The organism is Pedobacter panaciterrae, from assembly GCF_013204795.1.
Lineage (GTDB): Bacteria > Bacteroidota > Bacteroidia > Sphingobacteriales > Sphingobacteriaceae > Pedobacter > Pedobacter panaciterrae.
The window spans coordinates 288356-346026 of record NZ_JABMKW010000017.1; the positions used below are offsets into that span (position 1 = coordinate 288356).

Sequence of the window (57671 nt, forward strand, 5' to 3'; positions counted from 1 at the left end):
TAATGGTTTGCACTTCATTGGGAATTTCTCTGTGAAAAATTATAGTCTTGGACTTCATTACCGCAAAATCCAGTTCATTACGGGAGACATCAATCCCAATAAACCAGCTGTATTTTTTTGAACTCTTTTTATCCATATCAATTTATCTATTTTATTGTATTAAGCAGAACTGAGATACGTTCTTTATCGAAACCCATCCTTAGTTGGGGATACGTTTTGAATGCAGGTTAATATGATCTATATTATGAAGAGGATTAACATATAACTAGGATCCTGCCTATAGTAGTCACGACCTTCTCTCTCCATAGCACTTTAATCTATTTTAACTATAACACCTCTTAAACCTTCAACATTATCTAATCTTGGCATGCCCTGCTCATTTTGTTACTATATGATTAGAAACAATCTAGAGATCACTGTACAATTCACGCAATCCCTTGGCTGTTTATATAATTATAAAACCAGTGAAAGATTCCAATGCCCACTAAGTCTTTCTTTCTTCAGGATTTAATTCGCTTCATCTGGTCTTATAATTAACATACTTTACAAACCAATAGCAGTGTAATTGATCCCTTTCCAGATCCTCACTCTATCTAGGGATATTTCCGTTTACTTGATTTACTTTCTTATTTATGGCATCAATAAAAAGGGATTTACATCCCGATTTGGTCTCACCTAAATCCTCTTTTAATTCGCCCTTTCTATTGTTCCATTTTTAATTACACTCATCAAGTTCCCACTTCTTTGATAAAACTGTGGCGCCTATCCGGGCCGCCACAGTTTCTTAACCTAAATTCAAATCTCATCTTAGGTGATGAGTTCACAAAACCATAAAGGATTAACCAATCCTTTATCCTGATATACTAGTGCTCAATTCAAACACTAATTTCTTTTCATAGCACCTGCTTTGGTTTAAATCATCAGTGCTCCCCGTGTTGTCTTATTTCTCAATCAACTGAGGCGGGTCCTTCAAATACTTGTCCTGCACCCTAAGCTTCCTGGTCGTCGATATTTCAACCTTCAGTGCCCGCTAAATTCCGGATCTCCATTGGGCTTAGCCGCGTTCTGCGTTTGATAAACCTGGCAAAGTAAGCCTGGTCCCGGAAACCCAGTTCAAAAGTGATTTCTTTCACAGAATCCTTACCGTCCCGGAGCAATTTCAGTGCTTCCTGAAACAACCTGTCCTGGATCATTTGATACACCGTCATCCCCAAATGGGCCTTACCCATCTTGTCCAGTTGATATAATGAGGTTCCCATCAATGCGGCGTAATACTCCCTGTATTTACATTTCCTAAAATCTGTTTCGATCAGGCGTTGTAAACGAAACAGCAGCTTAATCTCGTCCAGAACGTAACCCCGCTGAGCCCAGTCAGCTACAGGAGTTTCCTTTACCAATTCCTGTGTCATTTCGATTACTTGTGTTCATCAATGGCAGCCTGGAACATTTTCTTCTCATTGTCCGGCACATTCGTGCCGAATTTCTCCAGGTAAGTGGTCGCTGCAGGAACATAGTTCTTCCAGTCCTGTTTGTTGTAAAACCCAACTGTCTTCGCACGAAGGAATATTTCCTCACCTGGAGCACCGTATGGTTTTACCGCATCCTCAACGGCTGTCCAATCGACCGGATCAGCACTCATCAAGGGTTCCATTTCCCCTTTTAAGATCATGTTCATCATGGCCACTGTATATTTACGTTCACCCATTACCTTTTTGAATGTCTCCGCATCCTTGTTCATCAAAGTAAAACCAGCATCTTTAGTGCTTTTGGTAAACTGAACCACGGAGTTGATGTCTTCTTCTTTTAAGGGCATCTTTAACCCGGCTATGTAGTCCTTACCTGCTAATTCTGCTCCCAATTTATCGCCCACCTGTGTGGCTGTCATGGACAGTTGTTTTAAAAAAACCGGATCTCTTTTTCCATCGATGTACTGCTGCAGCATGGCACTGTATTTCAGTCCGGGCTCGGTTAGATCAGCATCCTGAGCGGTCACCATTGGTACATTTTTTTCTGCATCGGGATTGAGCGGACTGTGAATCGTTCTCAGCTCCGCAAAGGGAATTTTGACCACTTCCCGGTCATAAGTCATCAGTCCGTTCTGCTCTCCTTCCACATCAAATGGCTGGGTATAAATTGAGCCTGAAAGCCCCTGTTTTTCCATCAGCTTCAAGTGCTGGTTCATGATGGTATATTTTGCACGCAACCCTGAAGGCTTCTCGGTAATGTAGCCCCAGGCGGAACTGGTGTTCCACTGGTGATCCGGGATAAATACGCCTATGCCGCCGAACTCCCCGCAAACCTGTGCTTTGCCTGGTTGTTTGACGCTCATCATCGGGTCAGGATAACTGTGCACATCGGTCATATCCGCAGATACATAGGCATTCGGAGAAGGAGAACGCAAAACTTCATTCACGTACAAAATTTCCCCGGAGTGCCCGTTCAAGATTCGGGAAGGATCAGTTTTTTTGATCCATTCACTCAGTCTTTGCTGGTCATATTGGCCCCATTTCTCGTTGAACAGCATCCAGCAAACTATAGAGGGATAATTGTGCAATTGGGTAAGTGTTTCTGAACATTGTGCTTCAAAAGCGGCTTTGCTTCCTTCCGGCAATCCCTGGTTCGGGTTTACCATGTCCTGCCATACCAACATCCCCAGCTTATCCGCATGGTAATACCAGCGGGCGGGTTCTACTTTAATGTGTTTACGGATAGTGTTAAAACCCATGGCCTTAATGGCTTTGATGTCAAAGGAAAGGGCTTCGTCCGTTGGGGCCGTATACAGCCCCTCCGGCCAGAAGCCCTGGTCAAGCGTTCCCAAATTAAAATAAGGTTTGTTGTTTAAAAAGATGAGGTCCACACCCGCAGCATCTTTGGCAATGCCGATCTTGCGCATTCCGAAATAGGAAGTTACTTTATCTACCACCTTACCGTCTTTCAGTAATTTCACTTCCAGGTCATACAGGAAAGGGGAAGCAGGTGACCATAGTCTTGCATTTTTAACCGGAAGCTGTAGTTCAGTATCCGAATTCCCGAATACGGCGTTTACCTTGGCTTTTCCGTCAAATACTGTGGCTTCGATTTTACAGCCTGCAGGTGCTTTTATGGTAAGGTTTAATATCTCTTTATCTATATCAGGTGTCATTTTCAGCTCACTGATATAGGCTGCAGGAACAACTTCCATCCATACGGTTTGCCAGATTCCCGAAGTTGGTGTATAATAGATATTAGCTGGATTCAGGACTTGTTTGCCGTGAGGTCCGTTTCCTTTGTCTGTGGGATCGTAGACTTTCACCATCAGCTCATTAGTTCTTGAAGTCAATGTCTCAGTGATATCGATATCAAACGCGGTATATCCTCCGGTGTGTGAACCGACTTCTTTGCCGTTGATATACACCCAGCACTGGTAATCCACCGCTCCAAAATGCAACAACACACGTTCACCAGCTTTCTGCGCAGGTCTAACAATACTTCTTTTATAGATCAGGTGCTGGTCAGGCAACAATGCCTTCTTCACCCCTGACAGAGCAGATTCAATAGGATAAGGCACCAAGATCGTTCCCTCGCTTAGCAACTTCATGTTATTGGTCTTTGCTGTTATGGCATAATCCCATAGCCCGTTCAGGTTTGTCCAGTTTGCACGAACCATTTGTGGTCTGGGGTATTCCTTCAAGGCATTTTCCGGGGAAACCAGTTTAGCCCATCGGCTTTGAATAGGTACTTCCTCCATTTGGTATTTTTGTTGTGCCTGTACTGCGATATTCATAAAATTGAACAAGGCGGTGGCCAGGAACAAGCATTTTTTTGCTTGGTTTAGCATGTTTTATGTGTTTTTATGGTTGTTTGTCTTTTCTAAAAGTTCAGTTTGTATTTGTATAGGTAGTGATCATATAGGGCGTAAAGTGACTGTCCGTATACCTTAAAATCAGTTAACTTTTTCTTATTAAAATCCGGTAAGTAAAAACTAAAATGATATTTGCCATCTTTAATGGTATAAACATCAATGATTGAAACTTCTTTCAGCGATTCCACAACTTCGTTATCTGCTATTAGACCCGATTGGATAAATAAATATCCCTCATTTACAGCAATTCTTTTATTTACTTCAATCGGCGGTGCAGCCAAAGTCGTTTGATTTTGAGACTTGATATCCACGATTTTAACCTTAGCAGTTGAATTTGTGTCAATCGTCTTTCCTTGATACAACAAATTAAGATTAGTATCAGCACAAATAAACTGATTCCGGTAGTAGTAGACATAAAAAATCCTTGCAGATTTCGGTTCAACTATCAGGTTACCATCAGTACTAAAAATGCCATCCACCTGCTTATGAAGCAGGTTGGGCGAAACACGAAATCCCGCTGAGTCCAATTGATATTTTACCAGTTTGTTTTCAGCATTTTGGACTATCCTCAAAACCAAGGAATTTCTTGCAATATATGCGGCTTGAGTAAAATATGGAGGTTTTACAAGCGGTTTAAGAAATGGATATTGAATAGAGCTATATAATATAAGTGGCTGATCACCGTCTAGAGTATAAATTGAGCCATCACTGACCAAACTGAAATAACCTTTTGTTAATTTACTTCCTTCGGGAAATTCTAAATTATATGCGGAAGAATCATTTACTGCAACATTAACTTTTAATAATTTCTCAGGAGTGTATAGATTTGCCAAATAGATTGAATCATAATTGAGTCCAGCAATGTACCACCTGCCCTCGCTTAAAGCCATAACATTATCGGGAACAATTTTATGGGACGGCAGTAATCGAATAAAATTGTTTTTATTTTCCCTCGCATTAGTGGATAAGAAATACAGAGCTCCAACTGATACTACGCTAAAAATCAAACAAATTAATATTACAAAGAATCTTTTATAAATCATGATTAGTTTAATTAAGCCTGGGTTACTAAACCCAGGCTATCTTTTTAGTTAAAACGCCTTAATGGAAGACTGCAAGTCGGAGGAGGAAACCCTGTTTCATCATAATAAAAGATGGGTTGAGTGTTATATGTGCATTGAGCCCCTGTAAAAAAACTCTCGCAATATTCTTGATCTGTCTCATCGTTATTAGCATAGCAAGTACCACCAGAAGTGAATGAAAACCACATCAAGGCTTTGCCTTGAGATTTAAAAGCAAATGTTGATGTTACAGCCAAGACGAATGCTGCAGTCATTAAAAGATTTCTAAATTTCATTTTTAAAAATTTAAGTTAATCATCAGCAATTTCAAGAGTGCTGATTTCCCTTCTTATCGCGAATAAGTTCTTTATTATCTACTTGAGGATATATTAAAATAGCAAAGGTACCAAGAATCATAAAACATACATTAAAGAGAAGATGTTGTTTCCATGACATGTTCTGTAATATTCCACCGCATGAACAAGGTATATAGGGGCTGAAATTTAAAATTGCTACTATGTATGCTGAAAACACGGCCATTAAACAAAAGGAAACATATAAAGCAAAATATTGGAAGTTTTTCCAAGCTAGCAAAACGGACAATATCAGTTCGACAAAGGGTATTCCATAGACAATATATCTTGTAAATGCATTTAGTAATGGAGATTTCCCCAATTCAACTCTAAATTTCTCAATATCCTGAATCTTACTAAAAGCTGCATATACAAAAAGTAAGATAAAAAGTGCGCTTATAATCTCTGTTACTATGACTTTTTTTTTATAACTCATTTGGAATTCTTATTTTGGTTCATAAAATCCTTCTCTTTTAATAAAAGCTAACATCGGATCCAGCCATTCAACAACCGAAAGTCGCGATGTAAATCCATGGTTACCCTTAGGAAACAAATGCAACTCGGCATCTACCCCCTTCCTTTGCAAAGCCTGATAAAACACAATGCTGTTATCGACATCAACAATACTGTCATCACCAGCATGTGTTAAATAGGTTGGAGGAGTTGTTTTGGTTACTTGAAGCTCATTAGAGAACAGCTCTATTCTTTCCTTGGACGGTTCCATTCCTAGTAAAGAAATCCTGGAGCCCATATGCGTCAAGCTATCCCCCATACTGATCAACGGATAGACCAGGATCATAAAATCAGGACGCAAATTGATATTTTCTGGATTTGGGCTATAGCTTTTACTAAAATGCGTTCCTAAAGTCGAAGCCAGATGTCCACCTGCACTATAGCCAATCACCCCGATCCTTTTTTGACCAATACCCCAAGAAGCGGCTTTTGATCTGACTACCTTTATGGCTTGCTGTGCATCCATTAATGAACCAAAGCTCTTATCCCGCATTGTTTCTCGTCTAGGTAATCGATATTTGACAACAAAAGCTGCAATTCCCTTTTTAACAAACTCCTTAGCGATGCTTATTCCTTCTTCTTCGTAAGCTAAAAACGAGTAGGCACCGCCAGGGAAAATAATCACAGCTGTTCCTGTCGCCGCTCTTCTTTCAGGAAGGTAAAGCGTTAAAGTTGGTTGTTCAGCATCCGATAACTTAAGTAAATTATTGGGAACACTATCCGGATAAAGGGGCAAGACCTTCTGAGCCGAGGCAATTCTAACAATAAAGAAGAGAAGAATTAATAATTTCACTTTCATATTATCTATCTATTTGTCAATCCAAGTTTTTTCACCTTTTTCCATCTTTGCAAGATGATCTAATTGCTCTGGTTCGTATATGGTACCCTTTGAAAGTTCAAGTGCCTTTTTTTGCCACCAGATAGCCTGGGTACTTCTACCACATTTATACAACAAATTGGCATATGTATCATATGCAGCTGCATCATTTTGATACCATTCCTCCATCGCATACTTCATAACTACGTCACAAGCAAACTTCAATACATTTAGATCATTTACGTTTTTAAATAACTTCCATGAAACATTGTTTACATTCCATTCTGAGCGCTTTAAGGCACTTTGATAGTACAAAACATAATATTTCTTGAAATTTTTCCAGTCATTGGATTCTAAATGATAAATCATTTGTTTTCCATAGACCATTTCTCTTCCTAATACGCCGAATTTGGAACTTATTTCTTGTTCTAGAGCTTCCCAATTAGGACTCCTTACTTTCCAAGTGCTCCTTCCAGGAATAAATTCATCTGCAATAACCGACCTAATGGAATATTCCGCCTGATTGCTACCTAATATTAAATTGATCTGCTCTCGATTTTTTACAAAAAATTGGAACCCCTTACCGACTGTTGACCCCAAATGATCTTTGATAAAGGATAAATTATCTTTAGTTTTCAACAATTTATCGTCTAACTTGAATAGATAATTATCAATATAATCGTTTGCCACAAGGTTTGCTGTTGCACTATCTCCAGCATAGCTTGATGATTGAACTAGATAAGGGAATTGATTGTAACCTAAAGTTTTGCCTTTGTACTCAGCTAACAAGGTAAAATACTGCCTTTTTGTATCTAGGGCATTTTGAGCCAATTTAAGAAAGGTTGAATCCGGAATCACTCCGCTGAATTTATGAACGGCCTTCCCTTTTGAATCGAAAAACAAAAATGTTGGGTATCCATTCACATTGTAATCATGCCTTATTTGATCACTCAACTTCTCCGGATTCTGAATGAAATTGCTATCATTGTTAACAGAATCCATTTGTAGTTTTACTGAAATGAATCTATCATTGAGAAAAGCGCCCACCAATTCTGATGAAAAGACATAGTTGTCCATCCATTTGCATGGAGCACACCAGGATGCAAATACATCCATGAAAATGAATTTTTGTTCCTTCTCCGCTTTTATCTTTATTTGTTCCCAACTCAAATCATGCTCAAAATCAATAGACTTCTTTTGAGCATTTGTTAATTGCGTCAGAATTATAAAAAATAAACTTAAAATAATTGTTTTCATGTATTTCTATTTAAGGGTAAATTGTTCTGGATTCATTGAGAGGGACATTCAAACTACTTTGTTCTTTTTTAGAAATAAGTCCTGTCCCTGGTTTTCTGCCAAGGGTATCAAGCTGAAAGTCGGCTGTGAACCTTCTTGACGCGGCTTTCACCCCATCGATCATCCAAACAGGAGCCGCTTTATTCTTTAAGTAATGATCAAAAAACTGCATCATTCTAGCACTAAAATCTTCAGCGTTCCTGCCACTAAGTTCATGACTGCCATTAGGATATGCCAACATCCAAGAGGTTTTACCCAGCCGACGAAGACCAAGAAAAAACTCAACTATGTTTGGATACGGACATAGCGGATCCTCTTTCCCATGTTCCATTAAAAGTGGTGTAACCACTTTGTCCGCGAATAAAATCGGAGAATTATTTATATATTTTTCTAAATTACCCCAGATGGGAGCCCCCATTCTTAGTTGGCCACCCATTTCATAAGTTCCAAATGCTACGCCATCATATCCGTCTCTCGGGTTACCATATAGTGTTCCATAACCACTTATCCAGTCGCTTAGTCCTGATGCAGAACATGCAGCTGCGAATAAATTGGTACGAGTAACAAGATAGTTAACTTGTACACCTCCAAAACTATGTCCTTGAATTCCCAGTTTGTCAGCATTTACATATGGTAATTTTGAAATATATTGAGCAGCAGATACCACTGCATCATATGTTCCCTGCATCGGATCACCGACTGAATGCCAAATATCAGGAGTAAACACAAGGTAGCCATTGCTAACATATGTGGGTATGTTTATTCTTCCGGTTGAAATTTTAGGATCCAAAAAAGCATTTAACCGATCGGAAAGAAGTTCATACAGATTGAATATGATGGGATACTTTTGGTTTGGATCAAAATTCTCCGGCTTATATAGAACCCCCTGTAGTTTTCTGCCATCCAATGATTCCCATGAATGTAATTCAGCAGAGTACCAATTGTAACCCTTACTTGGATTAATGTCTGTTAAACTTTTAAAGCATCTGAAGTCGGTGGTCGTAAACAAATTAGGCGCCTCATTGGCACTTTGCCGTCTGACCAAATACATTTCTCTATTTCTGGCTTTAACTGGAGAAAAGTTTGCTCCTTTAGGAACGTAAATGCTTTTTGTATCATATAAATAAGGACCAATGGTTAACAGACTAGGATTTCCAGATTGATTAAGGTCTTTGCAAAAAAAACCGTTATGCTTGTTACCTGTATCAAAGGCTGATAATAAAAGCTGCGTATTCGGGACGACCTTATTTTGGTAATGCAATCCAAGGCTGAAAATAATATTGTGTTTTAATCCATATCCTCCAGTAATATTAAATGCTCTTTTCGTTCCTGTAGGATCTATTTTCCAGATATCATTGCTGTCATAAATCAAAACAAACTTATCACCGGGTGACCATGCTGCTATCCCCCTTATTGTCCTATAACTAACATTTGCGGAGAACCAAGAAGTATTAATATTTTTGGTTACCCCCCTTGTAGTTCCTGAAGTTACATCATAAACAAAATACCCACTTTCTTTCGTATCATAATAAAGTACGTACTTACCTTCTGGCGACAGTTCGATTCCTATAAAACTATTGTTGTCTAAAAAATTAAGTGATTCTCTTTTTCCAGTTATCCCGCTGACAATATCATATGTATTTCTGGAGCTAAGATTCCATTGAGATTCACGATAATCTCCAACACCTATTTGGTGAGAAGAAAGTACAATATCTTCATATTGCCTGTTAAAGAACATCTCATTCTCATACTTTTGTAAGTGAATAACTTGAGGATTATTTAACGGAATAACAGCCAGGTAAGGATCTGTATCCAGAGTCAATTCCCTCTCTTGAACAGTCTGTAATTTGGGATCAGTATAACTCCAGATCTCAGGAGCATTCTTATCGATGATTTTCTTTTTATTATCCTCATTAACAATGGATACATATAGACGTTCTCCATCTTTACTAAATTTTTCCAGGCTCCCTAACCTAAATCTCTCATTTGTTTTTCTACTGTCTGGATCATATATACAAACCGGTTCAACCATTCCTAATTTGTAATAGAATACGCTATCATTGGACCTAAAAGCCAGTTGTTTGGCCTTGTAGTCGAAAATCAGATTTTCTAGGTTAAGACCCTTCCATACGTCTGTCATTACGCCATTGTCCAGGTTGAGCCAGGTTAAATGCTGATTCTTTTTCTCATCTTTCAGGGAAAGGGCATGCATTAAGAGTATTTTTCCATCTTCAGAAAACCAGTTCTCTAGCATTCCTGAAAAGATCCTTTGTTTTCTTGTTTTAAGGTTGCGCAAAACAACAGTTTCTGGCTTATCTTTTTTTTGAATAACGATCCACTCGCCTGCGCCAATGTCATCAATTTTGAAATTAGAAATATTTGGTATGTAACTAATTGTTTTACTCTTAAGATCTACTATACCTAAACTATCTGCCGTATTAAACAGACAATACTTACTATCTGATGTAAACTTTACATTCCTTATCTTGTTATTAATCTCAAGTTGCCAATTAGTACCTGAAGATGTAACAACTAGCTTTTCCTGCTTAGTATTAAACGGTAAAACACCTTTACAAATGCTGTAGCAAACATAATTGCCATCATTGCTAATTATAGGTTGTTCAATATGCTGCCAGACCCTGTACGAGCTGGAATCCAGCAAAGGTTTTTGGGCAAAGATATCCTGTATACTCCCAAAAATCAGAAGTATTAAAAAAAATGCTCTCATATCAGTACTTGATGTATTTATCCGCTGTTCTTAGTTTTAATAGCCCTCATTTTGTGAAAGTTTAGGGTTAGAATTCAGTTCCTCACTACTAATAGGAAACCATTGCTGGTAATTTACCCAAACTCCTCCCCCTATTTTTTTAGGCACTTCGAGTGTCATTATAGAATTGATTCTGTTAGTCCGCTTTAGATTTAGCCATCGATCTCCCCATTCTGTAAATAGCTCGACTTGCCTTTCATGTTCAATTAGTAGCAGCGCGCTATCTTTAGAAACGTTTTCACTAAGCGGAGCTAATTGCTGATTTATAGGTGCACTTTTATTCGTTGCCCTTTCACGTAACTTGTTCAGGTCAACGATTCCATCGGCAATTCTTCCTTGTTGAATTCTTGCTTCGGCTCTAATCAGGTACTGTTCAGCCAAACGAAGAACTGTTGAACATTCAACAACTGGATCTGTTGGAATGAAGGTAGAAATAAGCTTATATTTGTAAGGAAAAAAATATGTGACACCATCAAAAACCACACTATTTACCCAATCACTTTTTCTCTGATCCCCCTCTTCAAAACTATCAATCAATCGGGTATTGAGGGCTGGCTTGTATGTAAGCTCAATAGGATCTGTTAATATGAAAGTATTCCCTTCCTGGGAATTAGTTCCTTTGATCACCGGCTGAAGTTGCCAAATAGCTTCCCTGCTATTTTTTAAAAATACACTGTTTAAATTAACCAGCTCATAATCTGAGTTATCAATTACTTTTGTTGCTTCTACCTCGGATTCCTTCCAATTTTTCGTATATAAATAAGTTCTCGCCAGTAACGCAGTTGCGGCTGATTTGTTCGGCCGCACTCTTTCATTTGTCCCCTTTAACAGGCTTCCACCCAGATATTTTATATCTAACAAACTCTGAGCATCTTTCAGATCCAGAATAATTTGATTCCAAACTTCTGATTGCGCAGCTCTCTTAATTAAGGAATTAGCCTTATAGTCCGTGCTCATGACCAACGGTACATCACCATACAAATTCACCAAATAAAAGAAACAAAGGGCCCGCATGAATTTGGCTTCTCCCAATAGCTGCTGTTTTACTGCCGGCGTGAGAGAATTTGAGTTGGAAACCCCTTCAAGGGCGGAATTAACGATATATAGAACTGGGTAGATATTTTGCCAGAATTCGAATCCAATAGCTCTACTATTTAGCGTATTTGTATAATAAGCATTCAAGTTTTGGTTGTTTGCACCATCATAGAATGTAAGCTCATCTGATGATAATCCTGTAAGACATGAGATGCTCGTTAGCTTTCCTTCCTGAATACCAGCTAAACTTAGATTTGTATAAATCCCAGTTAGAACTGAGGCCGCGGTAACATCACTCTCGTAGACATTGTCCGAATTAAGACTTGTAGTCGGGCCGTCAACTTCTACAAGTTTTTTACAACTGAAAATAGTGAATATTAATAACATAAAATTCACAGAGATAAATAGTTTAATTTTCATGTTCTCCTTGTTATTTTTATAATATATAAACTATATGCCTACCTGTAAGCCAAGAGTAATTACTCTTAATGGAGGTAAAGACAGTGAACTTTTAGTTTCTGGGTCTAATCCAATGTAATTTGTAAAGGTCAATAGATTTTGACCTTGGACATATAATCTGCAACTTTGCAAATAGATCTTCCTCATCCAATTCAAGGGTAATTGATAGGACAGTGATAGGTTCTTTAAGCGAATATAAGATGCATCGGACCAGCTCGCATCGCTTGCCAATATGCTAACCTGAGAGTTAAATAGTAATGAACCGTTACTGCTATATTTTTGAGAACTGGCATCATCACCCGTAGCTTGCCATCTATTTAACAAGGTCCGTGGCATATTACCAACTCCATTTGAAAAAACACCGGCATAAGGGGAAATTTGGCGACCAAAGAAATAATTTTCCCCAATTTGCTTTACAAATTGGAATAAAAAATCTAGTTGAAATCCCTTATATGTAAAAGAATTTTGAAATCCTCCGTAAAACTTTGGATCTGTGTTTAATCTTGCAGTATTATCAATACCATCAACAGGCGAGATGGTAGGATTTCCACTAATATCTGCAAACTGATATAATCCATTAGTTGGATCTACTCCTAGAAAATGATATACTGCTTTTCTATTTATCGGTTGACCAATTGCATAGATATTCGTGTAAGGAGAATTCTCAAAGTCCTTAAAGCTTACCAGTTTGTTTTTTGGTAAGGTTAGATTTATACTGCTTGACCATTTAAAACTAGCAGAACTTATATTTGTCGAAGAAAGAGTAAACTCCCAGCCTAAATTCTGTATTGTTGCTGGCAGATTTGCAGAGATTCCGCGGAAACCAGTGGTAATTGGGAGTTGGTATCCAAGCAGCTGATTTGAAGACCTGTTTTTAAAGTAATTTACGTTAATCAAAACATTATTTCTAAAGAAGCCCAAATCAAGACCTACCTGAAACTTCTTTGTTTCTTCCCACTGCAGATGTGGGTTGGTCAATCCATTTGGTTGATAACCATTTACTCCCTGATATGGAGCATTTACTGAAATTGCATCATATAGATTTAAATATTGATAATTAGAAATCTGATCACTTCCGGTGGTACCAATGCTGGCCCTTAGTTTTCCGAAACTTAAAAATTTCAGGTGATCCTTAATTGCATCTTCTTCAGAAAATATCCATGCCGCCCCAACAGCGCCAAAATTATGAAATTTGTTCTCTGAACCAAATCTTGAGCTTCCATCTCTTCTAGCGGTTAGGTTTAAAATATATTTATCTCGCCAATTGTAATTGATCCGGCCAAAAAGAGCATTGTATTTATAAGTTGAATTTATAGAGGAAAGAGCTGTCAGGGTTGTAGCAGATTTGATATCTTCCATTACTTGATCAGTACTAAAGCCTGATCCGCTGATGGAAGAATAGCTTTTGTCCTCATTCTGAATCGTAGATCCGATTAGAACCTCCAATTTGCCATTTCCTATGCCCAAACTATAATTTACCTGAGGTTCTAAAGAATAAAAAGTCATGCTATTGGCACCAAAAATTGTATTTCTAAATCCCGCTAATACCGATTCTGGATAAGTTGGCGGACTGGTGTTAATTATATTTGCTTGTAAGTTGTTATACCCGAAACTACTTTTAACCTCCAAGCCATCTATAACTTCAAAACTAAGCAAGGCATTTCCAATTAAATTGCTCGTTCTATTCTTAGATTTCGAATATAGATAACCCATTGGATTTCTGGTAAAAGTTGTGCCTACGGAATTAGGCTGCCAATTAATACTCCCCGTTGAAGTATAAAGAGAGGGAGCCACAGGCGATAAAGTCATCGCGGAACTTGTTAAATCTCTTTGTGGTAATAAATTATCATCAACCAAATAAAATCCAGAAAATTGTGCTTTGAACTTCTGATTCGTTGATGCACTGTTAACGTTGAAGTGAACGGATGTTTTAGTATCATCGAAATCACCAGGGAATACATTGCCTTCTTTGTGTAAGCCTGCTCCAACCAAAAATTGTGTGTTGACACTACCACCAGAAACTGATGCTTGTAAATCTGAATAATTTGCAGTTCCACCAATTAATTCCTTTTGCCAGTCAACATTCCTGGTGTCATCCCAAGCACCGTTTAAGTCATAATCATTAGCTTTTAAAGTTGTAATCCCATCATTTTTTAAAGCTTCCCTTCTCATTTCTAGATACTCCTGGGTATTCATTAAATCCAATCTTCTGTTAACGTTCCCCCGTCCACTTTGTACGTTCGCGTTGACTTTAACTTTCCCAGCTTTTCCTTTTTTTGTCGTTATTAAAATTGCTCCGTTTGCTGCCCGTGAACCATAAATTGCTGTCGCATCAGCATCCTTAAGTATGTCAATACTTTCAATATCTGATGGATTAATAAAACTTAAAGGGTTACCAGGCTGAAAAAATAGTTCTCCGTTTATATTCGCATATTCACCGCCTAGTATTCCATTCGCTCCTGGCAATAACTGCGAGGACATTGGAATACCATCTATCACATACAATGGGTCATTACCATTTGCCATACTATTAGTCCCCTGTATCCTAACCTTCACTCCTGTCCCAGCAAAACCAGTCGCCTGTTCAATAAACAATCCCGGCACCCTGCCCTGCAAAGCAAGCAATGGATTATTCACCGGCTGCTTCTCAATCACATCAGCTTTAATCGTCGTTACATTACCAGTAGATAACCTTTGCGTAGTCGTACCATAAGCAATAACCTGAACCTCATCCAACTTAGAAGTACTCAGTTCCAACACCACATCTCCCAATTCCTTCGCAGCCTTAATTTCTTTGGTTACGTACCCGATAAAAGAAACTATCAGTGTGGCATCCTCATCTACGCTTTTTAAATAAAAACTGCCGTTAGCACCAGTACTTACCGCCTTGCCCCCTTTACCTTTGACCGATACAGAGGCACCAGGCAAACCACGGCCATCAGCATCCACCACCCGTCCGCTGACATCAATGGCCTGAAATCGGGCAATGAGATTGTCTAAAAGTGATGGTTGCTTTATTTTCCGTATGGATACAATCTTTCCGTCAATTTTATAACTTAAGCGGAGCCCCGTTAACACGCTTTTCAAAGCTTCATCGAATTCCACATTTGAAAGTGCCACCGTAACTTTTTGGTCATCACCAATGGCCTTGCCATCATAGAAAAAACCATATCCGCTTTGTTTTGTCAGCTCACGAAGCACCGTCTTCAACGGTATGTTCTTCTGAGTCATGGTAATGCGCTGGCCAAATGTCACTGCACTGACCTGCATAAGGGATGCTATTAAAATGACGGTGGTTAGTCGCATAACTAGCAATATTTTGTGGTATAACCGGATCGGTATACCCGTTCTTTTGGTATAGATTGAATACATTTTGTCGTTAGTTTTAGACGCTTCCTTAGCGGTCGACAAGAGACCGTTCATAATTGCTTTTGCAAGCAATTTTCTCTAAGTTTACGTCAGTTTGGTTCTTGCAGTTTGTCTCTCGCCTGAGAAACTAGTGACATCCTGCGGTTTAATTGATTTAAAAATTGATTGCCAGACACAAACCAGCGGTGCTTCACTTCTGGTTTGTTTTTTTCCCCCCTAGCTTTCCTGTCGCCTACTTCCTTTCATCTCTTTACCTGCGTTAACGGTTATTAAATCTGTTGATTCACGATTTAACGTAAGGGAATGAATATTTTTTATAGGTTGGCTATTTAGAAACATACAGCCTCCTTCCTTCAATTTTAAAATGGGCAAGACCACTGGACTCAATCGATTTCAGCACATCCGAAAGATTGCTGCTCCTTGGAATCCAGCCACCCGCCTCCAGATGCTCCGGCACTGATCCACTGTAGATCACTTCCACATCATACCATCTGGCAATCTTCCGCATCGCTACCCGGAAATCCATCTTGTCCAAATAGAACTCATTATTTTTCCAGTCCACAGCAGTTTCCAAATCCGCTTTCGCAACCCTGATCGCTGTTCCATTATTCAGCGCCTGTTGGCCCGGCTTTAGCATTTGCTGCTTCGATTCACCAGATACTTTAACCGATCCTTCGAGCAAGGTTGTTGCCACCACCGGCTCATCCGCATAACTATTGATGTTGAAATGCGTACCCAACACCTCGACTTCCTGCCCGGTCGTCTGTACCACAAAAGGATGGGCTTTATCCTTAGCCACTTCGAAGTAACCTTCCCCACTCAGCCTGACCACCCGTTTCCCGCGCTCATTTAAGGACGCAGTATAGGTCAGGCTTGAAGCAGAGTTTAGCCATACCTGAGAACCATCCGGCAAACGCAGCTGATAAGTTTCTCCATTGGCTGTAGATAAGGTGTTGATTTTATTTGATTCGGTGGTATTGCCTTTGATTTCATAAACGAGTTGTCCATTTGCCGACTTAGTGATCGTTACACCAGCTTCCTGGGCCAGCTCACCATTCGCGGCTGCACTCAATCTGATTTTCTTACCGTTGGCAAGCGTCAGCGTTGCGCCTTGTTTACCGGGAGCAACATCATTGACATTACCCGCGGTTTGAACAGCATCTGTTTTGGACCTGTTTGCATAAAAGAAAATACCCGCGCCAACAGCAAGTATAATAGAAGCAGCCGCAGCGATACGTGGCCACATGCTTCTGATTTTTCTCCTGTTCTGCGGCTGGGTAACTACATAATTAAAAATCGTTTCCTGCTCACCATCCGTCAGGACTGGGGCTTTGAAATCCTCCAGGTCCCAATCTTTATCCACCAATGACAATAAAGACGCGTCATTAGAAAGGTCAGCGATAGCCGACTCCCATTCCTGAGATTCTGCCTGGGTTAGCTGACCCAGTTGATACTGCTGATATAAATAGTGTAATCGTTCTGTATTCATTTTCTATCGAATCCTTAATCTTTGCTTTACCTGGGATTAACACCCATTTAATACTAGGTCGAACGGCAGAAAATTTACGGGTAGGTGAAAAATGAATTATTTCACAACTAACTGATTTTCAGGGAAATAATTTTTACAGTAATTTAAAAATGATCATCAGTACCGCTACATCGGTATGATCCAGCATGTACTGGCGTAGAAACTTGAGGGCATGTTTCATGTGTGTGTGCACCGTGCCCGGTGCAATGTCCAGACGTTCTGCTGCCTGGTCATACTTCAAGCCTTCCTGCTGGCAAAGCTGGTACACCATCCTTTGCTGTTGTGGCAATAACCGGATACCTTCTTCCAGGATCTGACGTGTCTCATTCAACAGGATACCTTCTTCGGTTTCTTCATGTGCTTCTTTCCAGCTAGGCTGCAATTTCTTTTCCGCCCTTCTTTCCAGCTGCATCCTGCGCAGTACATCGATCGCCCGTCTTTTGGCCAAGGATTTCAAATAACCTTCCAGGTTGTAGATTTCAGTGGCCTGCTCACCAGATTGCCATAACTTCAGCATCACTTCCTGTACCACTTCTTCTGCCAGTTCCTTGGAATGAAGCACATAATAGGCAAAACCATATGTTCTGGAGAAATACGCATCATAGACTTTCTTAAAAGCCAGCTGGTTCCCTTCCGCTATTTCAGCAAGCAATTCACGCTCATCCGGAAGAGATTTGTATACCATGATGTTTCCAGTTTTTTCTGATACAATTTACGACTTATTTCACTTCATATCCGTATCTATTTTGTTATGAAGCACTTAATTATTTTCAACAGTGATCGACAAGTACCCCCATGCCTTTCATTTCCAAAAAATTCACATATTCATGAACGAGCTGGATATTGAATCCCGGCCATCGTTCCACTTCCTGAGTGCGGTATCGGAGTAATTGCTGCATGGTTTTGATCCCGTTGGCGTTTGCTGCTCTTTTTAATTCAGCACTCAGTTCAAGTTGCTGTATTTGACAGTTCAGCACATTGATTTCTCCCTGACTATTCATATGAAAATCATTAGTCTTGGTCTGCTGATCCCGAAACAGCCCGGTGATTAAACAAAATAGCGCGGGACACAACCAGAGTTCCGTCTTGGAGGTTCGGCAGAACCTTGAGAACAGAAAACAGCTGCGCCCGCGCTATTGCGCAGGCGAGCAGCATGATTTTCCCTTGTTCTCTTTTAAATTTTGCCGATTTCCAAGACAAGTTCAAATAGCTGACGCTAAATATTTTTAATACACAAAGCTAGCAACTTTTTTGACGCAACATACAAAAGTTATTTATTGAGTTAATGAATTAAATGTCTCTTACAGGATACGCAAATAGTATAGTTGTTGTTTTTGCTTCGGGTAACTCACTGGTTTACAACCTTATTTTATTGGTATTGGTGTATATACGCTGGCAGAATCCGGTTAGCTTCCTGATACACTCGCTCGTTTGCTCATTACCCCCTACTGCCTCGGGGGTTGTTTTTGCTCATGTGGGATCCCTGGAGTGTTAGACTGGATTGTTTGCTTTTCATTTAGCTGTGCCCCATTCCATGGGTCCACTGTTCGTAAAACTGAATGCCTTCGCGAATTGAATTCAACATTGGCATATCCAGTTCACATCCCTGACTCTCACAATGGGTATGGTCTTTTTCGTCCAGTTGAATGGTTCCGATGGTTTCTCCCTCGACAAATATTCCGTATCGTGCATTTCCCAGGGGTTGAATGTCAAAAAACTTTCCCTGATTTCCATTTGCTACTTCTATTCTGAATTGTCCCATATTATTTTTCTTCTTTTAATAGATAACAAATCAGTAGTCGTTTATGTTCGCAGGGAACGCTGGTGTCAGCAAACTAAGCGATATTTCTGCGGCTTGGTACCGATCCTTTCGATCAGCCCCCTTGCCTCCAGATCTAACTTGACGGTCTCACCATACCATTGTACTCTGCCTTCAAAAGTGTCTTTAAGGCGCTGATATAAGGTGTCCATAAGCTGGGTGTGTGTCAGCTTCTCCCCGGATAGAATATCCAGTAATTCTGATTTAACACACTCATATTTGACCATGGCAATTTTCTTATTCGTCTTCCCGGGATCCAGATGAAGTGTCTGGATGGTTTCTGTTTTCATGCTATGTTTATGTCGAACAAAATGAGGGTATAGGTCCGGTCTGGTTTAGTAAATTTTCTGAGCTATGTGTTAACGATTAATTGATGAGGCGCGAAAAGGCTAGCCTCCATTTGGCAATATTTTCTTTTCTAAAACCGCTCTGTTTTCTTCTCCCCATCTTGCAGTGGATTTTATAACCGGGATGAGTGATTTTCCCAATTCGGTCAATTCGTACTCAACCTTTAAGGGACGCTGATCATATACCTTTTTTAAAAGCAATCCGTGATCAACCAACTGATTGAGCTGGGTATCCAGCACTCTTCTGGAAGCGTCGGATAGCTTTCTGTGTATCTCTCCCGGACGTGCGATTCCGTTATAAATACTCCAAATCAGACTTATTTTCCATTTTCCGTTCATCACTTGCATGAAGAGATGTAGTCCACACTCCAAAGTAAGCGGGATTTTTTTTTGATACATAGGCGCAAGAACTATAAATTTTGATACGGATAAATTTAGCCCTACTTGTACACGAAAATCGGTTCGGGTAACTTTACCGTATAAAATTAAACAAAAAAAGATGAGATATAATTTGTTCGGCACGCACACGGGTTTATATGCAAGTGAAATGATATTGGGGGCTGCCAGTTTTGGTACGCGAAATGGTTATGGCGCAGCTACTGAAGACGCGCTGCAGATATTAAAGGCTTATGCCGATGCGGGCGGGAACTTTATCGACACTTCTGATAAATATCAACTGGGAGAATCTGAAGAAATTATTGGAGCATTCGTTAAAGGGCAAAGGACTGATTTTATTATTTGTTCCAAATACACACAAAGCAGCAGTGCCGCTCCCAAAACCAGCAATTTTGGAAACCACCGGAAATCCATGAGACAAGCGGTAGAGGCTAGCCTGAAAAGATTGCAAACGGACTATATTGATATTTATATGCCGCATTATGATGATGGAGTAACACCCTGGGAAGAAATAGCAAGAGGATTGGAGGATTTAGTCAGCAGTGGTAAGATATTATATTCCGGTTTGACCAACTTTCCCGCTTGGAAAGCGTCTGCTATCGGCGCTGCAATCACATTGACTGCTATTCAAATCGAATATAACCTTTTACAGCGTACAGGAGATCGCGAGTTCTTACCTATGGCATCACAGTTTGGTTTAGGTGTAATGATGTATTCTCCACTGGCTGGCGGCTTACTGACGGGAAAATATAGAAAGGGAGAAACCGGGCGCCTGGTAAAAGATGCAAATTCTGCTCCATCGGAAGATATTCGCACCAAAAACATCCTCGATTATCTAACCATTTTGGCAGAAGAACATCAGGCCACATCAGGACAGCTTGCATTTGCCTGGGTTTTATCGAAGGGTGCATTTCCGCTAGTTGGTGCCCGCAAGTTATCGCATTTGGAAGATAGCCTGATGGCTTCGCAAATTCAATTGACACCGGAACAGATCTTAAAACTAGATGACTTGAGTAAGGTGTCCTTGGGTTATCCACATGAACTATTGGTCAAAGTCAGAGGATAAGTCCAGACTGAAATTTCTGCTATATTAACTGTCCTCTTTTCAGTCAACTCCACCCAGTCAGGTCGCCAAGGGCAGTTTTTTTTTAGAAAAAAAGAACATTAATGAATGTGCGGTGTTAACGCATGTAGTGCCGGGCATTGAATACTCCTGGACATGAATAGGCCATTTTATGTAATTAACTTAAAACGCCCATGAAAAGAGAAGATCCATTATCCATTTATAGAAAGTGGTTCGCTGAACTGGAATTCAATCTGGCAGATGAGATTGCCCATACGGTGTTCAATGCGGTAGTGACCTGCCGATCCCTGAATCTGCTATTCATTAAAAAACAAACCAGCGAAAGTCCCGGACTGGCCTCGATGAGTTTGATAAGCATCATTGATCACCAGATTACCTTACAGCAAAAACAATCCAACCGGAAATTTTCGATGTTCTTGCTTGACATTACTAGTATCATTTTACAAGTCGATGAGCCACAGATACCCTCCCTGCTGGAAGAATATAAAGAGCAGTACATCAGAAGTCTTGTGAACGGAAACCAGGTCGAGGCAAACCATTTCGAGGTGTTAATCGCTCAACTCAGCCTGGAGCTTGAACGTGAGCATGCATGGAATAAGCTGGAAGCGTCTGGTTTCACATTCAGTGCCATATACAACGATATTGACCATTAAATGAATGCCGTCTCTTACAGGATACTACAATAGTATAGCTGTTGTTTTTATTGCTTGTAAGTAACTGGTTTACAGATTGGATTTACTGGGAATGGTGTATATACGGCACATACACTCTTTTTGAATTCATCAGCTCATTTACTTTGCATCGATGACAATTATTGATTTATCCGGGTTGCTGAAAGAGGCGATTACTGCTGGTGCGAATAAAGCACTTGCAGAATCCGGTCAACTGCCCGATACACTCACCAAAGCACAGGCTTACCGTTTATATGGTAGGGTTAATGTGGACAGGTGGTGCATGGAAAATCTGATCCATCCGGTGGTTAAGGCTGGATCAGGGAAAAAGAAATTCATCGACCGGTTAAAGCTGGAGGCAGTTGCCAGGGCAAGTAACCGGACTACCTACCTGCAGGTTGCAGAGCGGTAAATTGATTTGAGCTGTTGCTCAGCGTACATTGTCCTATTGGGGTGAAGCATTTTCCGGGGAACCGGAGAATTACAGAGCAAGGCTTTTCTCGTCTTAACGGTTACGTGTAGCCAATAAGGTGAGAAAATCCTGAACCATAGGCAGTCAGTTTTGGCAGGTAGGTAAATACCGACGTGAGTAACCCCGGTTTAAGGGAGGCAATTTTTGTCTCCCTTTTTTTATTACTTCAAACTAGGCTTCGCCATGTCATACAACATTACTGATTTCTCTTTAGTTTTTATTTTACGTAGTGCAGCTGAACTAGGTGCTAAAAAAGCGCTTTGTGCGACTGGCCTGATCAAGCCTTATTTATCTAAAGCAGAGGCTTTCCGTTTGTTTGGTCGGGCCAATGTTGAGAGCTGGATCGGGTCGGGTCTGTTGACACCGCGTAAGGATGGGGATCATTCCTCGTGCTGGAGGATAGGTCGGCTGGAAGCGGAGTCGATTAAGTGTGCTATGGAAATCATCCGGATACTTTAATTTATGGATCAGCATACTTTAAGCCGGATAGACCGGGCTGTTGCAGATAACATTAAAGATATACAGCGCTCATTTGGTACACAGGCAGGGCTGGTACAAGATTTTATTGTGTTTATTTCCCATCGTTTGAAGACTGATCTGTTTGGTTATACCCGTTTTACTTTGCAGGACTTTTGTAAACAAACTGGCCGTAACCGTCAGGATTTGGCTTTGCTTTGTGCGGATTTTGTTTCCGGCAAGTTTGCTGCGCCAGTTATTGAGGGCTTTGCTTTTCAGACAGTATTTGATTATGGGTTATATAGTATGATGGAAAGGAACATCATCTTTTCCTCTCGCTATGAAGTACGAGAAAAGGATTCGGTATTGGTGATGCACAGCTTTTCTATCTTGAAAGATTTGCGCTTGAACTTTGTTCGTGGCATTAAGGAACAGAAAGTGTATGAAGTGCGCTTGTCAGATGAACTTTTACAGGGCTTTTTATCGCGCTATTATACGGTGAATACCGAGAGTTATAAGCTGGTGGGTAAAGGGCGTGGTGGGGATAGTCGGAAAAAGCTACTGTTGTATCTATCCAAATTGAGTCATGTCGTGCAAACTTCGGGGCATCTGGAAACAGTAGTGCCGTTGGATAGGCTTTGTGAGTTTGCGGACATTACGGATGTGCGTCCAGCGCATAAGAAGCAAAACCTGGTTCGGGTATTGAACCATTTGATAGTTGTGGGGAAGTTTGGGTTCAAATATGTATTTACCTCCAGGAATGGCTACATGGTAACACTGGCATTTGAACCCACCCTTTCCAGGCGTCTATTGCAAAACGAACATAATTTTTATCACAGGCTTTTATCAGGGCTTCGCTCCGTATTTGATACTCAGAAGGTTCAGTCTTCTGGTTCCTTTGATAAGGATCCGTTTCAGGCATGGCTTGTCGATTCTTTTGCTGATGTTGAAGTTAAGGCGCAGATCCTGGCGAAAGCTTATTATGCTGGCTTGGGTATTGAGATTAGTTTTGCTCATGCCATTAGCCTGATCCGTTCAGGGACGCTATTTAAATGAAACGCTATGGTTGAAATTGCATTTTTAAAATGACTAGTTTTATGGAAATGATCTGGATCAGGCATCTTTGTTTTAACAAACTGTAGATATCGTATCGGTCATACACTTTAAAACCATGATAAAATCCAAGCACTTCTTCTGTCTGATTATGTTTCTTCTTCCCGGCGGTTTATTTGCCTGCTCATGTGCCAATGAGGGTGTGATCAATAATTTTCAGCGGTCCGAATTCGTAGCAAAAGCTAAAATCATCAAAATAACACCGGATTCAGCAAATTCGGAATACCATGATGCGGTAATAGAAATCATCAACTTATATAAAGGTGAGCAGCTGAGTAAGATCAAGATCATGAGTTCATTGAATACTTCCTGCGGCTTTTTACCGGATGAAAATTCAACCTGGATCATATTTGCTAGTACGTGGCAGGGTGTGTTGAGTTTTGGATTTTGCTCCGGCAGCATGCAGGTTGACAGGCATTTCGACCCTGTCATGTATCCAAACGGAGCTAAGAACTGGGGCAATACAGTTAAACTAAGAGAAGGGGCGATTGCATTTCTTAGCGACCATGAAATTTTTAATCCTAACCCTTCTTTGATCCGCCCACACAGTAGTGAGATCGGTTCATTCAAAGGTTATAAAAATGAGAACAGCTTTGCTGTATTTCAGGTAGATGTGAATGCCGACTTCTCGATTGCTAAGATCAAACAGCTTAAAAAATTTGAGAATAAGACGCTTAACAAGCTGGTCTTTAACAGCATGAAGAAGAATCTAAAGCTTAGTGGTAGACGGGGCAAACCATTGGCAAAACCGACTAGACTGATCTTATTTTGCTACTATTATGAACAAAATGGGTCACAGCAAAGCTTTCTAAGCTTTTTCGATGTCTAGGCTACCTAAAGTTAAATAAGGTTAAATATTTTACAAATACGATAAATGACTGTATATTAAGACTGTATATTGTAAATCTTATCTTTTGAAGAACAAGTATAAACGCTATGAAAATTAACCTCTTATTTGTTATGCTCCTGATTTGTGAAACCGCAAATGCACAAATGCTGAAGCTAAAACCAGGGCAAAAGTTCAGTTATGAGGCCATAAACAGCAGCGACTGGAAAGACAAACAATACAGCTCAACCAATTACGAATACTGGAAAACCAATTTTGAGGTGATCAGTCATAAAAATGGTATATACACCTTAAAAGCATCTCCTGAAATATTTCTGACCAAATGGGGCGATGGTATTCACGATTCTACTGTTCCTTTTGAACAGCAGCCGGCTGATTTTATGGCGGTTGCAAAGAAAGTGATGACCGACTGCTCCTATGAATTAAAGCTGGATGAAAAAGGAAACATCACAGCCATAAACGGAATACCTGAAATCAGGGCGGCTATTATGGCCAAACTGAAAGCGTTAAACACGCCGGAAGGTTATGAAAAACATCAGAAGCTGATAGAAGTAGTGCCTTCTGAGGAATATTTTAAGGAACGTCTACCCTTCTTCAAGCACCCGGTACGTTCTTTTAACCGTGACACCACGATAACCCAGCGCTCGCCTGAAGGCGCCGAGATGGGCACCACACGTACCATCATCAAGTTTAATCTGATCAGCCCGGCAAAAGATAGATTCGATGGCTTATCTACCCCGCTAATGGCAGAGGCTAAAGCGAAATTGAATTATGCAGATTATTATACTCCGATCAACAAGGCTAGACGTAAAATTCAGGAACTGGCCGATAAGTTTGGCCAGGAGAAAGGAAGTCAGACGATTGAAGCGAAGGTTCTGAAACAACTGGATTCACTAGACAAAGGCTTCGCAAAAGATGACTACCAGTACATGGGAGCCAAACTTGGTCTTTTAACTTATCTGAATACTGGTGGTTATTGGGATGTGCTGGAGAAAGTACCTTATGAATATCTGCCTAGTGAAAATGACATAGACAATAAGCTTACCCGAGACCTGGAAAGAGATGATATGAGTAAGGTTAAAAAGGCCATGGAGTTGTCCTTTACCAAATTTAAAGGAAAAGACTATTATCCGATGAACATGGGAAATACCGCAGGTTCCTTACACGATAATTTTGGTGGACTGATTTACCGGATTCAAAACAAAGACTCTCTTCAGGCGGCCTACAACATCATCAAACAAATAGAAGAGCTTAAAATCCCAATAGCAACAGAAATGCTCAAAGGAATGAAGACTTATGTGCAGGCGAAACTGGCAACTGATCAGAAAGAACTGGCTGAAATTGCCCATGTCAACTTCAACTCCGTATTTGACAAAGCGGGACGTTACCGGATATTGATTTACGACGAACTGGTGAAAAAGCAGATCCCGGATTCTATAAAGCTGGCTTACATCGATTATACCATAGACCTGGATAAGAAAAAAATCGAACAGATCAATTCAGGCGCCATTGAAAATATAGAACCTTTTTATTTCACATACTTCATAGCCAGGAATAAAGTCGTTTATAAGAAAAATCTTGCGGATGCCTATTACCGTAAAAGCAAACTAGACAAGAAGACTGAAGAATCCTATTTGCAGATGGCAGCAGATTACCTGCCTACCCAACAGGATATTGTAGACAATGAGTTTGGTTTAAAAAGGGAATACAAATTCACTCCCTTCGTTCCCTATACTGATCTTTATTTAGCTTCTGGTGGTAGTAAGGGCATAACTGATGAGGCGAAACTCAACAAATATGTTGATATGGTTATCCTTGAACCGGAGCGTTATGCCACTTTGAAAGAGAACTACCTGAAAGCTTATCCAAATGGTGATTTTAAAGCCTTCTTCAACAAGGCATTGAAAAGTAAACTTCCTGCAATCCCAACATTTTCCTTAAGTGAGCGATCCGGAAAAATAGTGGCGAATAAGGATCATGCGAACAAATTTGTCTTTGTCGATTTCTGGGGCACCTGGTGCGGCGCCTGTGTAGCGGAAATAGATAGAATTGAAGCCATTCACCTGAAGAATCCCAATCCTGAAAAACTGGTGGTAACGACTATCGCTTGTTATGATAAAAAGAAGAATGTCGACGACTTTATGGCCAAAGAAAAGTACAGCTATCAGGTGTTGATGTCTGACGGGAAAGTGGAGAAGGATTTCAAGATCAGAGGTTATCCGACCAAACTCCTGTTACTTCCAAATGGTGTGTATGTGATGATTTCCTTCTTTTCAAATTACGAGGATGTTTTGAACAAATATTTGAAGTGGGAAATCTAATTTGACGGTTTGGACGGTGCTTTTCATCTCCGAAGGATCAGGTTTAGCTGATCAATCTCCTAGTGCCTCTGGGATTTAAACTACTTTTTGTACGGATCTGAGTACCTGCTTGCAATGTGGGTAATTACTGCAACCTAAAAATTTCCCTTTTACAGATTCCCGTTCTATCATCCTACCATCGCACTTTGGGCACTTGACGTGCTCAGTTGTGTTGTTGCCAAGGTTATAGGAGTCGATAATTTCTTCCAGAAACTTGCTTTGGTTTTGTGGGTTGTACATCAGGTAAACCTGGTGGCGGGCACGGGTAAGTGCAACGTAAAACAGGCGCCTTTCTTCGGCATTCTCGAAGGTCTCGCCTTCATGCAAGAGGTTATTCAATATCGGATCGTCGGCAACTTCCGAGGGGAATCCGTAGATTCCTGCATCCAGATCGAGTAATATAGCTACATCACAGGTTAGCCCTTTGCATGCATGCGCAGTGTGGTAAGCTATCTTCAAGTTCTTAAAGGCTTTTTGAAGTTCACGTAGATCTGGGGGTGCATTGTGATGGTATCGCCCGATAAGAAAAACGGTAGCCTTTGGATGGTTCAAGGCAATCTTTGAAAGGGTTATATTCAGTACGTCCCATTTTCGCAAGGTCAGCTCAGCAATATTTCCACCTGCTGCGACAGGCAACAATTCGAAAGCAGGCAATACAGCTTTGAAAGGAGACGTGAGTTCTTTTTGCAGTTGACTGGGATTGGTTTGAATGAATCCACTAGTTAAGGCCAAAATCTCATCATTAAAACGATAGGTTTGTAAAACGGTATTTTCTGCTGTCACCCCAAAATGCTTTGAAAATTCCGTGATGATACTGATGTCACTTCCTGTGAAACGGAAGATGGATTGCCAGTCGTCACCAACGGCGTAAAGCTTGGATCCGGGATTGGCTTTTTTCAGTGCCTTGATCAGTCCATATCTTCCCAGCGACATATCCTGAAACTCATCAACCAGGATATATTTGTAGGCTTTGGGAAACTCACCGTTCTGAATAAAGTCAGCTGCATGATTGACCATATCGTTGTAATCAATACTGCTGGTTCGGGATAGTTCCTGCTCGTAGCTTTGATGCAATGGACCGAAGACATCCAGAAATACAGAGAAACGCTGATCGGTGCTTTTTGCTTTAAGTGATGCCACTGAGGCGTTATTGGATTTCATTAAACTGAGGAAGGTATAGACCAGGCCCATGAAGTCTTCGTAATGATCTGTTTTTTTGATTTTGGCCAGGACTTCCTCTCCTGGTCGTTTTTCCAGCACAACACCATGAGCGGTTAATTGCGTTTTGAGTGAACGCAGTAAAGTATTGTTTCTGTTTTGAAAAGAATAAGTTTTGATGAGCGTACTGCCATATTTTTGGTGAATGGAATCTTTCCATTGCATGCCATGGTGATACTGTTCTTTTGCCGTTTGAAAGGGTGGACTGCTTTTGAACCAATCCGGAACCTCACCATTTTCATCAATTCCATAATGTTCGTGATATATGCCATAACCTGGCAGGAAGAAGTCCGGTTGATAAGACTGAAAGTCCGGGTTGCGGTCTTCCCGTTCCATGGGGTAAAGACTTTCGTATTCAAACTCCACCTGATGCAGGTAAAAGAAGTTAGCGATTAGTACCTCTTCCTTACTTTTACAATGGATATCGTTTAGGCTTACATTGCAAAAGGATTTTTCGTGCCGGATAAAATCGCTTCCTGTTTTGAAATCAAATTCATCCCTTGGTGGCCTTGCAAAAAATGCAATAAAATTAATGGCCTTTTGCTGAAAGTCAGCATCCGTTAGAAATAAGCGGTCAAATTCTTCTTGTAAGAACACCTTAGCCATATAATCTTTTCCCTCAAAGGCCATTTTCTTTGGGAACTGACTACAATAGCGGCTAACCATATTGCCAAAACTGTTGAATGTTCGGAAGGTAATCTGCTTCACCTGTTCATCATGGTTCAAAAAAGTAGCCGTCCTGTCAAACATTTCCTCCACCGCACTATTGGTAAAAGAGATCACTAAAAGCTGTTCTGGTAGCGCCAATTCTTTTTCAAGGATATAAGCAATTTTTGCACTAATGGTGGTTGTTTTTCCTGTACCGGCACCGGCAATGACCAGATTGTTATCCTCATCACATACCACCGCCTTCATCTGATCCATGGAAAGCGGATAGCTATCCAGTGTGGAAAGGTAAGCCTTGTATTTAGCGATTTCAGTTTGAACAAACCGGCGATTATAAGCGGACCGGATCTCATTTAGCTTTTCATGGCTGGATATAAAGCGGTAAATCAGTTCGTTCTCAGTGGTATCAAGTCCACAGTTTTTATAATCTCTAGGGATCGCCTGGAGCAAGTCAGCTTGGGCATTTCGTAATGCCTGTGCGTCGAAATTAGAGAAATACAAAGCCAAGTTTTGCTTTTGATCTATTGCCTTTAATGCGGCGTTGATCTGCGGAAGGAGACTTCGGATGTTCTCCCGTTTTTGAAGTTCGAGTTGATGCTGTTTAAACAGATACCAAATACCGAGGGTAAGAATAAACAGGATGATCTGTAAGAATACGGGGAGGCCCTGCTTTTCCTGGTAATGGTTGGAAGATTTTTTATTCTTTGTAGGCATTGCTGAGCGCGTATTCAATAACAATCCAAAGATAATGTTTTAATGGTCCAAATTATCGCACTCCTAAGTAAGCATTGTCGAACACTTCGGCACAGATGTCAGATATTTTGATTTGAATGTCGAGTATTTAGGTTTTCATGTCGCCTACTTCGGCTTTGATGTCGGGCTCTTTGACTTCAATGTCAAGTAGTTCGACTTTAATGTCAAGTAGTTCGACGACTGTGTATTAATGTCGAGTATATCGGCAACTCCTCAGGGCTAGAGAGGTCTTGACTGGCCTTTGATGTCGAACACTTCGGCCAACAATAATAGTTTAATATACTTAATAAAGGCATATACGCTTTTCCCGCTTAACTCCCCTGCTGAAAAACAAATTCAATTTATATGTTGTCAAACTCTGATAAAGCCCTTGTGGTAAAGGAACAGGTGTCTATGATGGACTTTCTGTCTCGACTTGGATTCCATCCTAAGAAAACTTACGGCAATGAGGCCATGTATATCAGCATGGTCAGGGATTCAGATGCTAATCCCTCATTTAGTGTTAATGAGAAACTTGGTGCCTGGTATGACCATGGCATGGGTAAAGGAGGCGATATCTTCGACTTCGCGATGTTGTATTGGAAAGGTCTTAAATTCCAGGAGGCGGTTGAAAAAGTTCGACAGGTTTGTAACCTTCCCATCTCTGAACAGGTGACATTTAACAAGATCAATCCTCGTCCACGTTTAAAAGTGGCAGTAAAACTCCCTAATTACCAGATACAGGAAATCAAACCTTTCGGCTCTTCTGAGGCGATCAATGCTTATTTGAGAAGCCGAGGTGTTTTCGATGTGGCATCTACCCAGCTTGCCGAGGTTCATTATTATGTTGAGGATGAAAAAAAACAACGCAAGCAGTTCTTTGCTGCAGGATGGATGAATGAACTCGGAGGATGGGAAGTCCGCAATAAATATTTCAAAGGCTGTTTGGGTAAAAAAGCGATCACCTTGATTCCGCGGGGCGCTAAAAAACTGGCTGTCTTCGAAGGCTTTTTCAATTACCTGAGCTGGCTCAGGGATAATCCAGGGCATGGCAGATCTGCGCTGGTATTGAATTCACTGGCGCTGATTGATTCGGGTATTGAGAAGGCCAAAGCCTTTGCTGAAATAGATTTGTATTTGGACCGGGATACTTCCGGCTACAATGCGGTTAGGACCTGGTTGAAGGCCCTGCCTTACTCAACCGATCGTTCCGGTATATACTTGGGTTATAATGATTACAATGATAAAATCACTGCTGATTTGAGAAAAGAGCGAAGGCAGGGATTCCAAAATCCAGTGAGGTCTCCTTGATCGCGATTGTGGTGTTATTTCACCACAATTCATTATTATTGCTTATAATATTCTTACCTTTACTCTATGTCATTAGCTCGTGTTAACTCTCAGTTGAACCTAAGTGCATTAGCAAAAATGGTGTCTAATGCTGGATTACAGCGCATGATGTTTGCTGATGATTTCAAAAAACAGGCAAAACATCTCAAACAATTGCTGCGTAAAAATGGCATCCAGGTTGAAAGGAAATCCTACGTTTCTGAACTGATCGATATTTCCTATGATCACTTGTTGACTCATTACCGACATGAATACTTATACAAGGTTGCCCTGTTAAACAGCTATGTATTTCATAACCATTCACTTTCCGATACAATTTTACTAAACGAGTTCAGAATAGGAAACTCCAAAGCCGATACCATATTGATTAATGGAGCGAATAAGGTATTTGAAATTAAAACTGAACTAGATAGCCCTGAACGACTTTGCACTCAGATTGATGATTACTATAAAGGCTTTTCAGAAGTGTATATCGTTATACACCATTCAGAGATTGGTAAATACATGGATTGTATAGATGAACATGTAGGAATAATGGTGTTTTCAAAAGACAATACCATCGAACTGTGTAAGGCTGCTCAAATCTATAATGACAGGCTGGATATCGTTGCAATGATAAAGGCCCTGCGGAAAGATGAATATTTGCAATTGGTCTACAAAATGACTGGAGAAATTCCAAAAGCAACTCCTATACAACTTTTTAAGACCTGTGTAAATATACTCTCCGAATATCCAGTTCTGGAGGTACACGCTGAGTTTTTGAAAATCATCAAACAACGAATCAACCTGTGTACAAATGACTTGATACAGAAATCGGAATTACCGGCAGCACTTCGTTTATCCTGCTATTACTACAATCTGGATCAGAATGATTATATTAGCTTAGTTGATAAACTAAGTTATCAAATATAATTAACGCTATGTATTTACCTTATCTCAGGGGAAAACAGTATGAGCTGCTGGCTTTACGCGAGCTTTGTGCTTTACCATTAGACAATACCAAGATTTTTCCGATTTTGGAGCCTTTAAAAACGACGCTCAAAAGTATTGAGACAGCTTTAGTGGCACTCAAACGAATCGGCATTCAAATGCAATTGATTGTCAACCCAGAACATGGTGAGCTAAAGGGAAACGGAAATGTGGTTCTAGATTTCATCGATCACATGCGATCTCTGGGTGTAGATAACGTGATCCCCACCTACATGATTTTAAGTGATCGTGATTTTACTTACTTTGAATCCACAGCTGCCGTCCGCGGCTATCTTGAATCTGGTTATTCTCTTGTACACCTCAATCAGATCAGCAATGTAACTGCGCTTAAGACATTGGTGAATGAAAGTGCGATCAAATTCAATATCATTCATGTCACTCACCAAATGTCACTTAAACGCGGTTTTACAAATGGTGCTCTGACGCTGCTCAGCGACCCCTTCAATAAACAAAAACGTAATTCTGATTACATCAGTGTGGATGATGAATTTTTCTCCAACGACTACTTGTATTATGTTGACGAAAAATTTGCTGCCTTTTCGGATTACCTAACGATTGGATCCGACTATGTCGAGGGTGGGATGCTGCCTTACGCAGTTGCTATACACCTGACTTATGTGAACAAAGAATCCGGTGAGATCTGGATCAGACATTTTATTTCAAACAGCAACGAAGATTACAGTGACACACCGGGTAAATTCGGTGAGGCCTTAGATAAGCTTATTGAATTTATCAATGCTGAAGACTTACACACGAAGGCTTGCGAACAGTTTCGCGACTACCATTCTCGCGGCGCGTTTCCTGGTTTAGGCGTTGTTAAAAAGCTTTCTATCATGCACCATATTCAACTCATTCAGGAGCTCATTTAATTTAGGGTGGTTTGCTGTACGAATTGCTTTTCTGATCAAGGATTAAAAAAGCGAATAGAGTCATTGTCCACTAAAAAAGGCAATTGCAATTTCTGCGATTCCAAAGGAATTATTGTGATTACCTGCACCGATCTCAATACAGAGTTTGAGCAACTGTTTGATATGTATATTCCGAACCCAAATGCTGAGAAATCACTGGGTCATGATAAACCTGTATTGCTTCATGAACATCTGATGGAATACTGGCCCAGGTTATTCAATACAGCCAGTCTGTCTAAAAAAGATGTATTGCACCTCGTAAATCAAATTGGACGTGGTTGGGACAATTATAGCGATGAGTTCTTCGAGACACCAACAGAATTCGGGACACTCCTTGATTCTGCCGCAGGACTGGGTGAAGACCTTCAGTTACAGTGGGACATGTTTTCCGACGAAATTAAAACCCGCAATCGTTTTTTTATAGGCGAAAAAATTGATACTGATCGATTGGAAAGCGTTTTTGAACGCTTAGCCATTTATTATCCATCCAATTCTTATTTTTACAGAGCGCGAATTTCTGATCATCAATTACCTCCCAATGAACTGGGTAAACCACCACAAAACAATACCACACCCGGCCGGGCAAATCCTATTGGAATACCTTATCTCTATATATCCGAAAGTAAAGAAACTACCCTTTATGAAACTCGGGTGGCTCTCCATGAAGGAATAACAGTGGGCAAATTTGTCACAACAGAAACCATAAACGTTGTCTCATTGAAAAACATAGCAGATCATGGCCCTTTTGAAATACTTGACCGTGGCTTCGACCTTGAAGAATTCATCTTAGTACGGCCCTACCTGATGCGATTGGAACATGAACTTTCCAGGCCCGTAAGGAAATTGGATATACATTTGGATTATCTTCCCACACAATATCTCTGTGAATTTATCAAATCACTGGGTTTTGACGGTGTGGAATACAAAAGTGCTATGAATTCCCAAGGTTATAACCTAGCGGTTTTTAAAGATAGGAAACTAAAGTGCGTCGAATCCGCCTTCCATCACGTGACTAACTTAACTTACGACTGGGAACCTAAATAGGCTCACAGGAATTTGTGAAAATTACTGAATCCAGGTTCTTTGCACAGAGAGCAACTTCCAGGTATTGTCTTCGAAAACCAGAAATGCCTCGCCTCCTTCGTAAACCATATTGTAATAAGCCTTGGCGTACTTAAAATCCTTATCAAAAACGATAGAACTAATTGTAGGGTAAGTGTAGTATTGCCAATACCCACCCCAATGACCATGGAAGATCTTAATATAATTTTGCAGGAACTGTTGTCGATCGGCACTTCCTCCTGTAGCCTGGGCAGTATTCATAATCCCTCCTGTGGCAAATGGTACGTGGTTATTCCCGATGAAACTATCCAAAAGCACTTTATACTTATCACTGAGGTACAAGGGCGTACCTTTGGTCTGGATGGTGTTAGGACGAAAATCAATTACTGAATCAATTAGAATTCTCTCGGTGTCATCCCACTCCCGTTTGCTATCGGGTCCAAATAAATCTAAAAAATATTTATCTCCTGATTCAATAGAAGCGATCCGTTTTTCGGTGTATAATATCCTCTTCGCATTTTTTTTAATGTTATCAATCGCATATGCTTTGGCTTCCTGCTCTGTATAGTGAATCTTTTCTTTCTGATAGATTTTGAAACTATTTTGAATAATAAAGTAATTAAACCCCTCATAGATCCTATTCCCGAATTCTGAACCGCCCCTGCTCTTTAGGTCCACAGGATTGTAAAACACTTCAAAAACCTGATAAGCCTGCTGAATGGGATTACGCATCTTCGACCGTTCATCCTGTGTAGCAGGACGGAGATCTTTGGCCCAGTCATCGAAAAATCGCTTGAGTTTTACAGTTGATCTTTTCTGGTAAGCTTTTTCCAGTTGCTTGACAGTTTGCCCCTTGGCATGCCCAAGGAAAAATAAAAGTGCTATAGAAAGGAGAGCATATACTTTTTTCATTGCTGGTTTAACATGGTCATGAACAAATTACGAACTTAATTTCAAAACTCCCTTACTCAGCTTTTTTCAGCCCGAACTTTCATTAATTTCGATTACACCAACAGAATTTATCCTACATTTAATATCTACAAGCAATATTCTTTATGAAGTACCTGGTTCTCATGCCATTTTTATTTTTTTATTATTCATGTTGTGTCGCACAAAGTACCCTTTCTCAGCAAAGTGAACCGGAAAGGCTTGATTCCCTCTTCACTGTGGCACAGTCTGTATTTCATCTTCCCGGTTTTTCCATAGGAGTTATAAAAGACGGAAAGAGAATATTTGCCAAAGGATATGGTAAAAAAGAATTGGGCAAACAGGCAGAGGTTATAACCAGTTCCGTTTTTCACATGGCCTCACTTTCAAAACCTTTTGTAGCCCTGGCTATTCTGCAACTTTCGGAAGCTGGAAAACTGAAACTGGATGAACATCTAACGACCTATATACCTTATTTCAGGATGGCTGATGATCGCTATAAACAGGTTACGATTCGGCAGATGCTCAGCCATATTTCCGGCTTCCCTGATGTGGCAGATTATGGCTGGAAAAACCCCAAGTATGATTTAAAGGCGCGTGAACGTTACATTAAAGACAGTATTTCTCATGAAATGCTTCTTAGTACACCCGGCCAGGATTTTTCTTACAGCAATATGGCTTATGATGTACTGGCAGAAGTCATTAGTATTGTTTCAGGCGTCGTATTCGAAGATTATATGCAGATCCACATTTTTAAACCTTGTGGAATGACTCACACTACGTTTCTCGGACCTGAAACGAATTCATCACTCCAAACCAGTCCTCACTACCTGGGGGACAAAGGGCGTATTGTGCCAAGTCCTGTTTATCCATATAACCGGGTACATGCAGGAAGCTCTACCCTACATTCAAATGTGGAGGATATGCTCTTATGGCTGGGCATGCTGATGAATGGAGGCAAGTTAAATGGCCATCAGGTTATTAGTAAGGAAAATTTGCAACTGATGCTCAGCACCCAGCATAAATTTGATACGCAAAGCGGAATGGGACTAGGCTGGTTTATAGAAATGCGTGAAGGAAAAACATTCATTAGTCATGGAGGAAGTGATGTTGGTTATTCCACGTACATGGCTATAATTCCCCAAGAAAAAACGGCTATAATACTGATGAGTAATTTTTATCGTTTTGTTCCTGTTGATGAATTGGCTGCTCTGGCAATGAATATCCTACACCATCAACCTTTACGAAGGTTAAAAACGCCGATCGCCCTTGCAATTGCTCCTGTAATAAATGACGAGGGAATTATAAAGGCTCGGCAGTTGTACACAAAATTAAAAAAGGATCATCAGGAAACCTATAATTTTGATGAGTCGTCATTGATTACGCTGGGATATTCCTACTATTATCTTGGTGACTTACAAAAAGCAATTGATGTCCTCTGCCTGAATGCAGAAATTTATCCCAAATCCGTATGGAACCTACAGACTTTGGGTGAGGTATATTCACTTGCAGGAGCAAAAAAGAAAGCTGCCGCAACCTTCCAAAAAGCACTGGAACTGGATCCAGAGTGTGCACCCTGTAAACTTGGATTAAAGAATACAGCTAAGGATTAATAAAATCGAAAGAGGTCGGTAAACCGAAAATTCATTGCATGAATTTACTCCAGCTGCGTTCCTTCGGAACCGCGCTGCAAAGCAAAAACAAACCGTTTGCTCATCAGCACCCTGATTTGAATTTTACTTGGCAAGATGTCTTTTTGTCCGACAGAAATTCCTCCGGAACCCTGTTCGACAAAAAGTGATCTTGCCTTAAACAACTACCTCCTTACAGTCGTGGTTTATTAAGGAGTTATTCTGCTCGCAACTCACAGAATTTATGGAGGAAAAAAAAGGTAGATCGGCAGGAAGGCCTGCGGTGAAGAGCGGTAAACGCTCATTTAAGATTGATATCCGTTTTACCGAGGAGGAGTTTACTGTTATTCTTGGCCTGGAGAAGACTTTGGGTATGAAGCGGGCAGATATTATTCGAATGCGTGTAATGCAGCAATCTGGTCAACTCATGGTCAACGCCAGGGATCTGATAGCAAAGCTCGATGTGCTTGGTGCGGAGCTTGGCCGTATTGGCAACAACATCAACCAGCTTGCGCGATATGCAAATACCTTAAATAAGCGTGGGTTGTTGTCTCCCCAGATTATCGAAAGGTATAATCGGCTGATAGCAGATTACATCATTATTCAGCAAAAGCTGGAAGTCGTGCTGCGTAAAATCATTCGCGCAAAGAGTCAATAGTGAATTTCTGACATGGTGATCTGATTTCAATTAATCAGCGTTTCAGCAATTCAATGATCCAATACCTCAGTGGCTCACTATGTACACATTCCTATAACTCAACATTTCATTTAATCAATCTTCATTTTTAAACTATGAACACTCAATTCGTTATCGACTTGTCGACGCTGGCTTTGGCGCTGTCATTTTACTTCACCATCAAGTGTATCTATTACCTGCTGTTTTATTTTTTGTGCAATCCTTCCGGACATTGGGATTCAGGCTATACTGCTGGACACAATGCACTAGCCGACAAGATCCGACCTGATATAGAGAAACTGGCTCGGACCTGGACGAACTTTAAAAACCATGTAGAGGCCATGGATGAATCTAAAAAGGAAAATTCAACAAAGACAGATGATCGTAAAGTTCCTCGCGAAGAGCAAAACATTTAAAGGTGTTCGCTACAACACCAATAAGGTGGGAAAAGATAAAGGGGAACTGATGAAGGTTTCTGGCTTTGGATCGCTGCAAGGAATGTCTCAACTGTTACCGCAGGATTACATTAATTATTTAAATATGGTTTCTGCTCCTAACAAGCGGGTGGTTTATCCGCAATTGCATGCAATTATTTCTGCTAAGGGCAAGGAATCAAGTAAGGAGGATTTAACGGAGATTGCCGAAAAGTGGCTTGCTCAAATGGGATATGGAGATCAGCCTTACCTGATCATCTTTCATAAAGATACGCGCAATCAGCATGTCCATATTGTGTCAACACGGGTAGATAAAGCCTCGGGAAAAAAGATCAGCAGTGCTTTTGAGCACATCCGTGCGATGACGGCGATCAATAAAATTATGAAACAGGACCCGCTTGCTTTGGCGAAAGCTGATCTTGATCTCGCCATGAAATATAACTTCCAAACTAAGGCCCAGTTTAAGATGATCCTGGAAGGCAGGGGCTATACTTTAGTCGAGAAAGACGGTAAGCTTTCGCTGATTAAATTCGGGAGAAATCTGCTGGAGGCTGATTTGGGATTTTTGAAAGAACGGAAAGCCACTTACCAGATTGATTTAGCGAGAGCCGGACAGATCACGGCCTTATTACATAAATTCGGTCATCAGCATTCGGCAATGCTTCGCGCCGAAATGATACAATTGCCAGGAAACTTCGAGCAAGAAAAGAAATCATATACTTCGGATCTTGCTATTTTCATGAAGCAAAAATTTGGCATTGAACTGATCTTTCACGGAGCACCTGGCAGGATTCCTTATGGTTACTCTATCCTGGATCATAACCCAAATCACAAAAATGTTTTCAAGGGTGGAGAGATCATGGATATTCAGGATTTATTATCAACGTCTGCTGACGTGCAGAAGATGAGTACCGACTGCCTGGAGACCATCCCTGTGAGTGAAGCGAGCAATATTGAACTCATCAGTGAGAACAGTACAACAGGTCATCAGTTCACTAACTCATCGGCTCATTCCGTCACTGGTGAATTTGGGTTTGAACCGTTTGAACAACCTGTTCAAATCTCCATATCTGAAGATATAGACGATGAGGCAATTCACGGGCGTAACAGGCATAGGAAAAGACAGGCAAGAACCAATACGAGATAGTATTCCAACAAACACTTTTATCTTGCTTCTGAGTCAGACTTTTACTAATTTCAGGAATGCAAATCAAACAAAGGATAAGCCAGGTTATGTACGTTTTACTGGTATTGATAGTAAACTACATTGGGTTTTTCCTGATCATCGGCACTGCAATGGTTCCTACCTATCAGGACGATTCTCTGACGGAGATCTTCATCAAAAAAGGCTTGATATTGCTTGTGATTTTTGCATTCCTCTCTGCTGTGGTGGCCTTTCTGAGCTTTATTTTTCGCTACGAAATGGGCTATCAGGGCAAGGCGATCTGGAAAGTTGCGATAGCTCAGATGATCTTCTTTATGCTTATGGTGGCAGTATTACTCGTGATTGGCAACCACTAATTAACATTTACATATGATCATTCTTATTGGCAACCAAAAAGGTGGCGCAGGGAAAAGTACGCTTACACTTGTCCTGGCCAATTACCTAACTATGTCCCGGCACTGCAAAGTGACGGTTATTGACATGGACTATCAGCAGTCTATTGTCCAAAAATACCAGCGTGCAAAATTGCTGGAGAACTCAGAACCTTATGAGGTAATTGCAGCAAGCCTCGAACAATATCCTGCGCTGCTCAAAGTCCTGACTGAAAATCTGGAGGACTTGGTGCTGATCGATTTACCGGGAAAACTGGATGACGATGGGTTGATTGGTGTTTTTCGCTCTGCGGATCTGGTGCTTTGTCCATTCTCCTATGACGAGTTCAGTTTTGAATCTACTGTTCTTTTCTCAGTGGTGTTGGAAAAGATCAATCCTGAGGTGCAGACTGTATTTATCCCTAACCGGATTAAAGCGAATGTCCGGTATGAAACGATGGCTGAAGTAGATCAGCAGCTGGGCAGGTTTGGCCTGGTTACCGAGTCTATTCCTGACCGTATTGACTTTTCGCGCGTAAGCACTTTCCGTACCCCGGCTTCTTTGATTCCGGTTGTTCAGCCGGTCATGGATCAGCTATTTGTGAATTACTTCGCATTCCTTGTTGATGATCTTAATGCAAACGATCTAAATACTTATTAAAATGAGCGAAATTAAATCTCTGGCTGATCAGCTCCGCAGCAGCATCGTCGGGAATTCTGGCGGGAAACCACCTGCTAAGAATCTGAAGCTTGCCGCTGTTCAGCCTAAGTCAAAACCACCTCCAAAGATCTTGCAGGAGATCCTGGATTATGATTCTTCAGGCAATAAAGCCATGGTACATGCAAAACTGGATGCGGCTACGGCCAAACTGCTGGGACATTTTAAAATGGCAACCGGGGTGGATAATATCAAACTGGTGGCTTTTGCTGTGCGACACTTGTTTGCTACGCAGCCTGAACTTAAAACTTATATCAAAAACTTTATTCAATCTCTTGAACTATGAACTGGATTTCTTTCCTGACTTATTTGGGGCTCGGATACGGAGCCTATTATTTTATTGTGTTTCTTCTGGACAGCAGGGCTTCTTCGGGATCAGAAACTGGGGCTTCATTGCCTGTTCTTACTTTTTCGGAAACTGTTTTACCTGAAAAAGTGAGTTTGGAAGATTTCGGTTTGGAGGATAATAATTCCTCCGCAGGAGGTGCAGCTTCTATTGGTATGGGCGGAGTGTCCATAAAAGAACTGTTTAATCTGGCCCGAAAGGATGCCATTGAATTTACCAAATCTGTTAGTTTTTAAGGTCCGGAAGATGGGAAAGTCGAAAAGCAATCTTCAATTGAAATTTCGCGTCTACAGGCTTGCCGTCAACGATGACTGGCACCCAGTCTGGAGGAAGCATTTTAAATACGCGCAGGCCTTCCTCTTCTAAACCATAGCCGTTTGTACTGATGGCTTTTTCCTGGGTTAGTTTACCTTGTTTATCAATCTTGGCCTCAAGAACGACCCAACCCTGAATATTGTTTTCCTGAGCCGACGCTGGATAACGGATACTACGTACAAGGATAGCTATCATCTTCGAATCTCCACCAAAATAAACTCCGCGTGAGCCAAGATCCTTCACACTATTTCCTTGTTCATCAAGCTCCTCAACCGAGCTGATCATCTTAAAAACATCATCCTGAAGAAAGCTTTGGGTGGCAAAATCGTACTTTTGGACAAGCTTGCCATTATAGTAGCTTTCCCAAATGCCTGCTTTTTTATCGGCTTCAAACTGGCCTTTTTCTGAATACGAAGATAAGCTTGCGCTATATGGCCCTTGTTTTATTTCAGGATTGCTTTTCAATACGCTATATTTTTCTGCGATGGTGAAATAGTCATTTTTACGTTTGAAGGAAATCGTTTTTGTTTCCTGAGCCCAGGAGACAGAGAATAGTAACGATGACAAGATGAGAAGGCCGAGCGTTTTGAGATTAAGCATAACAGATGGATTTGAACAGGAAAGTTAACCACAAAAAATGAGTTTTAAAACATGCTAAAAACTATTTTAATTTTTCTGATCATACCGCTGTGTTTAGCTATTATTCCAGCATCTGCCCAGCCCGGCATATCTGAAATGAAGCAGGCAACAGCTGATCTGAGACAATCTTTCTTTTCCGCCCGTGATGCTTCTTTGGTATTGGCTGCCTTGTTCGGAATCGCCGGTGCGGTCAATGTTTATTACAACTGGCAAATGGGTAAGGACAAAATCACTGCAAAAGTTGCCGCATGGTTTTTCGCTGCATTTTTTATGATCCTGATCGGGCCGTTTTTACAGGTGCTTTTCGGTATCTAAGTTAACCTCTTTCCTTCCATATCAGGCCAGTTCGGCCTCAGAACTCATTCAATTCATGAAACAAATTGAAACGTACCAAACATCTTCTGGTGCTGGCAATCCTTATTGCCATTACCCACACAACAGTATTTGCCCAGAGTGGCGTCAACGGTTTGAACACCGCCACTACAACGCTTAAAACTTACGTCGGGCCGGTTACCAATACCACTCTTGTTATTGGTGGTATCGTCGGTCTTGTCGGAGGTCTCCGCGTTTATTCCAAATGGAATTCAGGTGATCAGGACATCAACAAGGAACTCATGGGCTGGGGAGGTTCCTGCCTGTTCCTTGTCCTTTCTTCGCTGATTGTTAAAGCCTTTTTTGGCCTGTAAATGGAGCGCAGATTCAACGTATACAAGGGGCTGCAAAAGCCCCTTGTATACCGCGGTTTCGCAGGGAAATTCATTTACTGGGGAATCGGATCGCTGCTTTGCGGCTTAGTGCTGGGCACTATGGTGATGGCGCTTTTCAGTATGCTTTTGGGCGTAATTCTACTGGCTGCTTGCATTGGTGGTGGCTTATCTTATACCCTATCGCAGCAGAAACGGGGGTTGCACCTGAAGTCCCGGTCTTTAGGTACTTATCATTTTCAAACTAAAATCAATTCTAAAATTTATGAGGGGACACAACGAATTCAGGCTGCCTTATATCGGCACCGATAAATACCTGGATATGGATTTGCTGTATGGTCTGAACGGAGAATTCTCTGTTGTCATTTCTATGCTCAATCCGGTATTGCAATATTCTGGTTCCGGTGAAGCCTATTTTGAATTCCATAGCCTTTTTACCAATATCCTGAAGATCCTGGGTAGTGGATACTTGTTGCAAAAACAGGATGTGATTTGTAAGTCTGTTTACCCTTATCGCCCCGCAGCAGAATATTTGCAGGATAAGTACAACCAGCATTTTGCGGGCAGGTTAACAACAGAAGTTCAGACTTACCTGACCATTACCCGGCAGGTTAAAAAGGGTGCATTCTATACCTTTGATGTTCGGGTGTTGCAGGAATTCCATCAGAATGTGGCTAAGGTGATTTCGGTTTTGGAAGCTGCTAAAACTCAGCCTAAGATCTTGAAAGATCATGAAATCAATACGCTGATCAAAAGAATGCTAGGTCTGAATTTTACGGGGCAGACTTTGACCTTGAACAACATCTCTCCCACTGATACGCAACTGAATTTTGGTGAGCTTTCTCTGCGGAGCATTAGCCTGATTGACATTGACAGCATCGATCTGCCTTCGCAGATTAGTGTCAGTACTGTGCTGAATGACAACGATACCTTGCGTGGTTTCCCGGTAGATCTGCTTTCGTTTTTAGTTCGCACACCTGACTATCATTGTATTATTTACAATCAGCTCATTGAAATTCCGCCACAGCCATTGACACTTCGTAAGCTGACTTTGAAGCGGAAGCGACACTCTGGGATACCTGATCCGGCGAATGCAATTTGCGTAAATGATATTGATGCGCTACTGGGTGATGTGGCAAAGGACAACCAGCTTTTGGTCAATGCGCATTTTAACATTATGGTTGTGGCAGCTGGAGAAAAATTACAGGCGGCCTGCAATTTCGTAGAGACTGAGTTATTTGGTTTGGGAATTACCCCTGGCAAGAACGCTTATAACCAACTGGAACTTTTTCGCACTGCGATTCCTGGGAATGGCGTAGAGCTGAAACCCTATGACTGGTTCCTAACGACCAGTGATGCGGCGCTATGTTTCCTTTATAAAGAGTCGCTTTCGGTGGATGATCCTTCAGATTTCCTGATCCGTTTTACCGATCGCCACGGTGTTCCGATTGGGATAGACATTTCTGATTTGCCGATGAGTCAAAATCGGATGAGCAACCGCTCCCGCTTTGTGTTGGGTAGCTCAGGCACCGGAAAATCGTTCTTTATGAACTCCGTATTGGAACAATACATGCTTTATCAAATGGATGTGGTGATCATTGATACTGGACATAGCTATTCGGGCCTTTGTAGTTATTACAATGGCAAGTACATTACCTATTCTGAAAAAGAGCCGATTACAATGAATCCTTTTGCTATTGGCGTTGAGGAATACAACCTGGAGAAGAAGGATTTCCTGGTTACGCTGATCACTTTGCTGTGGAAGGGTGCTGATGGTTCTATTTCTCAGGTCGAGTCTGATGTAATCACCCAATTGATTACCTCTTACTATACTTTGTCTTTTTACGGGCGAGACATATTCGGTAACCAGGTCGGATCCTTGATTTCAGAGCAGAACTTCAATTCGTTTTATGAGTATGCGTTGGCGACTATTCCATTGATTAAGGACACTGAGCAGATCCATTTTAATCTGGAAGAATTCCGCTACATTTTAAAAAAGTTCTATCGTGGCGGTGAACATGACCGGATGCTGAACCAGCCGGTTGATCAGTCTTTATTTGATGAGCCTTTTATTGTTTTTGAAATTGATACCATAAAAGATTCGAAGCTGTTTCCAATTGTTACGTTGATCATTATGGACGTATTTTTGCAAAAGATGAGACACCGTTCAGACCGACGGAAAGCGCTCATATGTGAAGAAGCGTGGAAGGCGATTGCGAGTCCCATTATGGCAAATTACCTTTTGTTTTTGTACAAAACGGTTAGAAAATTCTGGGGTGAGGCTATTGTTGTTACCCAGGAACTTGGGGACATTTTAGGCAATCCAATAGTGAAGGACAGTATCATCGGCAACTCAGGTACAATCTGTTTATTGGATCAGAGTAACTTCAAGGATAACTATGATGAGATCGCTAAACTGCTTTCAATTAATGATACGGAAAGACGGAAGATTTTCACAGTGAATCAGCTTGACAATAAAACCGGACGGGGTAAATTCAAAGAAGTGTATATCCGCAGGGGAATGACCGGTGAGGTATACGGCGTGGAGGTGTCGATTTTTCAATATTTATGTTACACCACAGAAAAACCCGAGAAAAATGCGGTTGAACGGTATGTCCGGCAATACGGGTCCTACCCGGCTGGCCTGGATGCTTTTGTTTCTGATTTTGAATTGAGCGGCCTGACCCTTGGGAAATTTGTCGCTAGCGTGAATTCTCGTCAGCTTAGACCCGGCATTGCTAGTAGCTAGTTATACTTAAATTCGAATGGCTGATACATACGATACCTCACCGGTTTGCCGTCCCTGGTTCCCCGTGTATATTTTGGCAAGAGTTTCAGGATCCGGACAAGTTCTGTTTTCATGCTTTCAGGTCCTGTTCCGTTTACGGTATAAGACGAAACGCTACCGTCTTTTTCAACAATCCGGGTGATTTCTACCTTGGTATAGTTCCTGTTTTTTTTCAGGACAGCAGAGGCCGTGAACTCCTTATTTATAAAACGGCTGTATTCCAGGTTGTCCAGAGCGGATTGCGGCAGCCTCAGGTCATGTCCCTCGCTGGGCGTTCGGTCATCATAGAGGGTAGTATCAGCTGCTGAGGCATCTTCTGAAATGGTTTGAGCAATGCTATTCTGGCTGATTGCCGTTAGCATCAGCAGGGATAAACAAAACAGGATGAATCTTTTCATGGAAAGCGTTTTGATTAAAGATAATAATTCAAATCTATGTATAAACTAATTTTTTGAATGATGGATAGAAAACTGATGATTTTGGGAGCACTGATTTACATATGCGTTTCCGCCAGGGGTCAGACGCTGTATGTAGATCCTGTGGTGTCGGCAGCAATGTACACACACAGTGCAACCATTGACGGACAGCTTAACCGTACCAATAATAATCTGTCTTTGATCCAGCGGGGACAATTGGCGGTGACCGGGCAACTGGTCATTGTAAATGACTTGCAGGACAGGATTTATGGGGGACTTTCTGAAGTCTCGGGTATTTTACATTCACTGACCACGGTAAAGGAGATCACCGATATCGGAATAGACATTGTTAATGATGTAGGTGAGGCAGTGAGTATTGCCCGTACTAACCCTGTCTTATTGCTATTTGCGGAAGAAGGTGCCCGCGAGTTCAAGAACCGGGCGACAAACCTTGCACTTGAGGTCAGCTCTTTTGCACTGCGCGGAGGTGCGACAAACCTTATGGATGCGGGAGAAAGGGCGAAACTATTAAACCACGTCGCTTCTGAGCTGCGTATCCTGCGCGGCGTTGCATACGGTATGCACCGGGCGATGTACTGGGCGAAGATGCAGGGTATCTGGAAGTCGCTTACCCCCTGGCAAACCTGGATCAATACAGATGTACAAATCGCAAATGATGTGATCCGGCAGGCGAAATACCTGAGGCGGCAATAATACCTAAGGTGTAGTTGCTTACACGAAAGCTATGGTTTACCGATACTAAAGTCCATTCTACCTACACTAATTATTATGAGAACACTTCGCAGTTTAAAATACTGGTGTGCTGCACCGTGTTTTATTTTTATCTATTTATGCTTTCCTGTAATGGGCTTTGCTCAAAAAAAAGCACTCAACATTGCCGGTATTCATCAGCTGGTTGCTGCTTCTAAATCTGAGTATGATAAGCAGAACCAAACGCGTGACAATCAGGCTTTGACTACGGCTAATGAACAGGCCAATAAGACAATGCTAGCGCGTCTAAAGAACAAATACCGGGAATTACAGGAGCGTTATCAGTCCCTTGGCACAGTGATTTCTGCTGCCAATATTGGTATTCAGGCGACTCCTATGGTCAACCAGATCGTTCATAACCAGGGGGAGATTTATCGTATGGCCATGCAAAACCCTGTGCTGGTCGGTCTTGCGTATCAGACTGAGATTGAGTTTGCGGGAAAGACCAGGTCGCTGGTGAATTATCTGATTGGGCTCTGCGCGAGTTTTGGGGCAGTGAATCAAATGAAGGCTTCGGACCGGAAAATACTTTTTGATCATATTCTGATGGAATTGAATACGATCCAGTCTATGTCAGCGAGCCTTGTCAATTCTATGTATTACGCTAATGTTTCCGATGGGCTTCGCTCATTGAATCCTTTTCAAACCTACATTGATCAGGATAAGGATCTTGTCCAGGACATTATACGCAATGCCAGTTACCTCAGGTAAAATTTAAAAGCTGGCACATCATCCGACGGAACCAGCTTCCTAACTAAAACTAAACTATATTTTTTATCTGTGCCTATCTGCACTGCTGTTTACAAGAGGCATGCCATGGATAATCGGGCTTCTTGGGCGACCTATTGCTGTTTTTGATTTTCGTACTGTGCGAATCTGAACAGAGATGACCGATCCCGAACAATGTTGGGCTTTTAATCGCCCGATTTTATTTACCAAAAAATCACCTAATCATGATGACCTCTCAGAATACCTTGTTGTCCCTTTTAATGGCAGCCGGATTAATAAACCAGGCTGATGCACAAAGGGTCGTTTACGATAAAAAGCATTTCCAGGTCGTCAATGAGAATGCAATCGCAAGGCATGCTGCTGAGCTAACCCATAATCAGTACCTCGAAAAAATCGATCAGAATTTGCAAGCGATCAATTTGAATGTCGCATCTGTAGTGACTGCACAGACCATTATTTATGATGGGTTGTCAAATGTTAACGCTGCTCTGAGGAATGGCAGGGCCGTTTTACAGATGGGCTCTATTGTCTCGGATCTGATCAATTACAGCAACCAGATGCTGGTCATTGCAAGAGCTGACCCCTACCTGCTTTTGTTTGCTGAGGACTTTGGTAATCAAATGAAAGCAAGGTCTGCTCGTCTGGTTTTGGACGTGTCCGGCTTTATACTGAAAGAAGGCAGCAATGTATTAACAGATTACAACAATCGTGATCAATTGCTGCGTAAGGTAACACAGGAATTGCAGTTGCTTTGTTCACTTGCCTATGGCGGCTGGAAAGCCATGTATTGGGCGAAAGAGCGCGGCATTCTGCGTTCAGCCAATCCTTTTCATGAATTTATCATTCAGGACAGGCAGTTTGTCGAAGAGATCCTCAGATCAGCCAAATATCTAAGACAGTGAGTTATCTCTTAATGCGACTGTCAAATTCAAATGCGGAGATTTTGATCACTTTAACTGCAGCAATTTTATCGGACTCCGGATTGATCAGGTAATTGTATTCTTCGGGAACGACCACTGAAGGGACACGCAAACAAAGTAAGCTGGAATCGCTGAAATATTTATTACCTAGGTCCTTTGTAGATTGGGGGCTGGGGAGTTCTTCCCAGTCCTTTGGAAGTTCCTTTGTTGACAGCGTGAGGCACTGTTCCTCTGGTAGCTCATAAGTGGTGATACTTAAATCTTCTGGAATGAATTCAAGTTCGACATTGGATGCAAATTCCAGTACGGCTAATGCACGACTGACAGACGTATATACGCAGGCCGTTCCTTTATTGTTCCACCTGCCGCCGTAAAGTTTCGCTCCTGTTCCTTCCAGATCGCCTGCGAACTCCGTCTTAGATAAACGATAGACCAACATGATCAGGAATAAACTCCGTGCTGAATTCTACCAATGATGCTTTTGACTTCATCAATACCAAAGATGGTATCCATAACATCTAAAGGGATGCGGTTACCCAATGCCCGGTTAGTAGTCTGAACCCATTTATTGAATTTTTCATGATCACCAAAAACCTGATAACCGAAACGGTAGACATCCATTAAAGCTATGACTTTCTCGCTGATTGAGGGGCCAAAGGTTTCCTCGCCCTGTTTTTTATGCAGGGTGGTTTTAGTAGTTCCCAGGACAAAGGAAAGGTGGTCGTAATCGATATCAATTGCTTGTTTGAAGGATACTAGGCTGTCTTTGCTGATGCCGGTTCTTACCGAGGCGATCTTTTCAAAGTTCGTCCATGACCTAACCATCCAGTCTCCTTTCTTGTGAGATTGTTGTGCTACCTTTTTATTTCCGCCAGTCGGCTTTACCGACACTACTCTACTTGACATAGTAAGATTTTTTACTAAGGTAAATAAATTATTTTACTTCATCAATTTTATCAAAGCTATTCCAGTCTAATTATTTATTTATGAATTCAAAACAAAAAAAGACAATCGCACTACTGATCGTAGCTGCCATTTCTCAATCAGTTTATGCCCAGCTTGCAATTGAAGACAAGGCCATGCGCTATCAGCAGGAGCGCATGGTTTTTAAACAATGGGATCGTGGTAAATTCGAGCCTGGTTCCGGCTGGCTTGGGATCAATCCTTATTACTGGCTCACCTGGGGGCTGCATCCGAATTACCCTGATACTGACCGCAGGCCGCTTAGCGCTTGGGGACCGCAAACTCAGCGATTAGGTTTGATTGGTGTGATGAATAATACCAGCGGCGCTTACAAGCTAGAAGCGGATACGTTACGCAATACGGCGCTTTTGGAGATCAGCAATCATAGTGGTTATTTATCTGCTGCTGATCCGTTGTGGATGTTGTATTACAGTAAGGAGCTCCGGCCGGTGATGGAATATTCTGATTATGGTATTCTGGGGGCTTTGCCAGTGCCCGTTCGTGCTAAAGTCATTTCCGAGGGAACTTTCAGCTGGTTCAAAAATGAACTGGATGTACTTAAGGAACGGATTGAGGGTGCAAGATCAGCTAACATGGACCGCAGTTCAAGGATTCTTGCCTATCACAGGTTATTGATGGAATACCGCAGGCTATCTGCCACCTGGGCTACCCGTACTGTAAACGCGGAAAAGAACATGAACTTGATTAACCGCCAACGAAGCGTGAAATCTGGTCAGGTTAATATTGATTCCTGGACTTCAGAATCTGATGTAGAGATTGCAAAAGAAGTACTCAAATCCCGGAAATACTGATGGGTTAAGGCTGATTACTTTTCTTAAATTCTTCAAATGAACTTTTGATATAGTTTGCCCGATCATATTCCGACCATTTCTTAAGCTTATCCAGTTTGGGGGTATATTTGAGTTTGAATGCTTCCAGCTGCGCACTGTCTATGGGTACCGTCTGCTGAATAATAAGGTCATTAAAATACCGGTCAATTTCCTCTGCTTTTGCAGCTTGTTTAGCCAGTTGATTGAGTCGCCTTACCCGGCGTCCATCCTTTCCCAGAAGCTCATAAAAAAAGGTGATGGGGCTGCCACCAAAAGGGGACAAGAGGCCAATCGGTGGCTTTCCGCCATAGAATACACCCTTTTCCTTACTATAAGCATTACTGATTTCCCTGAAGTTTTGCGAAGCGAGTTTACTAGTGATTGCAACTTCTTTTAGTTGATTGGTGAGTTTAAGCCGTATGACCATATTAGTAAAGCTCTGAACTCTGGTTTTCATGGACTGATAGCCAATTCTTTGTATTTCCAGGGTGTCTCCTATATTACAGGCCAGTTCAAACAGTCCAAGTTTGTCGGAGTAGACCATCTGGCCGCTGCGCTGGTTGCGAACTTCTACCTGTTCAATCCGGGCTTTTGTACCGTCTTGCAGGATCGCCCCGCGTAGGGGTTTGGCGGTTTGCGCCATGCTAGAACTGATGGCGACAAACATTAATACAACTATAATTCTGAGTGCGAAAGTTAGGTTCATCTTTAGCAAGATACCGATCAAATTGACTTTAAAACAGCTGTTTAACTTTTTTTAACATTATTATTTATTTCGGGAGAACCATCCCATTGACGTAATCCATCTTCTTTCCTGAAGCACGTCTCGTTAAATATTTCCATTGCCAATTTTCATTTATTAATAATTAACCATGTTTAAGATTCTATTGACAGCGGTGATACTGCTGACCGGGGTTGGTTTGAGCCATGCGCAAACCGTAACCCCAGATTACAAAAAGTCCCTTGAATTTCTTCAGGGCAATGGTGTTTATGAAGAAGGCATGATGGTCTTTCTGAAGGGGTTGAAGGATTCCATCTGGACGCATTTTGATTTGTTTATTACCGATGCCAAAGCACTTGCTGCCATTTTTATGATCATATTCTTTGCCATCAAATCTTATGAGATGATGTCCGGAGATAAGAACATGGAAGTGATGCCTCTTTTGCGGCCATTTGGTTTGACCATGGTTATCATCTGGTGGGGTGCTTTTGTCCGCATGGTTGCTTTTCCTACGGATCTGGTGGCCATGGAAACCGAACAGATGTTCCAGTCGGAACAGACCAATGTCAATAACCTACGCTTTGCCCGGGCTGATTACCAGATTAAAGTTGCCAATGCCTTGTATACTTTCCAGGCGGAGTCACAGGTGGCAGAAAAGGAGTCCGATACCTGGTATGGACAGGCCTGGGATTCGGTAACCAGTTCGGTTAAGGAAGGGATCTCAACTGTGGTTACCCCGCTCATTGAATTGAAGAACCGGCTGTCCATTTCCATGCAACTGCTGATGACCCAGCTGCTGGAGCTTTTAGCTCTTTGGATCCTGCGTTTAGCAGTCTATGTGATTTTTATCATTCAGATTATCTATTCCAGCATCTTAATTATTCTTGGCCCTTTTGCGGTTGCGGCAAGTATCCTGCCTGCCTTTCGGGATAGTTTCAGTACCTGGATCGCGCGCTTCATTTCTGTAAATCTTTATTCAGGTATTGCTTACCTGGTGATGTACATCATGGCTTTGATGCAGAAATATGCGATGACTTCTGAGATCAGTAAGTACAAAGAACTACTGGGCCCAGATGGCACCGGTGGTACGAGTCTGGCGAAGCTAACGGTATTTGCTGGAAATGGGATCCTTTCCTTCGGAACGGTGATCGTTGTGTTTTTTATTGGCGCCTGTTGCATGTTTACTGTTCCGAGTATCTCTACCTGGATCATTTCCACTTCGGGCATCAGTTCAGCGACATCCAGCTTCGGAAGAGGTTCTTCAACGGTCGTTTCTATGGCCAAAAAAGCGGGCAAACTTTTCTAATTCATTGTCTATTTATTTTATTTAATCACTCATTATATGCTAATAAAAAGCATTGAAAGCAAGATCCGCCTGGCTACCTATGTGTCTGTCGGCAGTATCATCGGGGCGGTATTGATTGCCGGGATGGCGCTGTTTTCTACCTGGCAACAGGTCGCCAGTGCCCGCAAGAGTATTTATATTCTCGATAACAATGTGCCGATCCTTGCACGGCAAACGGATGTGCAGCTGAACCGACCTGCGGAGTATAAGGCACACATAGACCTGTTTCATTCCTTTTTCTTTTCGCTGACTCCAGATGACAAGTACATCCAGTACAAGATGAAAAAGGCCATGTATTTGATCGATGAATCAGGTATAAACCAGCTCAATAATTTAAAAGAGCGGGGCTATTTCAACTCAATCCTCTCATCAAGTTCAGTGTTGACACTGGAAACAGATTCGATTGTTTTGGATATCCCCCGAAAGTACTTCAGGTATTACGGAAAGCTTAAGATAGACAGGCGCAGCGCCACACTCATCCGTTCCTTAGTTACTGAGGGCTACCTCAAAGACATTCCCCGTAGCGATAACAATCCCCATGGCCTGTTGATTACAGGCTGGAAAACTTTAGAAAACAAAGACCTTCAAAATGTTCAGAAAAATACACTCTAAGCGTGATCCGAGTGATACGCTTTATTCAGCGCTAGCCAGGGAATTCAGGGCTTACATCGATTGGTTAAAAGCTAAAATACGTGGGTTATTGAAGGCTTATCCAAAACCAGTATTTGCTTTCATGGTGGTTTCGATAATAGTATCGGCATCATTGGCCGTCACTGTATTTAGGTCTGAAAAACCAACATCCGTACCACAGATAAAGCCTGCTGTTTCAACTGTTGGAAAAGGATTCAGCCAGATCCTGGCAACCGCTGATGCACTTCGCGAAAGCTTGGAGATCAAGCGCGAAATCTCGGCGTTGATCGCAAAGGATAGCCTCTCTTCAGCAGACAGTGTCTTATTGGAAAAAGCACTAAACAGATTCCATCAGTTAACCATAACTACAAATTCAAATGAGCCGAATTAAACTCAATCAGCCCAAATACATTATTCCCATTATCGTCCTCCCTTTCCTGTTGCTTTTCTTTTATGTGTATCAGTTAACTATTGGATATCCTGCTCCTGAGTTAAGCGCTAAAGAAGGCATTCAGGACCATATCGGAAATGTTTCACCTGAAGTCCAGAAAAAGGAATTGGAGGATAAACTCGATGCCTTTAATCAGCAGTACAAGGAAGCGGACGGGAACACGGCGGTCAATCCCATCGAAGATGTCCAGGGATTGGATTCCATTGACCTGATGATGAAGCAGCGTTTCATGGCGGGTGGGCCCATTGCGGGTTCATCTATTGGGATGAATCCAGTAATGAGCCAGCAGGATCAGCAACTTGCTCAAGCACTGGCAGCTTTACAAAAAGGCAGTCCGCCTGCGGTTGCTGGCGGCTATCAGCCCTCAAATCCGTATGGGAGTTATACCCAGCCCGCTCCAGTTTACCAGCCACCAGCGGTTAAAGAGAAAGATCCAATGGATCTTTTTAAGGCGCAGATGAAGTACATGGACAGCGTCAGTAAGACCAGTGATCCAGAATATCAGGCCGAGGTGAAACGGCAGGCTTTGGTGGATAAAGCAGAACTAGCCCGCAAGAATACACCGAAACTCAGTGTTCAGAAAGAAGCTTCCTATTCCGAGGTTTTCAACACCGTAAAGCCGGGAAAGACCGACAATTTTATTACAGCGATTATTGATGAAAACATTACCGGCTATGCTGGCTCGCGAATCAGGTTGCGCTTATTGGAAGACATCCGGGCGGGTAAGTTTTTGGTTCGTAAAGGTACTTACCTGTATGCGTTGATTACCGGATTTGGAGATCAGCGGGTTACTCTGGGTGTCAAATCCATCCTTCAGGATGGTAAAATCCTACCAGTAAAACTGGAACTTTATGATACCGATGGCCTGCCGGGGCTATATGTTCCGGAATCGGCTTTTCGTGAATTCAGCAAAGACCTGGGTGGTAATTCCATGCAAGGTGTTAATCTTCAGGGCAACAGTACCGATGCCAATCAGTTTTTAATGTCCAGCCTGGATAAAATGTTCCAGTCCACTTCTTCCGCTATTGCATCATTAATTCGGAGGAATAAGGCCAAGGTGAAATACAATTCCTACATCTACCTGATCGATCCTGAAGAGCTGCAAAAGACGCAGCAGGAGTATTAGGCTTTGTTACTGCTCATTATTTCAATTATTCAATTCGTCTATTATTCATTTAATCATCGATTCATTATGCAAATCAATTTTATGGTCTGGGTAGCATTGCTGCTTTTTAGTTCTTCTGTGTCTTCACAGACTTTACCGAACATTGACCTACCGGAAAACGTTTCTCTACATTTCATTTCACCAGAACCGATTCAGTATGTTGATATTTCTATTAAATCAATTTCCGGAGATCTGCCTATCAAAAATGTTTTGCGGATAAAGCGGATACCGGATTCGGTTGCTGGGAAGGGTTCAAATTTGAATTTATTGCCGGATGCAATCGTTACCATTGCGGGGGAAAGTTTTATGGCTCAATACCGGATACGCTATGTCCCTGTTGTTGGAGGTAAAGAATATCCGACACAAATTGAAATCTTGCCGGAACACATGAAACCTTTGGAGTCCGGCACTAAACTATCTGATGTTCAGCTAGAGAAGCTGGCTACTTCGCTGCTATTCAAAAAAACACAGCACAATATTGCAAAAAGCAAGGCATTCGGGATTTCAGGTAACATAAACAACCTGGCAACATTTGGGGACTATGTTTTTATTGACATCGGTTATCAGAATGGCACCAATCTGAAATATGATACTGAGGAGGTTCGCTTCAAGATTGAGGACCAAAAGATCAATAAAGCAACTACTGTTCAGTCAGTAGAGATTAAGCCTCAGTTCATTCTTTTTAAACAACCGGCGTTCAGGAAACAATTTAGAAACGTATATGTCTTCCGAAAGTTCAGCTTTCCGGGACATAAAGTGTTGAAAATCGAGCTCAATGAAAAACAGATCAGTGGAAGGGTGATTGGCATCAAATTGAAGTATAAAAATCTGCTTGAGGCTGATACGTTATAGTGGCATTCCAAATTAAGCCGATGCGATTTTGCAACCGCGCTAATATTCTATACTTTTAGAAATCAATCTTTATCTAAATTACGTATTCATGGAGACAATAATAGGTGTTGGATTTAATATCCCTTCAAAAGAAAAAGACTTTTTGGCTATCAATACAAAAGGATCTCTTTCTGATGCGGATATCGTTGTTTTTTCCTGCACTTTTCCTTACGACTCTTACAAGCTAGATAAAGATGGATATCAAGGCCACCCCTTATACTCAACAACCTCTTCCAATCAACTTTTAGAACATTTTGATCATTGGAATGCGGAATTGACGAACTTTTTGGATCGTGGAAAAGTCCTTTTTATTCTTCTAGAAGAGAAAAAAACTTTTTATTTGTATACAGGTAAAAAGAAGGTAACCGAAAGGCAAGAAACAACCATGGTCGGCAAACATCATAATTATGAATTCTTGCCGTCCTCGTTAAATGCAGAAATCTTAAATGGCCATGGCAGTACCATTTATCCCTGTTCAAGTCTAGTGAAAGACTTTAATGATGCCGTAAATGAGGTTTATCAATTCGAAGCGCACGTTAAAACTGAGGTGCCTAGTTCCACTCTGTTTACCACTAAAGCCAAAGACAAAGTACTTGGCCTTCATAAGATATATGGAAAAGGTCATATTGTGTTTGTTCCTTCAATTACCTTACCTAGTTCTTTCAAGACAGAAGCAGGAAAATTCAATGCTAAGGCATTTCGCTGGGGCAGCCGGTTCAAGGAGAGCTTGTCCGGTCTCTCCAAGGCATTACGCGCAGAAGACAATATAACCCCTACCCCGAACTGGACGCAACAGAAAGATTATATGCTTCCAAACGCGGTTGAAACCCTGAAAAAGATAAAGACCGCAGAAGGTCAAATTTCTGCGTTGGAGTCTAAAATTAGCAAATATCGAGAGTTGCTAGCTGATCAGGAAGAGTGTAAAAATCTTTTATATGAAACGGGAAAACCTTTGGAATATATCGTCACAAAGACCCTGAATGCATTGGGTTACGAAGCCGAGAATTTTGATGATGGCATGTTGGAGATGGATCAGATCATATTGTCACCTGAAGGAGATCGATTTGTTGGCGAGTGTGAAGGCAAAGACAACAAAGACATTGATATAAGTAAATTCAGGCAATTGCAGGATGCACTAAATGCTGATTTTGCCAGAGATGAAGTTTCTGAGAAGGCATATGGGATTTTGTTTGGAAATCCACAACGGCTTATTGATCCAAAAAGTAGGACTTTAGACTTTACTGACAAATGTAAAAATGGTGCCCAAAGGGAGGGGATTGCCCTAGTTAAGACGGCCGACTTGTTTCAAATTGCACAATACTTCACCGATCACGTCAATGATGAATATAAAAAGGCCTGTCGAATGGCTATCAAGGAACAGCTTGGTAAAGTTGTTAATTTCCCGCCAATACCCGAAGATTAGCAGCTGAGACACCTAGATAGTGACGGTCTACAACTATATGATGTTAAAGTATGTAGATTTTAAATCATATGGTCAAGATTCCCTACTAAGATGATTCTGTAAAATATTGCCGATGCGATTCACTCCTTAAAATAATTTATACCGTGGAAGAATCCCGTGAAATCCAAAAACTTCATGGTTTCCTTCAATGCACTATCTATCTGATGGTCATTGCCGAAATCATGATCTTCGTTTATTCAAGAGCCCCTTTTTTGGGGCTTTTTTCTTTTGTGGTGGATAAGCTTAGTCTGATACCAATTTACCACAAACTACTTTACAGCAAGTTCGCAACACTTGTTTTGATCTGTCTGGTCAGTATCGGTACGCTTTCTAAAAAGAAGATTGACCTTGATCCTAAAATGCACATCATGCTTCCGTTAACTGCCGGGCTACTGATGTTTTTTGGGAGTCTTTGGTTGTACTGTAGGCCTTCGGGTATCGCTTTTAGTTACACCAGCTGGTACAACTTATTTTACATCATATGTTCATTGTTTGGTGCGTTGACTTTGAGCATTTCAATGGATAACATTTCCAAAATGATCCGCTCAGGTCTGGGAAAAGACAAATGGAATGTGGATCAGGAAAGTTTCATGCAACCTACTGAAAAAGTTGAAACTTCGAGCTCAGTAAACATTCCGATGCAGTTTTATCACAAGGGTAAAGTTCGTGACGGCTGGATCAATCTGAATAACATTTTCAGGTCCTGCATGGTAATTGGTACACCGGGCTCGGGCAAAAGTTTTTCTTTGATTAACCCGATTATCCGGCAGCTAATGGCTAAGGAATTATGCCTCTGCGTATTTGACTTCAAATACCCGGATTTGGGTAAGATTCTATACTATCATTTTCTTTTAGCTAAACAACAGGATAAATGCAGGAACTATACTTTTCATGTCATCAATCCTACAGAGCCTGAGAATAGCAGGCGGATTAATTTGTTCCGTAGGGAATGGCTGGGGACGCTAGCAGATGCCTCTGAAACTGCTGAGGCGCTTGTCGAGGCGATGAAGAAAGGTGATAAGTCTGGAGGAAGTGATCAATTCTTTACCCAGTCTGCGATTAACTTCCTGGCTTCCTGTATCTTTTTCTTCAGTAAATATCAGGATGGTAAATTTTCCACCTTTCCGCATGTGATGGCTTTTTTGAACCGGAGCTACGATGAGATTTTTAAGGTGCTTTTTACTGAGCCTGAACTGGTATCATTACTCTCCCCTTTCCGCAGCGCCTATCAGCTAAAAGCTTTTGATCAGCTGGAGGGTCAGATTGGAACCCTGAAGATCTTTATGAGCCGCCTTGCTACCAAAGAGACATTCTGGGTCTTTTCTGGTGATGATTTTAACCTGAAGATCTCAGACCCAAATGAGCCGGGTGTGCTAGTACTGGCAAGTAACCCTAATACACAGAATATTACTTCTGCTTGCTTTACGGGAATTGTCAACCGGATGACCAGGCTCATGAACAGTCGGGGCAATCTGCCCTGCGGGTTGATTGTAGATGAAGCGCCGACACTCTATTGCCATAAAATAGAAAACGTCATTTCAACCGCACGAAGCATGAAGTTCGCCGTGGTACTCGGTCTACAGGAATTGCCCATGCTCCAGCAACAGTACGGAAAAGACACCGCAGCGGTCATCACTTCTGTTGTAGGCAACATCCTCTCCGGTTCCGTGCGAAATAAAGATACCCTGGACTGGCTTGAACGGCTCTTTGGGAAGTCTAAACAGATCAGTGAAAACCTGAGCATCGACCGAAACAAAACCAGCACCTCCCTCAATGAAAAAATGGAAGCCCTGATCCCTGCCGGAAAAATTGCTTCCCTAAATACAGGGGAAATGGTTGGCCTCATCGCTGCCGAACCGCAGGAACATTACGATGGGAAGTTCGAAACCTCTGCCATCCACTGCCGGATCAACCTCGATACTGAAGAGCTGAAAAAAGAAGAGCAGAACTACAAAGAACTCCCAATCTTCTACGATTTCGGGGACAAAAAAGAAGAAATACTCATGAAAAATTTTCTAAAAATCAACGACGACATCGATCAGCTCGTCCAGGAATTTATGCAATTAAACAAGCAATAACCTATGACTAACTTTAAGCCCCTGCACGAACAAATCGCCGAAAAGCTAATTGCCG

Annotated in this window: 59 protein-coding genes (2 of these 59 running past the window's edge); 35 read left to right on the forward strand and 24 right to left on the reverse strand. The window is 41.5% G+C overall.

The genetic code is table 11. The features are described 5' to 3' along the window. From HQN86_RS12440 to HQN86_RS12520, 17 genes are all read right to left on the reverse strand, one after another. Positions 1-136, reverse strand: the beginning of a protein-coding gene (locus HQN86_RS12440; RefSeq protein ID WP_172661280.1) for an IS110 family RNA-guided transposase. The gene continues 956 nt to the left of window position 1, outside the view; the window shows 136 of its 1092 coding nt (coding positions 1-136); its start codon is at positions 134-136; its stop codon lies beyond the left edge, outside the window. 877 nt (positions 137-1013) lie between these two features. Further along, positions 1014-1409, reverse strand: a complete 396-nt coding sequence (locus HQN86_RS12445; RefSeq protein WP_172661281.1) for a helix-turn-helix transcriptional regulator — start codon at positions 1407-1409, stop codon at positions 1014-1016. 5 nt (positions 1410-1414) lie between these two features. Continuing rightward, complete coding sequence (locus HQN86_RS12450) at positions 1415-3817, reverse strand: glycoside hydrolase family 2 protein (protein WP_172661282.1); 2403 nt, start codon at positions 3815-3817, stop codon at positions 1415-1417. Between the two features lie 32 nt (positions 3818-3849). Continuing rightward, positions 3850-4884: a hypothetical protein gene (locus HQN86_RS12455; RefSeq protein ID WP_172661283.1), complete on the reverse strand. Its 1035-nt coding sequence runs from the start codon at positions 4882-4884 to the stop codon at positions 3850-3852. A gap of 44 nt (positions 4885-4928) precedes the next feature. Next, complete coding sequence (locus HQN86_RS12460) at positions 4929-5198, reverse strand: hypothetical protein (RefSeq protein ID WP_172661284.1); 270 nt, start codon at positions 5196-5198, stop codon at positions 4929-4931. A 31-nt stretch (positions 5199-5229) separates the two neighbouring features. After that, positions 5230-5691 (reverse strand): MauE/DoxX family redox-associated membrane protein, encoded by a 462-nt coding sequence (locus HQN86_RS12465; RefSeq protein ID WP_172661285.1) that lies wholly within the window; start codon positions 5689-5691, stop codon positions 5230-5232. Positions 5692-5700: 9 nt separating this feature from the next. After that, positions 5701-6567, reverse strand: a complete 867-nt coding sequence (locus tag HQN86_RS12470; RefSeq protein ID WP_172661286.1) for an alpha/beta hydrolase — start codon at positions 6565-6567, stop codon at positions 5701-5703. Between the two features lie 9 nt (positions 6568-6576). Further along, on the reverse strand, positions 6577-7842 hold the full coding sequence (locus tag HQN86_RS12475; RefSeq protein WP_172661287.1) for a thioredoxin family protein: 1266 nt from the start codon (positions 7840-7842) through the stop codon (positions 6577-6579). 10 nt (positions 7843-7852) lie between these two features. After that, positions 7853-10609 carry an alpha/beta hydrolase family protein gene (locus HQN86_RS12480; RefSeq protein ID WP_172661288.1) on the reverse strand — a complete coding sequence of 919 codons (2757 nt, stop codon included), beginning with the start codon at positions 10607-10609 and terminating at the stop codon, positions 7853-7855. A 36-nt stretch (positions 10610-10645) separates the two neighbouring features. Further along, entirely contained in the window at positions 10646-12103 is a 1458-nt protein-coding gene (locus tag HQN86_RS12485; RefSeq protein WP_172661289.1) for a RagB/SusD family nutrient uptake outer membrane protein, read from the reverse strand. A gap of 30 nt (positions 12104-12133) precedes the next feature. After that, positions 12134-15448, reverse strand: a complete 3315-nt coding sequence (locus HQN86_RS12490) for a SusC/RagA family TonB-linked outer membrane protein (protein ID WP_172661290.1) — start codon at positions 15446-15448, stop codon at positions 12134-12136. Positions 15449-15836: 388 nt separating this feature from the next. Beyond that, positions 15837-17000, reverse strand: coding sequence for a FecR family protein (locus HQN86_RS12495; protein WP_172661291.1), 1164 nt, complete (start codon positions 16998-17000; stop codon positions 15837-15839). 133 nt (positions 17001-17133) lie between these two features. Beyond that, complete coding sequence (locus tag HQN86_RS12500; RefSeq protein WP_172661292.1) at positions 17134-17724, reverse strand: RNA polymerase sigma factor; 591 nt, start codon at positions 17722-17724, stop codon at positions 17134-17136. Between the two features lie 85 nt (positions 17725-17809). Then, complete coding sequence (locus HQN86_RS12505) at positions 17810-18040, reverse strand: hypothetical protein (protein ID WP_172661293.1); 231 nt, start codon at positions 18038-18040, stop codon at positions 17810-17812. A gap of 515 nt (positions 18041-18555) precedes the next feature. Further along, positions 18556-18801 carry a hypothetical protein gene (locus tag HQN86_RS12510; RefSeq protein ID WP_172661294.1) on the reverse strand — a complete coding sequence of 82 codons (246 nt, stop codon included), beginning with the start codon at positions 18799-18801 and terminating at the stop codon, positions 18556-18558. Positions 18802-18866: 65 nt separating this feature from the next. Further along, on the reverse strand, positions 18867-19148 hold the full coding sequence (locus HQN86_RS12515) for a DUF6958 family protein (RefSeq protein ID WP_172661295.1): 282 nt from the start codon (positions 19146-19148) through the stop codon (positions 18867-18869). 99 nt (positions 19149-19247) lie between these two features. Then, positions 19248-19604: a winged helix-turn-helix transcriptional regulator gene (locus tag HQN86_RS12520; RefSeq protein WP_172661296.1), complete on the reverse strand. Its 357-nt coding sequence runs from the start codon at positions 19602-19604 to the stop codon at positions 19248-19250. A 112-nt stretch (positions 19605-19716) separates the two neighbouring features. Here HQN86_RS12520 and HQN86_RS12525 point away from each other — a divergent pair, with 112 nt between their 5' ends. From HQN86_RS12525 to HQN86_RS12555, 7 genes are all read left to right on the forward strand, one after another. Beyond that, positions 19717-20667 (forward strand): aldo/keto reductase, encoded by a 951-nt coding sequence (locus tag HQN86_RS12525; protein ID WP_246269582.1) that lies wholly within the window; start codon positions 19717-19719, stop codon positions 20665-20667. 191 nt (positions 20668-20858) lie between these two features. After that, complete coding sequence (locus HQN86_RS12530; protein ID WP_172661298.1) at positions 20859-21338, forward strand: hypothetical protein; 480 nt, start codon at positions 20859-20861, stop codon at positions 21336-21338. A gap of 151 nt (positions 21339-21489) precedes the next feature. Next, on the forward strand, positions 21490-21768 hold the full coding sequence (locus HQN86_RS12535) for a hypothetical protein (RefSeq protein ID WP_172661299.1): 279 nt from the start codon (positions 21490-21492) through the stop codon (positions 21766-21768). Positions 21769-22011: 243 nt separating this feature from the next. Continuing rightward, positions 22012-22287, forward strand: a complete 276-nt coding sequence (locus HQN86_RS12540; protein ID WP_172661300.1) for a hypothetical protein — start codon at positions 22012-22014, stop codon at positions 22285-22287. Between the two features lie 3 nt (positions 22288-22290). Further along, complete coding sequence (locus tag HQN86_RS12545) at positions 22291-23340, forward strand: hypothetical protein (RefSeq protein ID WP_172661301.1); 1050 nt, start codon at positions 22291-22293, stop codon at positions 23338-23340. Between the two features lie 115 nt (positions 23341-23455). After that, complete coding sequence (locus HQN86_RS12550; protein WP_172661302.1) at positions 23456-24226, forward strand: hypothetical protein; 771 nt, start codon at positions 23456-23458, stop codon at positions 24224-24226. 107 nt (positions 24227-24333) lie between these two features. Next, positions 24334-26565: a TlpA family protein disulfide reductase gene (locus tag HQN86_RS12555; RefSeq protein WP_172661303.1), complete on the forward strand. Its 2232-nt coding sequence runs from the start codon at positions 24334-24336 to the stop codon at positions 26563-26565. A 75-nt stretch (positions 26566-26640) separates the two neighbouring features. Here HQN86_RS12555 and HQN86_RS12560 read toward each other — a convergent pair whose 3' ends face one another. After that, positions 26641-29202, reverse strand: a complete 2562-nt coding sequence (locus HQN86_RS12560; protein WP_172661304.1) for a UvrD-helicase domain-containing protein — start codon at positions 29200-29202, stop codon at positions 26641-26643. 384 nt (positions 29203-29586) lie between these two features. Between HQN86_RS12560 and HQN86_RS12565 the strand changes: the two genes are divergently transcribed. The 4 genes from HQN86_RS12565 (at position 29587) to HQN86_RS12580 (ending at position 33512) form a co-directional block, all read left to right on the forward strand. Beyond that, complete coding sequence (locus HQN86_RS12565) at positions 29587-30531, forward strand: CHC2 zinc finger domain-containing protein (RefSeq protein WP_172661305.1); 945 nt, start codon at positions 29587-29589, stop codon at positions 30529-30531. Between the two features lie 66 nt (positions 30532-30597). Continuing rightward, entirely contained in the window at positions 30598-31482 is an 885-nt protein-coding gene (locus HQN86_RS12570; RefSeq protein WP_172661306.1) for a sce7726 family protein, read from the forward strand. Between the two features lie 8 nt (positions 31483-31490). Then, entirely contained in the window at positions 31491-32429 is a 939-nt protein-coding gene (locus HQN86_RS12575) for a sce7725 family protein (RefSeq protein WP_172661307.1), read from the forward strand. A gap of 63 nt (positions 32430-32492) precedes the next feature. Then, positions 32493-33512 carry an RES family NAD+ phosphorylase gene (locus HQN86_RS12580; protein WP_172661308.1) on the forward strand — a complete coding sequence of 340 codons (1020 nt, stop codon included), beginning with the start codon at positions 32493-32495 and terminating at the stop codon, positions 33510-33512. Between the two features lie 21 nt (positions 33513-33533). On the opposite strand, the gene HQN86_RS12585 is transcribed toward HQN86_RS12580, so the two are convergent. Further along, positions 33534-34442, reverse strand: a complete 909-nt coding sequence (locus HQN86_RS12585) for a hypothetical protein (RefSeq protein WP_172661309.1) — start codon at positions 34440-34442, stop codon at positions 33534-33536. A gap of 143 nt (positions 34443-34585) precedes the next feature. Here HQN86_RS12585 and HQN86_RS12590 point away from each other — a divergent pair, with 143 nt between their 5' ends. The 8 genes from HQN86_RS12590 to HQN86_RS12625 all read left to right on the forward strand — a co-directional run bounded on the left by HQN86_RS12590 (position 34586) and on the right by HQN86_RS12625 (position 40034). Continuing rightward, positions 34586-36070 carry a serine hydrolase domain-containing protein gene (locus HQN86_RS12590; protein WP_172661310.1) on the forward strand — a complete coding sequence of 495 codons (1485 nt, stop codon included), beginning with the start codon at positions 34586-34588 and terminating at the stop codon, positions 36068-36070. 262 nt (positions 36071-36332) lie between these two features. Further along, the gene (locus tag HQN86_RS12595) at positions 36333-36746 is read left to right on the forward strand and encodes a plasmid mobilization protein (RefSeq protein ID WP_172661311.1); all 414 of its coding nucleotides are present in this window, start codon (positions 36333-36335) and stop codon (positions 36744-36746) included. Between the two features lie 134 nt (positions 36747-36880). After that, entirely contained in the window at positions 36881-37180 is a 300-nt protein-coding gene (locus HQN86_RS12600; protein WP_172661312.1) for a hypothetical protein, read from the forward strand. After that, positions 37143-38345: a relaxase/mobilization nuclease domain-containing protein gene (locus HQN86_RS12605; protein ID WP_172661313.1), complete on the forward strand. Its 1203-nt coding sequence runs from the start codon at positions 37143-37145 to the stop codon at positions 38343-38345. Before HQN86_RS12600 ends, HQN86_RS12605 begins: the two co-directional genes overlap by 38 nt. Before the next feature lie 56 nt (positions 38346-38401). Beyond that, on the forward strand, positions 38402-38719 hold the full coding sequence (locus HQN86_RS12610; protein WP_172661314.1) for a hypothetical protein: 318 nt from the start codon (positions 38402-38404) through the stop codon (positions 38717-38719). Positions 38720-38732: 13 nt separating this feature from the next. Further along, positions 38733-39395 carry a ParA family protein gene (locus HQN86_RS12615; protein ID WP_172661315.1) on the forward strand — a complete coding sequence of 221 codons (663 nt, stop codon included), beginning with the start codon at positions 38733-38735 and terminating at the stop codon, positions 39393-39395. Between the two features lies 1 nt (position 39396). Next, positions 39397-39738: a hypothetical protein gene (locus tag HQN86_RS12620; protein ID WP_172661316.1), complete on the forward strand. Its 342-nt coding sequence runs from the start codon at positions 39397-39399 to the stop codon at positions 39736-39738. Continuing rightward, positions 39735-40034, forward strand: coding sequence for a hypothetical protein (locus tag HQN86_RS12625; protein WP_172661317.1), 300 nt, complete (start codon positions 39735-39737; stop codon positions 40032-40034). The genes HQN86_RS12620 and HQN86_RS12625 overlap by 4 nt, the downstream gene beginning before the upstream one ends. Here HQN86_RS12625 and HQN86_RS12630 read toward each other — a convergent pair. Beyond that, positions 40024-40713 (reverse strand): energy transducer TonB, encoded by a 690-nt coding sequence (locus HQN86_RS12630; protein WP_172661318.1) that lies wholly within the window; start codon positions 40711-40713, stop codon positions 40024-40026. The two genes, HQN86_RS12625 and HQN86_RS12630, sit on opposite strands and share 11 nt — an antisense overlap. Before the next feature lie 51 nt (positions 40714-40764). Here HQN86_RS12630 and HQN86_RS12635 point away from each other — a divergent pair, with 51 nt between their 5' ends. The 4 genes from HQN86_RS12635 (at position 40765) to HQN86_RS12650 (ending at position 44205) form a co-directional block, all read left to right on the forward strand. Next, positions 40765-41067: a DUF4134 family protein gene (locus tag HQN86_RS12635; RefSeq protein WP_172661319.1), complete on the forward strand. Its 303-nt coding sequence runs from the start codon at positions 40765-40767 to the stop codon at positions 41065-41067. A 65-nt stretch (positions 41068-41132) separates the two neighbouring features. Further along, positions 41133-41438 carry a DUF4134 domain-containing protein gene (locus HQN86_RS12640; RefSeq protein ID WP_172661320.1) on the forward strand — a complete coding sequence of 102 codons (306 nt, stop codon included), beginning with the start codon at positions 41133-41135 and terminating at the stop codon, positions 41436-41438. Next, positions 41439-41768: a plasmid transfer protein gene (locus HQN86_RS12645; protein ID WP_216854393.1), complete on the forward strand. Its 330-nt coding sequence runs from the start codon at positions 41439-41441 to the stop codon at positions 41766-41768. It begins immediately after the preceding gene. Next, a complete protein-coding gene (locus HQN86_RS12650) occupies positions 41722-44205 on the forward strand; it encodes a TraG family conjugative transposon ATPase (RefSeq protein WP_172661321.1) in 2484 nt (827 codons plus the stop codon). Before HQN86_RS12645 ends, HQN86_RS12650 begins: the two co-directional genes overlap by 47 nt. Here the strand turns inward: HQN86_RS12650 and HQN86_RS12655 are convergent. Next, a complete protein-coding gene (locus tag HQN86_RS12655) occupies positions 44202-44642 on the reverse strand; it encodes an energy transducer TonB (RefSeq protein ID WP_172661322.1) in 441 nt (146 codons plus the stop codon). The two genes, HQN86_RS12650 and HQN86_RS12655, sit on opposite strands and share 4 nt — an antisense overlap. A gap of 57 nt (positions 44643-44699) precedes the next feature. Between HQN86_RS12655 and HQN86_RS12660 the strand changes: the two genes are divergently transcribed. The 3 genes from HQN86_RS12660 to HQN86_RS12670 all read left to right on the forward strand — a co-directional run bounded on the left by HQN86_RS12660 (position 44700) and on the right by HQN86_RS12670 (position 47062). Next, positions 44700-45374 (forward strand): hypothetical protein, encoded by a 675-nt coding sequence (locus HQN86_RS12660; protein WP_317171707.1) that lies wholly within the window; start codon positions 44700-44702, stop codon positions 45372-45374. Between the two features lie 75 nt (positions 45375-45449). After that, positions 45450-46142 (forward strand): hypothetical protein, encoded by a 693-nt coding sequence (locus HQN86_RS12665; protein WP_246269585.1) that lies wholly within the window; start codon positions 45450-45452, stop codon positions 46140-46142. A gap of 242 nt (positions 46143-46384) precedes the next feature. Next, positions 46385-47062, forward strand: a complete 678-nt coding sequence (locus HQN86_RS12670) for a hypothetical protein (protein ID WP_246269587.1) — start codon at positions 46385-46387, stop codon at positions 47060-47062. 1 nt (position 47063) lies between these two features. Here the strand turns inward: HQN86_RS12670 and HQN86_RS12675 are convergent, their stop codons facing one another. Together HQN86_RS12675 and parS are read right to left on the reverse strand one after the other, a co-directional pair. Continuing rightward, the gene (locus tag HQN86_RS12675) at positions 47064-47519 is read right to left on the reverse strand and encodes an RES family NAD+ phosphorylase (protein ID WP_172661323.1); all 456 of its coding nucleotides are present in this window, start codon (positions 47517-47519) and stop codon (positions 47064-47066) included. Between the two features lie 2 nt (positions 47520-47521). Further along, positions 47522-47986, reverse strand: coding sequence for a type II RES/Xre toxin-antitoxin system antitoxin (gene parS, locus HQN86_RS12680; protein WP_172661324.1), 465 nt, complete (start codon positions 47984-47986; stop codon positions 47522-47524). Between the two features lie 80 nt (positions 47987-48066). Between parS and HQN86_RS12685 the strand changes: the two genes are divergently transcribed. Further along, complete coding sequence (locus HQN86_RS12685) at positions 48067-48855, forward strand: hypothetical protein (RefSeq protein ID WP_246269589.1); 789 nt, start codon at positions 48067-48069, stop codon at positions 48853-48855. 4 nt (positions 48856-48859) lie between these two features. Here the strand turns inward: HQN86_RS12685 and HQN86_RS12690 are convergent, their stop codons facing one another. After that, positions 48860-49579, reverse strand: a complete 720-nt coding sequence (locus tag HQN86_RS12690) for a hypothetical protein (RefSeq protein WP_172661325.1) — start codon at positions 49577-49579, stop codon at positions 48860-48862. 166 nt (positions 49580-49745) lie between these two features. Between HQN86_RS12690 and HQN86_RS12695 the strand changes: the two genes are divergently transcribed. The 8 genes from HQN86_RS12695 to HQN86_RS12730 form a co-directional block, all read left to right on the forward strand. Continuing rightward, a complete protein-coding gene (locus HQN86_RS12695) occupies positions 49746-50900 on the forward strand; it encodes a plasmid transfer protein (RefSeq protein WP_172661326.1) in 1155 nt (384 codons plus the stop codon). A 36-nt stretch (positions 50901-50936) separates the two neighbouring features. Next, on the forward strand, positions 50937-51551 hold the full coding sequence (gene traK, locus HQN86_RS12700; RefSeq protein ID WP_172661327.1) for a conjugative transposon protein TraK: 615 nt from the start codon (positions 50937-50939) through the stop codon (positions 51549-51551). Next, a complete protein-coding gene (locus HQN86_RS12705) occupies positions 51529-51960 on the forward strand; it encodes a hypothetical protein (protein WP_172661328.1) in 432 nt (143 codons plus the stop codon). Before traK ends, HQN86_RS12705 begins: the two co-directional genes overlap by 23 nt. Next, complete coding sequence (locus HQN86_RS12710) at positions 51947-53146, forward strand: conjugative transposon protein TraM (protein WP_172661329.1); 1200 nt, start codon at positions 51947-51949, stop codon at positions 53144-53146. Before HQN86_RS12705 ends, HQN86_RS12710 begins: the two co-directional genes overlap by 14 nt. A gap of 66 nt (positions 53147-53212) precedes the next feature. Continuing rightward, on the forward strand, positions 53213-54037 hold the full coding sequence (locus HQN86_RS12715; RefSeq protein ID WP_216854394.1) for a DUF4138 domain-containing protein: 825 nt from the start codon (positions 53213-53215) through the stop codon (positions 54035-54037). Between the two features lie 88 nt (positions 54038-54125). After that, positions 54126-55499: a hypothetical protein gene (locus HQN86_RS12720; protein ID WP_172661330.1), complete on the forward strand. Its 1374-nt coding sequence runs from the start codon at positions 54126-54128 to the stop codon at positions 55497-55499. A 143-nt stretch (positions 55500-55642) separates the two neighbouring features. Then, positions 55643-57616, forward strand: coding sequence for a type IV secretion system DNA-binding domain-containing protein (locus tag HQN86_RS12725; protein WP_172661331.1), 1974 nt, complete (start codon positions 55643-55645; stop codon positions 57614-57616). A gap of 3 nt (positions 57617-57619) precedes the next feature. Further along, positions 57620-57671, forward strand: partial view of an ArdC family protein gene (locus HQN86_RS12730; protein ID WP_172661332.1) — the 5' portion only. It continues 1151 nt past the right edge of the window; the window shows 52 of its 1203 coding nt (coding positions 1-52); its start codon is at positions 57620-57622; the stop codon falls past the right edge of the window.

What these genes read in the sequence shown, in the direction of transcription:
- HQN86_RS12455 (WP_172661283.1), bottom strand. Translation starts at nt 4,884, where the DNA reads ATGATTTATAAAAGATTCTTTGTAATATTAATTTGTTTGATTTTTAGC.
- HQN86_RS12470 (WP_172661286.1), bottom strand. Translation starts at nt 6,567, where the DNA reads ATGAAAGTGAAATTATTAATTCTTCTCTTCTTTATTGTTAGAATTGCC.
- HQN86_RS12685 (WP_246269589.1), top strand. Translation starts at nt 48,067, where the DNA reads ATGAATTCAAAACAAAAAAAGACAATCGCACTACTGATCGTAGCTGCC.
- HQN86_RS12530 (WP_172661298.1), top strand. Translation starts at nt 20,859, where the DNA reads ATGAAAAGAGAAGATCCATTATCCATTTATAGAAAGTGGTTCGCTGAA.
- HQN86_RS12615 (WP_172661315.1), top strand. Translation starts at nt 38,733, where the DNA reads ATGATCATTCTTATTGGCAACCAAAAAGGTGGCGCAGGGAAAAGTACG.
- HQN86_RS12570 (WP_172661306.1), top strand. Translation starts at nt 30,598, where the DNA reads ATGTCATTAGCTCGTGTTAACTCTCAGTTGAACCTAAGTGCATTAGCA.
- HQN86_RS12565 (WP_172661305.1), top strand. Translation starts at nt 29,587, where the DNA reads ATGTTGTCAAACTCTGATAAAGCCCTTGTGGTAAAGGAACAGGTGTCT.
- HQN86_RS12480 (WP_172661288.1), bottom strand. Translation starts at nt 10,609, where the DNA reads ATGAGAGCATTTTTTTTAATACTTCTGATTTTTGGGAGTATACAGGAT.
- HQN86_RS12495 (WP_172661291.1), bottom strand. Translation starts at nt 17,000, where the DNA reads ATGAATACAGAACGATTACACTATTTATATCAGCAGTATCAACTGGGT.
- HQN86_RS12520 (WP_172661296.1), bottom strand. Translation starts at nt 19,604, where the DNA reads ATGTATCAAAAAAAAATCCCGCTTACTTTGGAGTGTGGACTACATCTC.
- HQN86_RS12550 (WP_172661302.1), top strand. Translation starts at nt 23,456, where the DNA reads ATGATAAAATCCAAGCACTTCTTCTGTCTGATTATGTTTCTTCTTCCC.
- HQN86_RS12645 (WP_216854393.1), top strand. Translation starts at nt 41,439, where the DNA reads ATGGAGCGCAGATTCAACGTATACAAGGGGCTGCAAAAGCCCCTTGTA.
- HQN86_RS12450 (WP_172661282.1), bottom strand. Translation starts at nt 3,817, where the DNA reads ATGCTAAACCAAGCAAAAAAATGCTTGTTCCTGGCCACCGCCTTGTTC.
- HQN86_RS12715 (WP_216854394.1), top strand. Translation starts at nt 53,213, where the DNA reads ATGCAAATCAATTTTATGGTCTGGGTAGCATTGCTGCTTTTTAGTTCT.
- HQN86_RS12505 (WP_172661293.1), bottom strand. Translation starts at nt 18,040, where the DNA reads ATGAATAGTCAGGGAGAAATCAATGTGCTGAACTGTCAAATACAGCAA.
- HQN86_RS12585 (WP_172661309.1), bottom strand. Translation starts at nt 34,442, where the DNA reads ATGAAAAAAGTATATGCTCTCCTTTCTATAGCACTTTTATTTTTCCTT.
- HQN86_RS12475 (WP_172661287.1), bottom strand. Translation starts at nt 7,842, where the DNA reads ATGAAAACAATTATTTTAAGTTTATTTTTTATAATTCTGACGCAATTA.
- HQN86_RS12545 (WP_172661301.1), top strand. Translation starts at nt 22,291, where the DNA reads ATGGATCAGCATACTTTAAGCCGGATAGACCGGGCTGTTGCAGATAAC.
- HQN86_RS12485 (WP_172661289.1), bottom strand. Translation starts at nt 12,103, where the DNA reads ATGAAAATTAAACTATTTATCTCTGTGAATTTTATGTTATTAATATTC.
- HQN86_RS12690 (WP_172661325.1), bottom strand. Translation starts at nt 49,579, where the DNA reads ATGAACCTAACTTTCGCACTCAGAATTATAGTTGTATTAATGTTTGTC.
- HQN86_RS12650 (WP_172661321.1), top strand. Translation starts at nt 41,722, where the DNA reads ATGAGGGGACACAACGAATTCAGGCTGCCTTATATCGGCACCGATAAA.
- HQN86_RS12635 (WP_172661319.1), top strand. Translation starts at nt 40,765, where the DNA reads ATGCTAAAAACTATTTTAATTTTTCTGATCATACCGCTGTGTTTAGCT.
- HQN86_RS12705 (WP_172661328.1), top strand. Translation starts at nt 51,529, where the DNA reads ATGTTCAGAAAAATACACTCTAAGCGTGATCCGAGTGATACGCTTTAT.
- HQN86_RS12675 (WP_172661323.1), bottom strand. Translation starts at nt 47,519, where the DNA reads ATGTTGGTCTATCGTTTATCTAAGACGGAGTTCGCAGGCGATCTGGAA.
- HQN86_RS12515 (WP_172661295.1), bottom strand. Translation starts at nt 19,148, where the DNA reads ATGAAAACAGAAACCATCCAGACACTTCATCTGGATCCCGGGAAGACG.
- HQN86_RS12610 (WP_172661314.1), top strand. Translation starts at nt 38,402, where the DNA reads ATGCAAATCAAACAAAGGATAAGCCAGGTTATGTACGTTTTACTGGTA.
- HQN86_RS12620 (WP_172661316.1), top strand. Translation starts at nt 39,397, where the DNA reads ATGAGCGAAATTAAATCTCTGGCTGATCAGCTCCGCAGCAGCATCGTC.
- parS (WP_172661324.1), bottom strand. Translation starts at nt 47,986, where the DNA reads ATGTCAAGTAGAGTAGTGTCGGTAAAGCCGACTGGCGGAAATAAAAAG.
- HQN86_RS12720 (WP_172661330.1), top strand. Translation starts at nt 54,126, where the DNA reads ATGGAGACAATAATAGGTGTTGGATTTAATATCCCTTCAAAAGAAAAA.
- HQN86_RS12460 (WP_172661284.1), bottom strand. Translation starts at nt 5,198, where the DNA reads ATGAAATTTAGAAATCTTTTAATGACTGCAGCATTCGTCTTGGCTGTA.
- HQN86_RS12540 (WP_172661300.1), top strand. Translation starts at nt 22,012, where the DNA reads ATGTCATACAACATTACTGATTTCTCTTTAGTTTTTATTTTACGTAGT.
- HQN86_RS12555 (WP_172661303.1), top strand. Translation starts at nt 24,334, where the DNA reads ATGAAAATTAACCTCTTATTTGTTATGCTCCTGATTTGTGAAACCGCA.
- HQN86_RS12605 (WP_172661313.1), top strand. Translation starts at nt 37,143, where the DNA reads ATGATCGTAAAGTTCCTCGCGAAGAGCAAAACATTTAAAGGTGTTCGC.
- HQN86_RS12710 (WP_172661329.1), top strand. Translation starts at nt 51,947, where the DNA reads ATGAGCCGAATTAAACTCAATCAGCCCAAATACATTATTCCCATTATC.
- HQN86_RS12655 (WP_172661322.1), bottom strand. Translation starts at nt 44,642, where the DNA reads ATGAAAAGATTCATCCTGTTTTGTTTATCCCTGCTGATGCTAACGGCA.
- HQN86_RS12595 (WP_172661311.1), top strand. Translation starts at nt 36,333, where the DNA reads ATGGAGGAAAAAAAAGGTAGATCGGCAGGAAGGCCTGCGGTGAAGAGC.
- HQN86_RS12630 (WP_172661318.1), bottom strand. Translation starts at nt 40,713, where the DNA reads ATGCTTAATCTCAAAACGCTCGGCCTTCTCATCTTGTCATCGTTACTA.
- HQN86_RS12625 (WP_172661317.1), top strand. Translation starts at nt 39,735, where the DNA reads ATGAACTGGATTTCTTTCCTGACTTATTTGGGGCTCGGATACGGAGCC.
- HQN86_RS12575 (WP_172661307.1), top strand. Translation starts at nt 31,491, where the DNA reads ATGTATTTACCTTATCTCAGGGGAAAACAGTATGAGCTGCTGGCTTTA.
- traK (WP_172661327.1), top strand. Translation starts at nt 50,937, where the DNA reads ATGCTAATAAAAAGCATTGAAAGCAAGATCCGCCTGGCTACCTATGTG.
- HQN86_RS12465 (WP_172661285.1), bottom strand. Translation starts at nt 5,691, where the DNA reads ATGAGTTATAAAAAAAAAGTCATAGTAACAGAGATTATAAGCGCACTT.
- HQN86_RS12510 (WP_172661294.1), bottom strand. Translation starts at nt 18,801, where the DNA reads ATGGGACAATTCAGAATAGAAGTAGCAAATGGAAATCAGGGAAAGTTT.
- HQN86_RS12670 (WP_246269587.1), top strand. Translation starts at nt 46,385, where the DNA reads ATGATGACCTCTCAGAATACCTTGTTGTCCCTTTTAATGGCAGCCGGA.
- HQN86_RS12445 (WP_172661281.1), bottom strand. Translation starts at nt 1,409, where the DNA reads ATGACACAGGAATTGGTAAAGGAAACTCCTGTAGCTGACTGGGCTCAG.
- HQN86_RS12600 (WP_172661312.1), top strand. Translation starts at nt 36,881, where the DNA reads ATGAACACTCAATTCGTTATCGACTTGTCGACGCTGGCTTTGGCGCTG.
- HQN86_RS12535 (WP_172661299.1), top strand. Translation starts at nt 21,490, where the DNA reads ATGACAATTATTGATTTATCCGGGTTGCTGAAAGAGGCGATTACTGCT.
- HQN86_RS12695 (WP_172661326.1), top strand. Translation starts at nt 49,746, where the DNA reads ATGTTTAAGATTCTATTGACAGCGGTGATACTGCTGACCGGGGTTGGT.
- HQN86_RS12660 (WP_317171707.1), top strand. Translation starts at nt 44,700, where the DNA reads ATGATGGATAGAAAACTGATGATTTTGGGAGCACTGATTTACATATGC.
- HQN86_RS12590 (WP_172661310.1), top strand. Translation starts at nt 34,586, where the DNA reads ATGAAGTACCTGGTTCTCATGCCATTTTTATTTTTTTATTATTCATGT.
- HQN86_RS12490 (WP_172661290.1), bottom strand. Translation starts at nt 15,448, where the DNA reads ATGCGACTAACCACCGTCATTTTAATAGCATCCCTTATGCAGGTCAGT.
- HQN86_RS12560 (WP_172661304.1), bottom strand. Translation starts at nt 29,202, where the DNA reads ATGCCTACAAAGAATAAAAAATCTTCCAACCATTACCAGGAAAAGCAG.
- HQN86_RS12500 (WP_172661292.1), bottom strand. Translation starts at nt 17,724, where the DNA reads ATGGTATACAAATCTCTTCCGGATGAGCGTGAATTGCTTGCTGAAATA.
- HQN86_RS12665 (WP_246269585.1), top strand. Translation starts at nt 45,450, where the DNA reads ATGAGAACACTTCGCAGTTTAAAATACTGGTGTGCTGCACCGTGTTTT.